Source organism: Microcoleus sp. AT9b-C3, assembly GCF_036705485.1.
Classification (GTDB): Bacteria; Cyanobacteriota; Cyanobacteriia; order Cyanobacteriales; family Microcoleaceae; genus Microcoleus.
Genome location: NZ_JAUBUR010000010.1, coordinates 136,894 through 192,487, shown reverse-complemented (window position 1 = coordinate 192,487; position 55,594 = coordinate 136,894). Strand labels below are relative to the sequence as shown.

Annotated in this window: 64 protein-coding genes and 1 tRNA gene (2 of these 65 running past the window's edge); 39 read left to right on the top strand and 26 right to left on the bottom strand. The window is 45.5% G+C overall.

Going from position 1 to position 55,594, the window contains the following annotated elements; genetic code table 11:
- From QUB77_RS12295 to QUB77_RS12285, 3 genes are all read left to right on the top strand, one after another.
- Positions 1-360 carry the 3' portion of a hypothetical protein gene (locus QUB77_RS12295; protein WP_333170350.1) on the top strand. Its footprint begins 609 nt before the window's first position, so 360 of the gene's 969 nt are visible here — the last part of the coding sequence; the start codon falls outside the window, past its left edge; its stop codon occupies positions 358-360.
- A 5-nt stretch (positions 361-365) separates the two neighbouring features.
- Positions 366-686: a hypothetical protein gene (locus QUB77_RS12290; RefSeq protein WP_333170351.1), complete on the top strand. Its 321-nt coding sequence runs from the start codon at positions 366-368 to the stop codon at positions 684-686.
- A gap of 184 nt (positions 687-870) precedes the next feature.
- On the top strand, positions 871-1,095 hold the full coding sequence (locus QUB77_RS12285) for a DUF433 domain-containing protein (protein WP_333170352.1): 225 nt from the start codon (positions 871-873) through the stop codon (positions 1,093-1,095).
- A gap of 19 nt (positions 1,096-1,114) precedes the next feature.
- Here QUB77_RS12285 and QUB77_RS12280 read toward each other — a convergent pair whose 3' ends face one another.
- From QUB77_RS12280 to moaA, 3 genes are read right to left on the bottom strand one after another with little or no spacing between them, the layout of a single operon-like run.
- On the bottom strand, positions 1,115-1,555 hold the full coding sequence (locus QUB77_RS12280; protein WP_333170353.1) for a DUF7689 domain-containing protein: 441 nt from the start codon (positions 1,553-1,555) through the stop codon (positions 1,115-1,117).
- On the bottom strand, positions 1,548-2,207 hold the full coding sequence (locus tag QUB77_RS12275) for a hypothetical protein (RefSeq protein ID WP_333170354.1): 660 nt from the start codon (positions 2,205-2,207) through the stop codon (positions 1,548-1,550). The genes QUB77_RS12280 and QUB77_RS12275 overlap by 8 nt, the downstream gene beginning before the upstream one ends.
- Positions 2,204-3,193, bottom strand: coding sequence for a GTP 3',8-cyclase MoaA (gene moaA / locus QUB77_RS12270; RefSeq protein WP_333170355.1), 990 nt, complete (start codon positions 3,191-3,193; stop codon positions 2,204-2,206). Before moaA ends, QUB77_RS12275 begins: the two co-directional genes overlap by 4 nt.
- Before the next feature lie 165 nt (positions 3,194-3,358).
- Between moaA and QUB77_RS12265 the strand changes: the two genes are divergently transcribed.
- The 9 genes from QUB77_RS12265 (at position 3,359) to QUB77_RS12225 (ending at position 10,350) form a co-directional block, all read left to right on the top strand.
- Positions 3,359-3,811, top strand: a complete 453-nt coding sequence (locus tag QUB77_RS12265) for a nitrate reductase associated protein (protein WP_333170356.1) — start codon at positions 3,359-3,361, stop codon at positions 3,809-3,811.
- A 328-nt stretch (positions 3,812-4,139) separates the two neighbouring features.
- Entirely contained in the window at positions 4,140-4,601 is a 462-nt protein-coding gene (locus tag QUB77_RS12260; RefSeq protein WP_006631103.1) for an ATP synthase subunit I, read from the top strand.
- 55 nt (positions 4,602-4,656) lie between these two features.
- Entirely contained in the window at positions 4,657-5,415 is a 759-nt protein-coding gene (gene atpB / locus QUB77_RS12255) for a F0F1 ATP synthase subunit A (RefSeq protein ID WP_333071398.1), read from the top strand.
- Positions 5,416-5,543: 128 nt separating this feature from the next.
- Positions 5,544-5,789 (top strand): ATP synthase F0 subunit C, encoded by a 246-nt coding sequence (atpE, locus tag QUB77_RS12250; RefSeq protein ID WP_006631105.1) that lies wholly within the window; start codon positions 5,544-5,546, stop codon positions 5,787-5,789.
- Positions 5,790-5,886: 97 nt separating this feature from the next.
- Positions 5,887-6,372 (top strand): F0F1 ATP synthase subunit B', encoded by a 486-nt coding sequence (locus QUB77_RS12245; protein WP_333054530.1) that lies wholly within the window; start codon positions 5,887-5,889, stop codon positions 6,370-6,372.
- Positions 6,373-6,459: 87 nt separating this feature from the next.
- A complete protein-coding gene (locus tag QUB77_RS12240) occupies positions 6,460-6,987 on the top strand; it encodes a F0F1 ATP synthase subunit B (protein WP_006631107.1) in 528 nt (175 codons plus the stop codon).
- A 3-nt stretch (positions 6,988-6,990) separates the two neighbouring features.
- Positions 6,991-7,536: an ATP synthase F1 subunit delta gene (gene atpH, locus QUB77_RS12235; RefSeq protein WP_333170357.1), complete on the top strand. Its 546-nt coding sequence runs from the start codon at positions 6,991-6,993 to the stop codon at positions 7,534-7,536.
- Between the two features lie 217 nt (positions 7,537-7,753).
- Complete coding sequence (gene atpA / locus QUB77_RS12230; RefSeq protein WP_333170358.1) at positions 7,754-9,271, top strand: F0F1 ATP synthase subunit alpha; 1,518 nt, start codon at positions 7,754-7,756, stop codon at positions 9,269-9,271.
- A gap of 128 nt (positions 9,272-9,399) precedes the next feature.
- Complete coding sequence (locus tag QUB77_RS12225; protein WP_006631110.1) at positions 9,400-10,350, top strand: F0F1 ATP synthase subunit gamma; 951 nt, start codon at positions 9,400-9,402, stop codon at positions 10,348-10,350.
- A 280-nt stretch (positions 10,351-10,630) separates the two neighbouring features.
- On the opposite strand, the gene QUB77_RS12220 is transcribed toward QUB77_RS12225, so the two are convergent.
- Genes QUB77_RS12220 through QUB77_RS12205 form a run of 4 tightly spaced genes read right to left on the bottom strand, consistent with a single transcriptional unit; the run spans position 10,631 to position 11,716 of the window.
- A complete protein-coding gene (locus tag QUB77_RS12220; RefSeq protein ID WP_333170359.1) occupies positions 10,631-10,939 on the bottom strand; it encodes a DUF2442 domain-containing protein in 309 nt (102 codons plus the stop codon).
- A 26-nt stretch (positions 10,940-10,965) separates the two neighbouring features.
- Positions 10,966-11,178 (bottom strand): helix-turn-helix transcriptional regulator, encoded by a 213-nt coding sequence (locus tag QUB77_RS12215; protein ID WP_333170360.1) that lies wholly within the window; start codon positions 11,176-11,178, stop codon positions 10,966-10,968.
- Between the two features lie 52 nt (positions 11,179-11,230).
- On the bottom strand, positions 11,231-11,443 hold the full coding sequence (locus QUB77_RS12210) for a helix-turn-helix transcriptional regulator (protein WP_333170361.1): 213 nt from the start codon (positions 11,441-11,443) through the stop codon (positions 11,231-11,233).
- 60 nt (positions 11,444-11,503) lie between these two features.
- The gene (locus QUB77_RS12205; protein ID WP_190735550.1) at positions 11,504-11,716 is read right to left on the bottom strand and encodes a helix-turn-helix domain-containing protein; all 213 of its coding nucleotides are present in this window, start codon (positions 11,714-11,716) and stop codon (positions 11,504-11,506) included.
- A 201-nt stretch (positions 11,717-11,917) separates the two neighbouring features.
- Between QUB77_RS12205 and QUB77_RS12200 the strand changes: the two genes are divergently transcribed.
- Positions 11,918-12,361: a hypothetical protein gene (locus tag QUB77_RS12200; protein WP_333170362.1), complete on the top strand. Its 444-nt coding sequence runs from the start codon at positions 11,918-11,920 to the stop codon at positions 12,359-12,361.
- 133 nt (positions 12,362-12,494) lie between these two features.
- Here QUB77_RS12200 and QUB77_RS12195 read toward each other — a convergent pair whose 3' ends face one another.
- Positions 12,495-15,962 (bottom strand): tetratricopeptide repeat protein, encoded by a 3,468-nt coding sequence (locus QUB77_RS12195; protein ID WP_333170363.1) that lies wholly within the window; start codon positions 15,960-15,962, stop codon positions 12,495-12,497.
- Between the two features lie 59 nt (positions 15,963-16,021).
- Positions 16,022-16,954 (bottom strand): hypothetical protein, encoded by a 933-nt coding sequence (locus tag QUB77_RS12190; RefSeq protein WP_333170364.1) that lies wholly within the window; start codon positions 16,952-16,954, stop codon positions 16,022-16,024.
- A gap of 243 nt (positions 16,955-17,197) precedes the next feature.
- Between QUB77_RS12190 and QUB77_RS12185 the strand changes: the two genes are divergently transcribed.
- The 3 genes from QUB77_RS12185 to QUB77_RS12175 all read left to right on the top strand — a co-directional run bounded on the left by QUB77_RS12185 (position 17,198) and on the right by QUB77_RS12175 (position 19,954).
- A complete protein-coding gene (locus QUB77_RS12185; protein ID WP_333170365.1) occupies positions 17,198-17,842 on the top strand; it encodes a PD-(D/E)XK nuclease family protein in 645 nt (214 codons plus the stop codon).
- A 194-nt stretch (positions 17,843-18,036) separates the two neighbouring features.
- Positions 18,037-18,576, top strand: a complete 540-nt coding sequence (locus QUB77_RS12180) for a Uma2 family endonuclease (RefSeq protein WP_333170366.1) — start codon at positions 18,037-18,039, stop codon at positions 18,574-18,576.
- 196 nt (positions 18,577-18,772) lie between these two features.
- Positions 18,773-19,954, top strand: a complete 1,182-nt coding sequence (locus QUB77_RS12175) for a GTPase (RefSeq protein WP_333170367.1) — start codon at positions 18,773-18,775, stop codon at positions 19,952-19,954.
- 45 nt (positions 19,955-19,999) lie between these two features.
- On the opposite strand, the gene QUB77_RS12170 is transcribed toward QUB77_RS12175, so the two are convergent.
- Complete coding sequence (locus QUB77_RS12170; RefSeq protein WP_333170368.1) at positions 20,000-21,415, bottom strand: 2-polyprenyl-6-methoxyphenol hydroxylase-like oxidoreductase; 1,416 nt, start codon at positions 21,413-21,415, stop codon at positions 20,000-20,002.
- A 363-nt stretch (positions 21,416-21,778) separates the two neighbouring features.
- On the opposite strand from QUB77_RS12170, the gene QUB77_RS12165 reads away from it, so the two are divergent.
- The 5 genes from QUB77_RS12165 (at position 21,779) to QUB77_RS12145 (ending at position 24,834) form a co-directional block, all read left to right on the top strand.
- Positions 21,779-22,318, top strand: coding sequence for a Uma2 family endonuclease (locus tag QUB77_RS12165; RefSeq protein ID WP_333170369.1), 540 nt, complete (start codon positions 21,779-21,781; stop codon positions 22,316-22,318).
- 245 nt (positions 22,319-22,563) lie between these two features.
- Positions 22,564-22,881, top strand: a complete 318-nt coding sequence (locus QUB77_RS12160) for a 2Fe-2S iron-sulfur cluster-binding protein (protein WP_333037336.1) — start codon at positions 22,564-22,566, stop codon at positions 22,879-22,881.
- Between the two features lie 57 nt (positions 22,882-22,938).
- Positions 22,939-23,130, top strand: coding sequence for a hypothetical protein (locus QUB77_RS12155; protein ID WP_333145037.1), 192 nt, complete (start codon positions 22,939-22,941; stop codon positions 23,128-23,130).
- Positions 23,127-24,194, top strand: a complete 1,068-nt coding sequence (locus QUB77_RS12150; RefSeq protein WP_333170370.1) for a DUF3326 domain-containing protein — start codon at positions 23,127-23,129, stop codon at positions 24,192-24,194. The genes QUB77_RS12155 and QUB77_RS12150 overlap by 4 nt, the downstream gene beginning before the upstream one ends.
- Positions 24,195-24,240: 46 nt before the next feature.
- Positions 24,241-24,834: a CPBP family intramembrane glutamic endopeptidase gene (locus QUB77_RS12145; RefSeq protein ID WP_333170371.1), complete on the top strand. Its 594-nt coding sequence runs from the start codon at positions 24,241-24,243 to the stop codon at positions 24,832-24,834.
- Between the two features lie 219 nt (positions 24,835-25,053).
- Here the strand turns inward: QUB77_RS12145 and QUB77_RS12140 are convergent, their stop codons facing one another.
- The 9 genes from QUB77_RS12140 to radA all read right to left on the bottom strand — a co-directional run bounded on the left by QUB77_RS12140 (position 25,054) and on the right by radA (position 29,754).
- Positions 25,054-25,458: a TIGR02588 family protein gene (locus QUB77_RS12140; protein ID WP_333170372.1), complete on the bottom strand. Its 405-nt coding sequence runs from the start codon at positions 25,456-25,458 to the stop codon at positions 25,054-25,056.
- Positions 25,455-26,309 (bottom strand): TIGR02587 family membrane protein, encoded by an 855-nt coding sequence (locus QUB77_RS12135; protein ID WP_333170373.1) that lies wholly within the window; start codon positions 26,307-26,309, stop codon positions 25,455-25,457. Before QUB77_RS12135 ends, QUB77_RS12140 begins: the two co-directional genes overlap by 4 nt.
- Positions 26,310-26,415: 106 nt before the next feature.
- Positions 26,416-26,628: a type II toxin-antitoxin system HicA family toxin gene (locus QUB77_RS12130; protein ID WP_333170374.1), complete on the bottom strand. Its 213-nt coding sequence runs from the start codon at positions 26,626-26,628 to the stop codon at positions 26,416-26,418.
- A gap of 47 nt (positions 26,629-26,675) precedes the next feature.
- Complete coding sequence (locus QUB77_RS12125; RefSeq protein ID WP_333170375.1) at positions 26,676-26,852, bottom strand: hypothetical protein; 177 nt, start codon at positions 26,850-26,852, stop codon at positions 26,676-26,678.
- Between the two features lie 31 nt (positions 26,853-26,883).
- Positions 26,884-27,270 (bottom strand): type II toxin-antitoxin system VapC family toxin, encoded by a 387-nt coding sequence (locus QUB77_RS12120; protein ID WP_333170376.1) that lies wholly within the window; start codon positions 27,268-27,270, stop codon positions 26,884-26,886.
- The gene (locus QUB77_RS12115; RefSeq protein WP_333170377.1) at positions 27,267-27,503 is read right to left on the bottom strand and encodes a type II toxin-antitoxin system prevent-host-death family antitoxin; all 237 of its coding nucleotides are present in this window, start codon (positions 27,501-27,503) and stop codon (positions 27,267-27,269) included. The genes QUB77_RS12120 and QUB77_RS12115 overlap by 4 nt, the downstream gene beginning before the upstream one ends.
- A gap of 75 nt (positions 27,504-27,578) precedes the next feature.
- Positions 27,579-27,908: a type II toxin-antitoxin system PemK/MazF family toxin gene (locus QUB77_RS12110; protein WP_333170378.1), complete on the bottom strand. Its 330-nt coding sequence runs from the start codon at positions 27,906-27,908 to the stop codon at positions 27,579-27,581.
- Positions 27,909-27,911: 3 nt separating this feature from the next.
- A complete protein-coding gene (locus tag QUB77_RS12105) occupies positions 27,912-28,145 on the bottom strand; it encodes a hypothetical protein (RefSeq protein ID WP_333170379.1) in 234 nt (77 codons plus the stop codon).
- Positions 28,146-28,197: 52 nt separating this feature from the next.
- On the bottom strand, positions 28,198-29,754 hold the full coding sequence (radA, locus tag QUB77_RS12100) for a DNA repair protein RadA (protein WP_333170380.1): 1,557 nt from the start codon (positions 29,752-29,754) through the stop codon (positions 28,198-28,200).
- Between the two features lie 164 nt (positions 29,755-29,918).
- Here radA and rpaB point away from each other — a divergent pair, with 164 nt between their 5' ends.
- Positions 29,919-30,650 (top strand): response regulator transcription factor RpaB, encoded by a 732-nt coding sequence (gene rpaB / locus QUB77_RS12095; protein ID WP_071587789.1) that lies wholly within the window; start codon positions 29,919-29,921, stop codon positions 30,648-30,650.
- 234 nt (positions 30,651-30,884) lie between these two features.
- The gene (locus tag QUB77_RS12090) at positions 30,885-31,526 is read left to right on the top strand and encodes a cofactor assembly of complex C subunit B (protein ID WP_333170381.1); all 642 of its coding nucleotides are present in this window, start codon (positions 30,885-30,887) and stop codon (positions 31,524-31,526) included.
- 923 nt (positions 31,527-32,449) lie between these two features.
- Here QUB77_RS12090 and hpsJ-A read toward each other — a convergent pair.
- The 4 genes from hpsJ-A to rfbB form a co-directional block, all read right to left on the bottom strand.
- Positions 32,450-33,127, bottom strand: coding sequence for an HpsJ-like protein, cyanoexosortase A-associated (gene hpsJ-A / locus QUB77_RS12085; RefSeq protein ID WP_333170382.1), 678 nt, complete (start codon positions 33,125-33,127; stop codon positions 32,450-32,452).
- 178 nt (positions 33,128-33,305) lie between these two features.
- Positions 33,306-33,974, bottom strand: a complete 669-nt coding sequence (locus tag QUB77_RS12080) for a cyanoexosortase A system-associated protein (protein ID WP_333170383.1) — start codon at positions 33,972-33,974, stop codon at positions 33,306-33,308.
- Positions 33,974-34,825: a cyanoexosortase A gene (crtA, locus tag QUB77_RS12075; RefSeq protein ID WP_333170384.1), complete on the bottom strand. Its 852-nt coding sequence runs from the start codon at positions 34,823-34,825 to the stop codon at positions 33,974-33,976. The genes QUB77_RS12080 and crtA overlap by 1 nt, the downstream gene beginning before the upstream one ends.
- Before the next feature lie 386 nt (positions 34,826-35,211).
- Positions 35,212-36,318, bottom strand: coding sequence for a dTDP-glucose 4,6-dehydratase (gene rfbB, locus QUB77_RS12070; protein ID WP_333170385.1), 1,107 nt, complete (start codon positions 36,316-36,318; stop codon positions 35,212-35,214).
- 357 nt (positions 36,319-36,675) lie between these two features.
- Here rfbB and QUB77_RS12065 point away from each other — a divergent pair, with 357 nt between their 5' ends.
- The 5 genes from QUB77_RS12065 to QUB77_RS12050 all read left to right on the top strand — a co-directional run bounded on the left by QUB77_RS12065 (position 36,676) and on the right by QUB77_RS12050 (position 40,505).
- Positions 36,676-37,221, top strand: a complete 546-nt coding sequence (locus tag QUB77_RS12065; protein ID WP_333170386.1) for a hypothetical protein — start codon at positions 36,676-36,678, stop codon at positions 37,219-37,221.
- Positions 37,222-37,687: 466 nt separating this feature from the next.
- Positions 37,688-38,293: a DUF1517 domain-containing protein gene (locus QUB77_RS12060; protein WP_333170387.1), complete on the top strand. Its 606-nt coding sequence runs from the start codon at positions 37,688-37,690 to the stop codon at positions 38,291-38,293.
- Between the two features lie 116 nt (positions 38,294-38,409).
- A complete protein-coding gene (locus tag QUB77_RS12055; RefSeq protein ID WP_333170388.1) occupies positions 38,410-39,291 on the top strand; it encodes a hypothetical protein in 882 nt (293 codons plus the stop codon).
- A 24-nt stretch (positions 39,292-39,315) separates the two neighbouring features.
- A complete protein-coding gene (locus tag QUB77_RS31725; RefSeq protein WP_445251731.1) occupies positions 39,316-39,396 on the top strand; it encodes a DUF3370 family protein in 81 nt (26 codons plus the stop codon).
- A gap of 77 nt (positions 39,397-39,473) precedes the next feature.
- Positions 39,474-40,505: an S-layer homology domain-containing protein gene (locus QUB77_RS12050; protein ID WP_333170389.1), complete on the top strand. Its 1,032-nt coding sequence runs from the start codon at positions 39,474-39,476 to the stop codon at positions 40,503-40,505.
- 292 nt (positions 40,506-40,797) lie between these two features.
- On the opposite strand, the gene QUB77_RS12045 is transcribed toward QUB77_RS12050, so the two are convergent.
- Positions 40,798-42,381 (bottom strand): peptidoglycan-binding protein, encoded by a 1,584-nt coding sequence (locus tag QUB77_RS12045; protein ID WP_333170390.1) that lies wholly within the window; start codon positions 42,379-42,381, stop codon positions 40,798-40,800.
- A gap of 259 nt (positions 42,382-42,640) precedes the next feature.
- Between QUB77_RS12045 and alr the strand changes: the two genes are divergently transcribed.
- From alr to QUB77_RS12025, 4 genes are all read left to right on the top strand, one after another.
- A complete protein-coding gene (gene alr / locus QUB77_RS12040; protein WP_333170391.1) occupies positions 42,641-43,843 on the top strand; it encodes an alanine racemase in 1,203 nt (400 codons plus the stop codon).
- 204 nt (positions 43,844-44,047) lie between these two features.
- On the top strand, positions 44,048-44,896 hold the full coding sequence (locus QUB77_RS12035; RefSeq protein ID WP_333037311.1) for a mechanosensitive ion channel family protein: 849 nt from the start codon (positions 44,048-44,050) through the stop codon (positions 44,894-44,896).
- A 47-nt stretch (positions 44,897-44,943) separates the two neighbouring features.
- The gene (locus QUB77_RS12030) at positions 44,944-46,083 is read left to right on the top strand and encodes a patatin-like phospholipase family protein (protein ID WP_333170392.1); all 1,140 of its coding nucleotides are present in this window, start codon (positions 44,944-44,946) and stop codon (positions 46,081-46,083) included.
- A gap of 97 nt (positions 46,084-46,180) precedes the next feature.
- Positions 46,181-46,269: transfer RNA gene (locus QUB77_RS12025), tRNA-Ser, on the top strand.
- 156 nt (positions 46,270-46,425) lie between these two features.
- On the opposite strand, the gene QUB77_RS12020 is transcribed toward QUB77_RS12025, so the two are convergent.
- A complete protein-coding gene (locus tag QUB77_RS12020; protein WP_333170393.1) occupies positions 46,426-47,364 on the bottom strand; it encodes a serine hydrolase in 939 nt (312 codons plus the stop codon).
- A gap of 108 nt (positions 47,365-47,472) precedes the next feature.
- Between QUB77_RS12020 and QUB77_RS12015 the strand changes: the two genes are divergently transcribed.
- Both QUB77_RS12015 and QUB77_RS12010 read left to right on the top strand, forming a co-directional pair.
- Complete coding sequence (locus QUB77_RS12015) at positions 47,473-48,204, top strand: C40 family peptidase (protein ID WP_333170394.1); 732 nt, start codon at positions 47,473-47,475, stop codon at positions 48,202-48,204.
- Positions 48,205-48,249: 45 nt separating this feature from the next.
- Positions 48,250-49,254 carry a glycosyltransferase family 2 protein gene (locus QUB77_RS12010; RefSeq protein WP_333170395.1) on the top strand — a complete coding sequence of 335 codons (1,005 nt, stop codon included), beginning with the start codon at positions 48,250-48,252 and terminating at the stop codon, positions 49,252-49,254.
- A 257-nt stretch (positions 49,255-49,511) separates the two neighbouring features.
- Here the strand turns inward: QUB77_RS12010 and QUB77_RS12005 are convergent, their stop codons facing one another.
- Complete coding sequence (locus tag QUB77_RS12005; RefSeq protein ID WP_333170396.1) at positions 49,512-50,681, bottom strand: IscS subfamily cysteine desulfurase; 1,170 nt, start codon at positions 50,679-50,681, stop codon at positions 49,512-49,514.
- A 96-nt stretch (positions 50,682-50,777) separates the two neighbouring features.
- On the opposite strand from QUB77_RS12005, the gene QUB77_RS12000 reads away from it, so the two are divergent.
- The 5 genes from QUB77_RS12000 to QUB77_RS11980 all read left to right on the top strand — a co-directional run.
- Complete coding sequence (locus QUB77_RS12000; protein ID WP_333170397.1) at positions 50,778-51,446, top strand: hypothetical protein; 669 nt, start codon at positions 50,778-50,780, stop codon at positions 51,444-51,446.
- Between the two features lie 192 nt (positions 51,447-51,638).
- Complete coding sequence (locus tag QUB77_RS11995) at positions 51,639-52,961, top strand: four-carbon acid sugar kinase family protein (RefSeq protein WP_333170398.1); 1,323 nt, start codon at positions 51,639-51,641, stop codon at positions 52,959-52,961.
- Between the two features lie 90 nt (positions 52,962-53,051).
- Positions 53,052-53,249 carry a hypothetical protein gene (locus QUB77_RS11990; protein ID WP_333170399.1) on the top strand — a complete coding sequence of 66 codons (198 nt, stop codon included), beginning with the start codon at positions 53,052-53,054 and terminating at the stop codon, positions 53,247-53,249.
- A 152-nt stretch (positions 53,250-53,401) separates the two neighbouring features.
- Positions 53,402-54,553, top strand: a complete 1,152-nt coding sequence (ldpA, locus tag QUB77_RS11985; protein ID WP_333170400.1) for a circadian clock protein LdpA — start codon at positions 53,402-53,404, stop codon at positions 54,551-54,553.
- A 129-nt stretch (positions 54,554-54,682) separates the two neighbouring features.
- Positions 54,683-55,594, top strand: partial view of a R3H domain-containing nucleic acid-binding protein gene (locus QUB77_RS11980; protein WP_333170401.1) — the 5' portion only. Its footprint extends 855 nt past the window's final position; only the first 912 of its 1,767 coding nucleotides appear in the window; it begins with the start codon at positions 54,683-54,685; its stop codon lies beyond the right edge, outside the window.

Below are 55,594 nucleotides of genomic sequence, written 5' to 3'. Positions count from 1 at the left end.
AGCTTTGTTGTATTTAAAAATGATGTAAAAGAATGCCAATGCTTTGTTTGTGATGAAAAATATAGTAAACATGATTACTTAAAAAAAATAAGAGAAGTGGAAGAAAATGAACCATACAACACAATTTGTTCGTCTTGTCAAGAAGAAACAAGGATAAAATATGTGCTTAAAGATGGAGTAACTTTATATTGCTGTTTGAACTGCCTTAAAAATGAACTGATAGACATTGAATTTGAAAATAGGTTTAGGCAATCTACATGGGAAGATATTTTAACAATGATGAAACACAAATATACAGTCGATGAATTTTATCTGATTCAACTAGACAAACAAAGACGGATGTACTTAGGGAAAGAATAAGAGAGTTGGTCTTTCACCGCTCCGACCGTGGCAACACTCCAACACTCCCACCGCTGCGACACTGCCACCGCTCCAACAGTCCGATCGCTCCGAGCGACCGCACTAGACCCGCAACACTCCCACCGCTCCAACCGTGGTTAGGTGCAATTGTGCCAGCCGTGGCAGTCCTCACCATCCAATCACCTCAAACTCACCCACACCGCCCTAAATGGTGCAATTTTGGAGCCGTGCCAGCCGTGCCAAGTGTCGGAGATGTCGAGTCGATCGCCCCGTGTCGATCGGACTGCCGCCAATTTTGGAGTCTTATTGGTGGAAAACCCTACTAAATTCGGCAGACATCAAAGCCTGCCTTGCTTTTGCCGCAGACAATGAGAAAACTGATCCGCCTTGGCTACTTTGAACGTCAGGGTTCTTTTTTTATCCCTACTTGCTCAAACCTGAAATCCTGACCTAAACCAACCAGGATTATTTACAGGTATAATTACGCTTATTAGTACAAAATATTGCTTTATGGACTACCACGACATCATCACAATTGAACCGGGAAAACGCAGTGGCAAACCATGTATTCGGGGAATGCGAATCACCGTCTACGACATCTTAGAATATCTCGCCGGTGGCATGACGGAAGCAGAAATTCTGGAAGATTTTTCAGAACTAACTTCGGCAGACATCAAAGCCGGCCTTGCTTTTGCCGCAGATCGTGAAAAAAAGTTATTTGTGGCATCCCTGTGAAACTACTGATCGCCTTTCCCTAATTTATCGCACGTTTAAGAATTTGACCGACAACTCCATACCTGTCGCCTGTCAATCCATCCAATTCGTGTTCAACATCTTCTAACCATCCAAGTTTACTGGTCCACTTACCATTAGGTAACTGTCTAGCTGCATGAGTTGGGATACCGCTAGAGTCAACATATATTGCTATTTTCTGATATCCAGCTTCTAATATATCACCCTTACAAAGTTCATATCCCAGTGTTTGATAAGCCTGAATATATGCGTCTAAAGTCTCCTCTTGCGGCACGCCTTCTGGCCAATAAAATTGCTCTCCAGGTATCGGTTGCCACCAGCGATCTTCTTCACCAGCAGCCCATGCAAAGCAATTATATTCCTGTGACTTTTGGCTAGTAACTCGATAATCAGTGCGAGACAAGTTAGGCCATTTAATTTCAAGTTCCGGTCTTCTATACATTCTCTTCAATCACGTAGCCTCGATCTCTCCCCCATTCTATCCAAGCTGATGCCATCTGTTTTACCCTTCCCCTTTGTTCCGGTTTAATGGGATTTTCACCCGTAATTGCATTCAATGCAGCTAACCAGTAAAGGGGATTTTTTTGCAGTTCCGATAGCAACAGTGGCACGACTTTAGATCCCATATTAATAATTTCCTGATAAGCAGGATGCTGAGACATTTGAGCTGTCGAAGACATTCCCGCAACTTCACTTTGCCATTCCGTAGCAAGAGTATAAAATTTGTCAATTACCTCGCTCGAAATTTCAGCATTTTTATTGAAGATATCTCGATCGGTATTTGCTGCGGGATTTTCTCGTTGCGCGATCGAGCTTTCAATGCTCATCAAGATTAATTCTTCGATCGATACATTCATCTCAGCAGCAACTTTTTGTAGCTTCAGAATCAGCACGTCTGAAATGGCGATCGAGATGGTGTTCATCTGACTTACAAAATTGGATGATGTCTTAAGTGTAGCAAATAAATTATCGATACAGAGTTGACAAAGATCGATCGCCCATTTGTGTCCAAGTACCTGAAGCGCAGCTATCCCGTAGGGAATCGCCCCTCTGGCCCACATAACAAAAAGAGCGATCGATTTCGGGCAATTCACCCGCCGATTTGAGACATGGTGCGGCTGTAATTTCCTTGAGTAGTTCCCGAATCCCGCTGCTTGAAATTAATCTCCGGTTTAATCTCTAATATGTGTCGCACTCGATCGCGCAATTCGCCTGTAGACACCCCATTCCGTAAAGCAGTTTTTAAGTCAATTTGCCCCGTTTCGTTCAGCAGACAAGGCCGCAGCCACCCGTCAGCAGACAAACGCATCCGGTTGCAGCGATCGCAAAAACACTCGGACATTTGACTGATAAAGCCTAAAGTGCCCTTCGCCCCCGGAATTTGAAACACATCCGCCGGCCCATTTCCGCGAATTCCCGACTCGGCTAACCCGTATTTGTCGTTAATTTGTTGCCGCAATTCGGCCGATGCTACCCAACCTTTATCGCCAAATAAATCCCCATTCCCGATCGGCATAAACTCAATAAATCGAACGTGCCAATTCCGGTTAATTGTTAACGCCGCTAAATCCAATATTTCGCCGTCATTCACACCGGGAATTACCACAACATTCAGTTTCAGCGGGTCAAATCCTGCTTGATAAGCCGCTTGAATTCCCTCCCACACCTGCGTCCATCGCGATCGTCCCCGACTGCCAATTATTTTATCAAAAGTCTCCGGTTCCAAGGAATCCAAACTAATATTAATCCGGCGCAAACCAGCATTGTAGAGATTTTCGGCCATTCCCGCCAGCAAAAAGCCGTTAGTTGTCATTGACAAATCTCGCGTTTCCGGCAAAGATGCGATCGACCTCACCAATTCCACCACCCCAGGCCGCAGCAGCGGTTCCCCTCCTGTCAAGCGAAACTTGGTAAATCCCACGGGTATAAAAACTTCCCGCAGCAGAGTTAGCAATTCCGAGTGAGTTAACAACTGCTGCTGCAATACATAGTCCAACTCGCTACCTTCCGGCATACAGTAGAGACAGCGGAAGTTGCAGCGGTCTATCAAGCTAATCCGAAGGTAGTCTACGGCATCCATGTCAATAGTTTGTAATATTATTTAATTATAAAGGGCGATCGCATTTTCTGCAATTATTGATAGAAAGCAAAAAACCTGCATCGAGTTCTCTCTCTTCTCTTACTCTGTGTTCTCTGCGTCCTCTGCGGTTAATAAAAAAAATCTAGTTTGCAAGTCTATACATCTATGACATTCTTTGAATTTGAAGCTGATTTTGTCGAAGCTTTGCGCTGCATCCCCATGCAAGTACGTCTCAAGTTAGATACTTGTGGCATTAAATTGAAGTTGCAGGATTGGAATCATTTTAACCAAGCAGAACGGCAAAGTCTTGTAGAGTTACCTTGCTTGACAGAAGCAGAAATTATTGATTACCGAGAAAAGCTAAATCAAATATTAATTCAACAGACAGGCAAACCGGGAACTGATTTGGCTGTTGATGAAAATCCCCCGTGGATGGATGCTGCAACTTTACCGGAGTCGGTTTCCGCCAAAGCGCAAGAGCTCGGCGTGACAATTTCTTTGGCCCAGTGGGCGAGTTTGCAGCCTCTACAGCGATTTGCTTTGATTAAGCTTAGTCGATCGAGCCACGAGAATAAAAATTTCATTCCGGCGCTTCAAGAGTTTAAGGTTATTGAATGAGATCGAATTTGAATTAACTCTTGTAGCGCGCAGAGGCAGACAAGGGAGAGTTACCTCATCGATTCGCGCGATCGTCCTTTCTCACTTCTCACTAAATAATTCTCACTTAGTGAGATTACGAGAACAATGTGTAAAAAAGTGCGGTCTGGCGGTGGGAGAGGTAGGGTGAGGTTGATCGGACATTTAACGGCTTGAGGTTTCCGAAGCGCCCGCCACCAAATTCTGAAAATATGATTAATTTTATTTTAAGTATTGTTACCGCAGCGTGGTATGATTTTTCTGAGTTTGCAAAGCACTCGCCTGCTACCTGCATTAGTTTCTGAGCTTCGTGAACACGCAAAACACACCCACCGAACCCGCAGCAGCAAATGAGGATATTCCTCAAGCTGGCACAGTCTCGACAGTTTCGACAGCTTCGTCCGAGACTAGCAATCCCATGCAAGACTTTTATCGCCTCCAACAAGAGTTGTTGGCGTACACCCTTGCTTTTACGGCGATTATTTTTATCTCCGTTTGGATTTTTTACTCCCTCAACATTGCCCTGAATTATTTGCTTGGGGCGAGCACAGGTGTGGTTTACTTAAAGATGTTGGCTAGAGACGTTGAACGAATCGGCAGCCAAAATCAACGCATCAGCAAGACACGGCTCGGTGTGTTTTTAGCGGTGATGATAGTAGGAACACAGTGGAATCAGCTACAGATTTTACCGATATTTTTGGGATTTCTGACTTACAAAGCTGCGCTGTTGGTTTACGTGATCCGAAGTGCATTAGCACTAGACTACAGGTAAGTCAGGCAATTCGAGCAAAACTCAACTCATCGATTTGTATGGGGAAGCCCGTTGAATGGCAATGCTTGACGTTCTAAACACCTTTAATCGTTTCCCCCTTGCCGAATTGGAAGTGGGCCAGCAGTTGTACTGGCAACTCGGCAATCTGAAAGTGCACGGGCAGGTTTTTCTAACCTCGTGGTTTGTAATTGCTGTTTTAGTCGTAGTTTCGATTTTAGGAACCCGCAAAATCCAGCGAATTCCCAGCGGAATGCAAAATTTTATGGAGTATGCGCTGGAATTTATTCGGGACTTGGCTAAAAACCAAATTGGGGAAAAAGAATATCGCCCTTGGGTACCGTTTATTGGTACATTATTTCTGTTCATCTTTGTGTCAAACTGGTCTGGCGCTCTAATTCCTTGGAAGCTAATTAAGCTGCCATCAGGCGAATTGGGAGCTCCTACCGCTGACATCAATACGACGGTAGCATTTGCACTGCTGACTTCTCTAGCATATTTTTATGCAGGTCTCAGCAAAAGCGGCTTGGGGTATTTCGCCCACTATGTTGAACCGGTGCCTTTCATGTTGCCGTTCAAAATCATAGAAGATTTCACTAAGCCTCTGTCCCTAAGTTTCCGTTTGTTTGGTAACATTCTTGCGGACGAATTGGTGGTCGGAGTGCTAGTGTTGCTAGTGCCTTTATTTGTTCCTCTGCCAGTAATGGTTCTGGGACTATTTACCAGTGCAATTCAAGCTTTGATTTTTGCAACCTTAGCCGCAGCCTACATAGGTGAAGCTCTAGAAGGCGGTCACGGCGAAGAACACCACGATTAACTAACGATAAACGGCGAAGGATGAAGGAGGAAAAAGAAAAATTCTGAACTCAAACTTTCTCCCGTTAAATCGGACAATTCTCTAGACTTTCTGTTCTCAATTTTGTACTTTAGATAAGGAAAATCATCATGAACCCAACAGTTGCTGCCGCTTCCGTAATTGCCGCCGCTTTGGCAGTAGGTTTAGCTGCAATCGGCCCTGGCATCGGTCAAGGTAATGCAGCAGGTCAGGCTGTAGAAGGGATTGCCCGTCAGCCGGAAGCAGAAGGTAAAATTCGCGGCACCTTGCTGTTGAGTTTGGCGTTCATGGAAGCGCTCACAATTTACGGTTTGGTCGTAGCCCTAGTGCTGCTGTTTGCCAACCCCTTCGCATAATAATTGAAAATTTTAGATTTGAGGTTTTGGCGATTCTAATCCAAAATCTCAAATCTAAAATCGATTAAGCGAATTAGATGGAAGCCGTCAAAAAATCATGATGCACTGGACAGTATTACTAGCAGTTGAAGAAGCGGCTAAGGAAGGGGGACTGTTTGATATAGATGCTACGCTGCCTCTGATGGCGGTGCAGTTTTTAATTCTAGTCGCAGTCTTGAATGTAATTTTTTACAAGCCGCTCAGCAAGTCAATTGACGATCGCGCCGATTACATTCGCAACACTCAAGTCTCCGCCAAAGAACGCTTGGCCAAAGCTCAGCAACTAGCGCAGCAGTACGAGCAAAAACTGGGAGAAACTCGCAAACAGTCTCAATCAGTAATTGCTGCTGCTCAAGCTGATGCCCAAAAAATTGGGGCAGCCAAAGTAGCTGAGGCTCAACAAGAAGCTCAAGTCGCGCGAGAAAAGGCTGGGCAAGAAATAGAGCAGCAAAAGCAAGAAGCAATGCGCTCACTAGAACAACAAGTAGACGCGCTCAGCGGCCAAATTCTCGAAAAGCTATTAGGGCAGTCGCTGGCCAAATAGCGAGACCGAAGAGTTTTAGATTTTTGATGGAATCTTAAATCTAAAATCGCTTCACCCAATCTGCACGCGCAATTATGGAAGAGTATCATGGGGACTGTTTTATTGCTAGCCACAGAAGCTAGCGGCGAAGGTGGTTTCGGTTTAAATTTCGATATTTTAGAAACCAACCTGATTAACCTGGTCATTATTATTGCAGTGCTGTTTTATTTCGGGCGCGGATTTGTAGGTAAAATCCTGACTGAGAGGCGTTCGGGCATCCAAGAGGCGATTCAAGAAGCAGAAAAACGCCAAAAAGATGCAGCAGCAGCTCTAGCAGAGCAACAGCAAAAATTGACTCAAGCGCAAGCAGAAGCGGAACGAATTCGGGCCGCTGCTGAAGAAACTGCCAAGAAAGCAAAAGAAGCAATTCTAGCTCAGGCAGCGCAAGACGTTGAAAGAATGAGAGCAACAGCAGGTCAAGAGTTGGAAGCAGAGCGGGAAAGAGCGATCGCCCAACTGCGATCGGCGGTTGTATCTCTGGCATTAGCAAAGGTGGAAAGCCAGCTAAAAACTAGCTTGGACGACAGCGCTCAACACCAATTAATCGATCGCAGCATTGCGTTACTGGGAGGCTAAAACGTGAGTACAGTCAGCACAGAAGTCTTACAGCCTTACGCATCTGCCTTGATGTCACTGGCTCAGTCCAACAATCTCTCAGAGAAGTTTGGCGAAGATATTCGTTCCTTGCTGAGCCTGCTAGAAGGTTCGGAAGAATTACGTCAATTTTTAGGCAATCCGCTGGTAAAACCGGATGCTAAAAAAGCCGTAATTCAGCAAATAGCGGGTGAAGAAATGAGCCCCTTGATGCACAGCTTTCTGAAGCTATTAGTAGACAAAGGAAGAATTGTTTTTTTAGAAGGAATTGGCAAACAATACTTGGCAAGGCTCCGAGAACTCAACCAAACAGTATTGGCTGAAGTTACATCGGCAGTCCCGCTTTCAGACGCTCAACAGCAGACTGTTCGCGAGAAAGTGCAGGCGATGACCAGCGCTAGTCAAGTAGAAATTGAAACCAAAATAGACGCAGATTTAATCGGCGGTGTGGTAATCAAAGTAGGCTCTCAAGTAATTGATGCCAGCCTGCGGGGACAATTGCGCCGTCTGGGACTTCGCTTGAATTCCTGATTTAAGGAAGCAGGAGGTTCGGCAACGGATTATGTAACGGATGTAACGGATAGAAGAAGGAAGAAAGAACAAGGGAAGAATCAAACAGGAATTAGGAATAAATTAATTTCTGTTTTCGAGCTGTTATTCCCCAATTCTTACTACCAAATCCCTATTCTTTCTTGCGGAAAACATCGACAGACAACTAACAACTGACAACTGACAAATAATAACTAACATGGCAGCAATCAGACCTGACGAAATTAGCAGCATTATTCGCCAGCAAATTGAGCAGTACGACCAAGACGTAAAAGTCTCTAACGTCGGTACTGTTCTGCAAGTAGGCGACGGCATTGCTCGGATTTATGGCTTGGATAAAGCCATGTCTGGGGAATTGCTAGAATTTGCCGACGGCACCGTGGGCATTGCACTGAACCTGGAACAAGATAACGTCGGTGCAGTGTTGATGGGCCAAGGTCTCGGCATTCAAGAAGGTTCGGCAGTTACTGCTACTGGCAGAATTGCTGAAGTCCCCGTTGGTGAAGCAATGTTGGGACGGGTAGTTGATGCTTTGGCCCGTCCGATTGACGGCAAAGGAGAAATTAAAACTACTGAATCTCGCTTGATTGAATCTCCGGCACCGGGGATTGTTTCTCGCCGTTCTGTTTACGAACCCATGCAAACAGGAATTACCGCTATTGATGCGATGATTCCGGTGGGAAGAGGACAGCGGGAACTGATTATCGGTGACAGACAAACCGGTAAAACTGCGATCGCGATCGACACGATTATTAACCAAAAATCGGAAAACGTGATCTGCGTTTACGTAGCGATCGGCCAAAAAGCTTCTACAGTAGCTAACATCGTCAACGTCCTGCAAGAAAAGGGCGCGATGGACTACACGATCGTAGTAGCAGCAAACGCTAGCGACCCCGCCACCCTGCAATACTTGGCTCCCTACACAGGTGCTAGCTTAGCCGAGTATTTCATGTACAAAGGCAAGCACACTTTGGTCATTTACGATGACCTTTCCAAACAAGCACAAGCTTACCGCCAAATGTCCTTGTTGCTGCGCCGTCCTCCCGGTCGCGAAGCTTATCCCGGAGACGTATTTTACCTGCACTCTCGCTTGCTAGAACGCGCTGCTAAATTGAGCGATGATTTGGGCGAAGGCAGCATGACTGCTTTGCCAATTATCGAAACCCAAGCTGGCGACGTTTCTGCTTACATTCCGACGAACGTAATTTCGATTACCGACGGTCAAATCTTCCTTTCTTCTGACTTGTTTAACGCTGGTTTGCGTCCTGCCGTAAACCCCGGTATTTCGGTATCGCGGGTAGGTTCGGCAGCTCAAACGAAGGCGATGAAAAAAGTAGCCGGTAAGGTGAAATTGGAATTGGCACAGTTTGAAGAACTGGCAGCATTTTCTCAGTTTGCTTCTGACTTGGATAAAGCTACTCAGAATCAATTGGCGCGTGGTCAGCGCTTGCGGGAACTGTTGAAACAGCCCCAAAGTTCTCCTCTGCCGATGAACGAACAAGTGGCTGTTATCTATGCTGGCATTAACGGCTACATGGATGACATCGATGTGGACAAAGTAACCAAGTTTACTGTTGGTTTGCGCGACTATTTGCGGACTAGCAAGCCGAAGTACGGCGAAATTGTTCAAGGCGGAAAAGCCTTGACTGATGAAGCTGAGAAGCTGCTGAAAGAAGGCATCACTGAATACAAGCAAAGTTTTCTAGTTTCTGCGTAGACAAGTAGGAATTTTGAACCGCAGATGAACGCGGATTAACGCAGATAATCTGAAGTTAATCTGCGTTACTCTGCGTTAATCTGCGGTTTTAATTAAGAAGATGCGGGCAAGGATGTAAGGAGAAAGTTATGGCAAATCTGAAAACTATTCGCGATCGCATTAAGTCGGTCAAGAACACTAAAAAGATTACAGAAGCGATGCGTTTGGTGGCCGCTGCAAAGGTGCGCCGGGCTCAAGAACAGGTGACTGCTACTCGGCCTTTTGCCGATCGACTGGCAGAGGTATTGTACGGTTTGGCGGAACGCTTGCAGTTTGAAAACCTGGATTTGCCGCTGCTGAAAAAACGCGAAGTGCGATCGGTGGGACTGTTGGTAGTTTCGGGCGATCGGGGTTTGTGCGGCGGCTACAACAGCAACATCATCAGATACGCCGAAAATCGCGCTAAGGAAATCAAAGCTGAAGGCTTAGACTACAAATACGTGTTGGTAGGACGCAAAGCTACTCAGTATTTCCAGCGCCGCGAACAGCCGATCGATGCTACTTACGCTAACTTAGAACAAATTCCCACAGCACCGGAAGCGGCACAAATTGCTGACGAATTGCTTTCCTTGTTCCTGTCGGGAACTGTGGACAGAGTTGAGCTAATTTACACCAAGTTTGTGTCGCTAATTAGTTCGCGTCCGGTAATTCAAACTTTGCTGCCCCTCGACCCCCAAGGTTTGGAAACTCCCGATGATGAAATCTTCCGCTTGACATCGCAAGGCGGACAGTTTCAAGTATCGCGCGAGAAGGTTGCTTCACCTACGAAGAGTTTGCCCAGGGACATGATTTTCGAGCAAGATCCGGCGCAAATTCTGGAGGCTCTTTTGCCCTTGTATTTGAACAACCAATTGCTGCGGGCTTTGCAAGAGTCTGCTGCTAGCGAGTTGGCTGCGCGGATGACGGCGATGAATAATGCTAGTGAGAATGCTAGCGATTTGATCGGTAGTTTGACGCTGACTTATAACAAGGCGCGGCAAGCGGCAATTACTCAGGAAATCCTGGAAGTTTGCGGCGGTGCTGAGGCTTTGAACGGTTAGGTTAGGGTTGACAGTTTGTTGATTTTATGGTATGCGTCTGGGGGAACTCAGGCGCTTTTTTTTAACAGTTAGATCCTTGATAATATCAGGTTCGATTAAATAGATATAATTTTTGTATGGGCGGGTTCACCAATAATAATTGGCTAAAACCGACAATCTCATAAACCCCCCCGGCCGGTTCTTATCAGATATAATTCGGCGGTTGAAACCGCTTCTAAACAAACGAAGTCCGCCTGCGCGGACTAAGAAATAAGGAGGATTATTAAAGCCGGATTTGGTATTAGAATATCTTCCCGCGTTCCTCTAACCACCGCTGAAATGACTTCTGACTTTCTCCAGATGGTTTACCGAGAATGATATTTTTGATGCTAATGTCTTCGTCAATATCGGGCCAGTGGATTCCATCATTTCCACCAATAAATCGCCAATTATTGCGTTCGTTTGGTGTGCTATGCAATAGCCGAGGATACCAAGCTAAAGGCACGGAAATAGTACGACCATCGGATAGATAGACTGTTAGCGCGTCGTCTGTAACAACTACGTTTTGTGCTTGGGGGATTTCTAGCAACTCAACCATTAAAGAAGTCATTCCAACCTGCTAATAATTGCGATCGCCTACTCTTTTACCACCTCAACCAAATCTTCCACCATCACGTCAAAAGTACGTGCCAACTTCAGCAGACAAGTAAAATCAACCATTGCCATTCCTGGAGAACGTGAATAGGTGCTGAGTGTGCTGTAGATGACTCCCGATCGCTCTGACACCTCTTTGATCGTCCAGCCTTTCTCAGCAGCCAACTCTCGAACCCGCAATCTAATTAAACCCATTGACAGACCACTAGATTTAGTTTTTAAGGATTTTATCGTAAAGGTTGATCGACTATTCCTGCACTATCTCGTACAAATCTTCAATCATCACATCGAATGTTCTGGCTAACTTGTGCAAAGCCGTCACGTCAATCGTTGCTAATCCGGGCGATCGCGCGTAGGTTCTCAGGGAACTGTACACCACTCCAGAGCGATCTGACACTTCTTTGAGCGTCCAACCCTTCTCGTCCGCAAATTCTCGAATCCGCAATTTAATTAAGCCCATAAGCTCTTGACAGATGATCTATATAGGTCAGATAATAATTTTATCGTAAAAAGCGATCGCTCACTCCTGCACAATTTCCACCAAGTCTTCAATCATTACATCAAAGGTGCGAGCCAATTTGTGTATAGAAATAAAGTCAATGGTTGACACTCCCGGACAGCGGGCGTAGTGTCTGACGGTGCTGTAAATTACTCCCGATCGTTCTGAAACTTCTTTCAGCGTCCAGCCTTTCTCGCTAGCTAGTTCTCTGACTTTTAACCTGACTAAACCCATACTTGACAAATGATGGTACACCATCATAGGATGGTTTTATCGTAAAAAGCGATCGCCCCAACGTCTGGAAAACTCAAGGACGATCGCCTATCAAAGTTCAAATCCCATATAAGGGACTGCTCTATCTATCAAATTCCCCAATCAGGAATCTATCTATCCCAATCAGGAATCGATCTATTCAAATCAGGAAACTTATCAACTATGTTAGCAAGCTTTCGACCAAAATCAACCCCCAGACACAGATTGAGCCGGTTTGTGACAAAAGAGGCGATCGCGCGACTGCTGAAAATCAAGGTAGAACAAATATATCGCTTCGAGTGCTGGGCGCATATCCTGTACGTGCACGCCAAAGGCATGAGTCGGTTTGTGAGTTATGCCGACTTTCCGCCTGTTTTGGGAGTGGAATCGCCCTCTGGTTTAGATTTTGGTTATTGGAAGCGCCGGATAGCGAGTCAGAAACAGAGACACGCGCCGGATTTTTGGGTGGATTTTTATGCGGATAGATTTCAGAAAGCTGTTTGTGTTTCTGAATTGTTGGAGTGGGGGGAAATGGTGGGGGTGATTAAATTGATGTTGGGGGCGATCGCCCTGGAGTCGCTGCGAAAGGTTTATGCACAAGAGAAATCTCTGCTGGAACATTTCTAAATTAGTCCTAGACGCAGGGGTGGTTAGAAACCGGGTTTTTTGCCCAGAAGACGCCATGCAGCCCGCAGATACGGTAAAAAACCCGGTTTCTGTAGTTGTAATGTGTCCAGGAATGTAAATGCTGTTGTTTCTCCTACGCCAAACCCTGCGACACCAACCCCGCCCAATTATAGGGACTGACAAACGGCAATTCTTGCCGACAAAGCCAGTCTAAACGCAATCGCACATTTTTGACAATTTCTGCTTGTTTTTCTCCTTTTTGTTGCTCAAAATAATCCTCTAACAGGGGTTTATATTTACTAGATAACTCATCACCTGTAAAGTTGCGTAGCTTAAATTGTGCTTTTTGCAGCGCTTGCGATCGGCTATTATCCTGCTTTTCCTGATAGTATAAAATGCAAAATAAAGCGGTTGCTAAATCATCCACAGCCCACAAGGTACTGACCACATTTCGCGCACCCGCACAGAGGAAACCGCTAGCAATCGAGAGCGGGTCGTCGGTAATTTGGGTAAAAGTTAAATTGGTTTCGCAGCAGGAGAGGAACACTTCGGCTAAGTCGGAAAATCTCCATGTAAAAACACGACCGAGGTTGATATCGCCATCAAATAAATGCAGTTTTGATTCTAGGGAATTATTCAGATCGGCACTGGCGTGATGGCTGGAATGGAGGACTTGCACTTCGTTGAGTAAATTTTGATAGTTGCCGATCGTCGCTTGCTCATATTCGAGGCGGGAATTTTTATCAATTTGGTGCATGGTTGCCAGGGTTTCGCACTCGTAGGCAGTGAAAACGAGGTCGCCTGTGGCATTTTCTACGATTCCCATTGTCGCAGGTTTGAGGTTGCCTCGCTGGTGGCAAAAGTTGAGAATTTGGCAACTGGGAACGATGCGGATGCGGAATTTATCGCTGAGGTACTCGGGTTGTTTTTGGGGCGGGGTTTTCGTAGGGGTGAGGGTGGGTTTGCTGAGAGGTTTTAAGCCGCGTGTTCTGTCGGAAGCTGTATCGCTGTGGGGAATGGGAATCTCGTTTAATGGTAAGGCAGCAAAGGGAATTTGATGCAGGTACAGGTGAGGGATGATAATCAGTTCTTTGATGCCGTTGAGATGTTGGGGAATTAGTTGATTAATTTGCAGGCGGTTAGCGAGTTCGTGGAGAACTTCACCCATTTGATTTCGCCATGCGGTTTGGTTTTCGACATAAGGCTTTAACCAGTTGTTCAATAGCCAATTTTGCAAGGTTTCAAGTCCTTGACCTTCGCAGGTGTGGAGTTTGGTTGCTTGATTTTGGCGCAAGATGAAAATGTGGGTATGCTCATCAGTGGTGTAACAATTGAGGATGGCGGTTTCAGCATCGGGAATTAAGGCTTGCATCTGGTCGAAACTGAGGGGGGCTGGTTGCAATTGAGCCGCCAAAACTTGGTCTTTGCTGCGAATTTTCAGCCAAGCTTTCTGTTTTTCATCTTCTAATTCTTTAATCCTTTCGATGATAGCGTCGCCGTTGGGGGTTGGTTGGCGAGTGGCTGGGAGTGCTTTCATTTCGTCATTGTCAGAAGAACGCAAGCGATCGCTTTGTTGTTGCAGGCGATAGTATGCTTCGACTTCGGGGGGAATTTCGCCTTGGGGGTAGAGGTCTTTGCTGGCGAATAAGTCGGCGAGGTGGCGCGATCGGGAACGATCGGCGGTTTCGACGGCTTTATCGTATTGTTTGAGGTTGATGTAGCATTGGACGGCGTTGGTGTAAACGGAGATGGCTTCTTTAATGATTTCTTGGCGGCGTTTGTCGGTGGTGGAGCCTTTGCGGAGTTGTTCGACTGCTTTTATGGCGGGTTCGTATCCTTCTAAGGCGAGTGACCAGTCGCCTTTTATCAAAGCAATGTTACCGAGGTTTTGACCTGCTGTGAAACACAGGGGAGGTATGGTTTTGGGAGTAGCAATTTTGAGGCTGTCTTGATAGTTTTTAATGGCTTTCTCTGTTTGCTGCAATTTCCGGTAAGCATTCGCAATGTTATTGAGAGAGGTTGCTTCTCCAAGGCGGTTTTTGATTTCCCGACCAATAGCTAAATACTGTTCGTGGAAAGCGATCGCTTGTTCATATTCTCCCAAAGAGTGGTAAGCACTGCCTAAATTTCCCAGAGAACTTGCTTCCCCAAAGCGGTCTTTAATTTCCCGACTAATGCCTAAACACTTTTTGTATAAATTAATTGCTCGTTCAAATTGTCCGAGAGAAAGGTAGGCACTGCCTAAGTTTCCCAAAGAAGCCGCTTCCCCTTGACGGTCTTTGATTTCCCGACTAATGGCTAAAGACTGTTCGTAGAACCTGATCACTCGTTCAAATTGTCCCAGAGAAAGGTAAGCACTGCCTAAATTTCCCAGAGAATTCGCTTCCCCTTGACGGTCTTTGATTTCCCGACTAATGGCTAAAGACTGTTCGTAGAACCCGATCGCTCGTTCATATTTTCCCAGACAATGGTAAGCATTACCTAAATTTCCCAGAGAAGCCGCTTCCCCTGAGCGGTCTTTAATTTCCCGTTTAATAACTAAAGATTGTTCGACGAAATCTATTGCTCCTTCATATTCTCCCAGAAAGTGGTAAGCAATACCTAAATTTCCCAGAGAATTTGCTTCCCCTCTGCGATCTTTGATTTCCCGTTTAATAGCTAAAGACTGTTTGTGGAAATCTATTGCTCGTTCATATTTTCCCAGAGCGTTGTAAACATTGCCTAAATTTCCCAGAGAATTTGCTTCCCCTCTGCGGTCTTTGATTGCCCGACTAATACCTAAATGCTTTTCGTGGAAAGAGATCGCTTTTTCGTATTGTCCCAGAGAGTCGTAAGCATTGCCTAAATTTCCCAGAGAATTCGCTTTACCAAGAGGGTCTTTGATTTCCTGTTTAATGACTAAAGACTGTTTGTGGAAATCGATCGCTTTTTCATATTGTCCCAGAGAGTGGTAAGCGTTGCCTAAATTTCCCAGAGAAGCCGCTTCCCCTGAGCGGTCGTAGATTTCCCGTTTAATGGCTAAAGACTGTTCTTGGAAATCTATTGCTCGTTCATATTGTCCCAAAGAGTGGTAAGCATTGCCTAAATTTCCCAGAGAAATCGCTTCTCCTGTGCGGTCTTTAATTTCCCGACTAATATCTAAATGCTTTTGGTGGAAATAGATCGCTTGTTCATATTCTCCCAAAGAATCGTAAGCCAAGCCTAAACGTCCCAGAGAATTAGCTTCCCCTTCCTGGTCTTGAATCCCTTGATAAATGATAAGGCACTGTTGCCAGCACTGAAAAGCGACAATAAACTGGCTAATATAATATTGAATTCTTCCCCAACTCAATAAAATATCGGCTGTCTGTTTTCTGATTGCCGTTGGCTGATGATCATTACCCAGAAACTTACCCAATTCTAAGCCAATGTTAGTTAAAAAGTTAGCCTCATTTTGGTTGCCATCATTATCAAATTGTTTGGCGACTGCGATTATCGTTTCCAAAAGTCCGGGATCGAGTAAGTCAAAGTGTACGTTTAATATTTGCGCTTCTTCCCCGTTGGAACATTCGAGCAGTTTTTGGATGAGTTGCCAATAGGTGGCGCTGCGATTTTCGTACATTGTTGTTTTCCTATCTTCTCTGTGATTATTTGTACGACTACTAACTACAATTAGGCTGTTTAGACGACATCAAAAGTTTGATAAAATACTTGCCACTTATCTTGTTTTTCCAACTGTTCAAATAACTCCTTAATCCGTTCAGCATTCCATTCTGGTAAAGCTTCCTCTTGACGGGGAATCAACCAATCTAAATTTAAATGCTTCTCCACTGCAATTGCTAAAAATTCTTCCTGTCCAGTTTGCTCAAAAATAAACTTTTGCTCAGTTTTCCCTGCAAAAGACTCGCTTTGTGGTAGGCAAAAATGCGATTTCTTGATGATAGAATTCACCGCATAACCGAAAGAGGGACAGAGCAAAAATTTTCCCTGTTCGCTGCGATTAAATAACAGCAACTGATAATTCGGACATTCTAAATCAATCGCCATCCACAGTTCCTCATTTGCAGGAATTGTTGGCTTTATTTCTGGTGGTGGAAGTCGCAAAGTTGGGGATCTAGTCCCTGCTTGCAATGCTGACATTTCCAAAAACTGTAGCCAATTGGGAGGCGATTTAGCTTTTTCCTGCAAAATTTGCCAGCCATTTTCATCAAGCCACCGCAGGTATTTATGATGCCACAGCCAATCATAAACGACTTCCCAAGTACCTCTTTCTCCCTTTTTTCCATTCAGTAAGCTATCAACATCAACCCCATCGGTTCTCATTTCCGCTTCATATAGACCTGAAATTGCTTTTTTGTGTTCGGTTTCTAATCTCCCTACCATTGCACTCACAATATTTTGCACCGTTGTGCCGATTGAACTTGCATAATTTACACCTCCAAGAAGAGGATCTTTTGGCATTAAGTTTTCAGCAATTTCTTTGTGTTGAACTGCAACAGGGCGATTTTTATCGAAGCGCAGTGGGAAAAATAATGACTCTCTATCATTAAACGCCGGCTGCGTTTTCATTTCTGCAGCAATGTCGTCAAGAAACTTTTTTTGTTCAGGAGTCATCGGGATACCTCTGATTATACAACGAGCGAGAAACCGGGTTTCAGAAACCTCTCTTTCAACCTAGCACATCCCTAGCCGAAATAAAAGGCACTAAAAGCCTCAAACTATTTCAACTATTTAGACTATTTTAACTAAATAAACTAAGTCGCTATAAAAACACCTAGGTCAAGGGTATTGCCAACTATGTCAACTTTTTTATAGTGAAACTATGAACCAGGAATCTTAACTAAAAGGAAGTTGATTATGAAGCTAGTACAAGCGCAAAAAAGATTCAATCCCTACGCCACTGTAACTGGGATTGCCGAAGTCTTAGCAACCGAAAAAGATTGCCTACACGCATTATGGCAACGAACTCACTATCAATTTGAAAAACAACCCAGTACCTATGACCCCTCAGAACATGAAGAAAAGGTGATTCAACGAGCAGTACAACTGCAAAAAAAAGGTTTCATCGTCTATGTTGAAAATCAAAATTCATTCAAATATAAAGGTCAAATGTTTGATATCTGCGTTGCCGGCAGACCTGATATCATTGCTATCAAAGATGATTGGGCTGTTGTCGAAGATATCAAAACAGGCAAGCGCAAAGATTCACATAAAATGCAAGTGCTTCTCTATATGTCAATGTTGCCCTTTGCCCCGGAAACCAAAAATATGTTTAAAGGTCACATTCCGCACGGGCGCTTAGTTTATCGAGATGGCATTTTAGATATTCCCAAGTGGTATGTTAATGAGCAATTTAGACAGCGTTTGCAGCAGTTAATTGCCATGCTTTGTAATTCTCAACCTCCCCACCCAAAACCTAGTGATTGGGAATGTCGCTATTGTAAAGTTCCCTCTGCGTGCTGTTCTGTAAAAATGAGCCGAGCAACTGATTTATTTGCATAAGTCGATCGCCGGAAATACCCGTAATGCCGACAACCGATAGGTTAAAAGCTGTCGCTATTAGAAGCAACTCAGCCTGCGTTGCTCGGCCTGACGGCGTTACAGTATAATTTCAGCAGTGTGGGTCAAAGTGCGATCGCCAAGGGCGATCGGTCATAATAGTAACAAGTGAATTTTGTAAAAACGAGGAAATAACTATGGTCACTGCTACCATAATATCAGACAATTTAGCTCTAGAAGAGTTCACGGTCGCTCCGCCCGATAACATGGAATTGGTAGACGGCCAACTTGTGGAGAAAAATGGCATGACACTAAAGACGGGTAAAATTCAGTTAAGCCTGGGGGATGCTTGGAAAAATTACAAAGATTCTAGCGGACAAGGTGGAGAAGCTTATGTCGAGGTTCCTTGCCGCACTAACCGACAAATTCGCCGTCCCGATGTCGCTTATCTCACACCCGAATTAGTTGCACAATTTGGCAATCTTGCCACTTTACCCCAAAGTTTTCCGTTAATTGCCGAAATAGTTTCACCCACCGATATCGGTGAAGATGTATTTCTCAAAGCACAGGAATATTTAGAATCTAGCTGTCAGGAAGTCTGGTTAGTTTTTCCCGAAAGTCGTTTAATATTCGTGATGACTCAAAATCAAATATTGACATTTAGATCCGGCGATACCGCCAGCACCCAACAAATCCTGATCGGTTTTAGCATCGATGTCGATCGATTGCTAGCTTAAACTAAATTCTACAACCTTTCATTTAGCAGCACGCGACACAAAACACTCCTCTACCCGTTGCACCAGTTCTTAAATCAAATTGCTACAATATTATTAAGACTCCCCCAGTCCGCATTCGCGGACTTCGTTTGTAGAGCATCGGAATTCTATTCGGTGGTATTTAATTAATATCCCACCATAATCGGAGCAAACCGCCATGTCAGACGACTTTTCCCTAGACGAGCTTTTAAATAGAAGTTACTACGCCTTCAAAGAGGCAGAAAACCAAGTGGGACAGTGCAATGTTTTAGTCATCGGCAAAACCGGCGTCGGCAAAAGTACCCTAATAAATTCCGTTTTTCGCCAACGCTTAGCAGAAACCGGAGTCGGCCGCCCCATCACTCAAGGCATTCGCCAATATACCAAACCGAATTGCCCAATTACCGTCTACGATACTCCCGGACTCGAACTCAACGCCGAACAAATTAAAATTATTCAATTAAACGTTGCTAAACTAATTGAAGATCAAAGACTCCTGCACCCCAAAGAACACATTCACGTCATCTGGTACTGTATCAATCACAGCGCCAATAGAATAGAATCTGTCGAGGAAAACTGGCTAAAAGAAATGGAAGTCAAAGAGGTACCAGTTCTTTTAGTGCTGACTCAGACGACATCTAAAAAGCCGGGCGAGTTTTTCAAGCAACTGGAACACATGAATTTACCAGTCAGTCAAATCATCCCTGTGATGGCTGAACCGGAAGAAATTGATGAGGATTATACAGTAAAATCTCACGGTTTAGATAAATTGGTAGATGCAACCTTTCAACTGCTGCCGGAAGTAGCTAAGAAAGCTTTTGTTAAAGAACAAATTGCCAATATTGCCCTCAAATCCGATATGGCATTTAAGTATCTAAGTGCTTATGTTGCAGGTTCTGCAATTGTCGGTGCGACTCCTGTACCGTTTGCTGATGCGCCGATTTTGATGACGATGCAAACGGCAATGATTGCTAATATTACTGTGATTTTTGGAATGCCCTTTGATAAGGGCTTTATTTCGGCGATGCTGTCTGCTATTAGCGGCACAGGGGGGGTTACTGCTGTTGGCCGAAGTATTGTTACTAATTTGATTAAAATGATTCCTGGTGCGGGTACTGTTGTCGGCGGTGCAATCTCCGCTGCAACCGCAGCAACTCTCACGCTTGCTCTCGGTTTGGCTTACATTGAAGTGCTTAAAGCTTATATGAAAGCTCAAGTTAATGGGGAACAACTTTCTTTGCAGCAGTTGACAAAGATGTTTGTGGATTTTTATAAGGATTATGCTAGTTCTGGGCGTAAAACTTTGAACGATGACAAACAGAATCCACCTAAGCCTCCCAATCAAATTAATATTGAATAAATGGGTAAGTGGGAATAAGTGAGTGGTAATTTGTAAGAGTTGGTCTTACAAAGGAGTCAATGACTTCTTAACTTGACTTGAGTTCGATCGACCTGCCAGTACCTGCTTTAAGACCTGCAACAAAATTCGAGGTTGAAACAGGGTGCCAGGAGATTTCAGCATATGGAACACTTCAAACAAACTGAGTGTAGTTTGAGTGTCGCGAACGGTTAAATGAATGACTTGGTTCATATACCATCCCATGAACTTGTTTAGGGCGCTGGAACCCTTAATAGGCCCTCGAAAGCTGGGGTATTTAGCATCTTGAGTCGTAGAGGCAATCCAAGGCCCTGCATTGATCTGTGCTAGTCGTTTCTGAAATGTTTTTGCTAATCCAGTTAGGCTGGGTGAGGGTTGTCCGACAAGGTTTTGCAAACAGGCATCTAAGGTCTTCACCCCCAATGCGGCTACGGTCATACCTTGACCGTAAATTGGCGTGAACGAACAAACAGCATCTCCTAAAACCAAAAACCTTTCGGGTTGTCGCTTCAGAGTTTCGTAGTGGTATAACCGATTGCCCGGAGGATAGTAAATTTCGATCGGCGTACAAGGTTGGGCTTGCTTGAGAGCGTTGTAAATCATAGGGCTGGGTAACTGCTGGAGCGCATCCAAAAGGGCAGCTTCATCTTTTGGGAGGCGGTGGGGTGCAGTGGCACAGAATCCCAGAAGCCAACGGTTATTTTCAATCGGGTACATGATAGCCATTGAAGTTCGTTCGGGTGGAGCCGCTTGCAGGTACACGCCTTTCCAATCGGATTCAAATCCCGCAGGAATCTCGTAGACGCGACCGGCGTATCCCATGCCAGTTGTAATCCTTGTTTCCTTTGGTGCTTCATAGCCCAATTCTTTCAGCCATTTGGGGGCTTGCGAATTAAACCCGCTGGCATCCACCACCAAATCAGCGACTAATGTATGCTCTTGAGTCTCTCCGGTTTGCTGGCGCTGCCGGACTTTCACTCCAGCAATGCTCGTTCCATCAGGAGTTGAAATGAGCCCAGTGACATAGCTTTCCTCCAGGAAATGAAGCTGATTCGTTCCCGCTAACCTGCAGTAAATCAACCAATCCAAAATGCACCGACTGAAAGAGAGCACTGTAAATCCAGAGGGGAAACGAGCAGTCCAGCCAAAAGGATTGAGCCATTCCACATCGGCTCCCATATCCACAGAGACCGCTCCTTGAGCAATGAGTTCTGCTTCCAAGCCCGGAAACAATTCTTCGATAATTTGACGGCCTCGGGTCAGCAAAAGGTGCAGTTGAGTGCCTTGAGGAATGCCCCTGCGGGGTTCTGCTTGAAGAGGAAAACAATCTCGTTCAATGACTGTCACCTGCTCAAAATAATCAGTCAAAATCCGAGCAGCCAGCAGTCCGGCAATACTCCCGCCAATTACCACCGCCTGACGACCCAAAGTTGAATTTGTCATGATTTCATTTTTCCTATAAATACAATTAAACTGTCTTCTAGTCACAGGTCTGAAAACTGACTGCAAATATCTGGCTTGGGATTAACTTACCCAGATTAAGTAGGTAAGCGCAAATAAACCTGACCGTGTAACAGAATATAAAGCTATCCTAACTCCTGGGATGGCCTCAAAAACCTCGTTTATTCATAAATTTATCGTTAGTTAACACAAAGTTAGTAGAAAACTGGTTTCGACGCACCGCGGCTGGCTAGAAGCCCACCCCACAATAAACAGTTCGCAAAATTAGTATAAAACTGGTTTCGACGCATCGGCGCGTAAGTTCTGTATAATATGAGTGAATTCTGCAAAAGAAAGTAAATAGCTATGGTAATGGCTGCCGTTTTATCAGAAAATGTTTCTCTAGAAGACTTTATAGCCTGTCCCGCCGACGATATGGAATGGGTGGACGGGCAAATTGTGGAGAAAAATGGCATGACAGCAAAACACAGTCTAATTCAATCCAAACTAGATTATTCTTGGAGAAGTTACAAGATATCTAGCGGACAAGGTGGCGAAGTTTATACAGAAGTTCCTTGTCGCACAGACAGGCGAGTGCGTCGTCCTGATGTAGCTTATCTGACTCCTGAATTAGTCTCACAATATGGTGATGTTCCTACTTTGCCTCAAAGCCCGCCGTTAATTGCTGAAATAGTTTCTCCTACTGATATTGCGGAAGAGATTTTTCTTAAAGCACAAGAGTATTTAGATTCAGGTTGTCTGGAAGCTTGGATTGTTTTTCCAGAAAGTCGCTGGATATTGATAATGACTCAAACTCAAAAGTTAACTTTTAACCGGGGTTGTACAGTCAGCACTCAGCTAGTGTTGCCGGGTTTTAGTGTGGCGGTTGATGAGCTGTTGGCTTGAAGGCAAAAAATTAATTAGGTATAAGTGCTTTGTGGCACGGTTACGCCGTGAGGCTTGTAATAATTTGTGAAAAAGTCATTGACAAAATGCCGCTCGCTCGCCCCAGCCAATTAATAAAAAAAATTATCAATAAAAACAGCAGTTGTAAATTTGCACAAAAGCACAAACAGCGGTAAAATACTGATTGCTTTGTTTCCAAATCTAGCGTAAATTCCAATTGGGGAATTAAAACCAATAATTGAAATATGTCTAAGACTTACACTGTTGAATTGATCCACCAAGGCTCTACCTATACCGTAGAAGTACCCGAAGATAAACAAATTCTCCGCGCCGCCAACGCGGCCGGCATTGAGTTGCCGAGTTCATGCAATGCGGGGGTTTGTACTACCTGTGCTGGTAAAATTATTGAAGGGAAGGTCGATCAAGCTGATGGTATGGGCGTTAGTCCGGATCTTCAGGCAGAAGGTTATGTGTTGCTGTGCGTTGCTTATCCCCGATCGAACTTGAAGATAGAAACAGAAAAAGAAGACATTGTGTACGATCGCCAATTCGGTAAATCCTAGCACTAAGCTAAAATTGACCTAAGTACCGTTAGCGGTAAAACCACTATGGATCGCCCTATGACCACCCATTTCATTTCCGCAGAAGTTGACCTCCACGATACCGCCGAGCAACTGCACTCGGCTATTGAAATTGAACTGCAAAAGTACGGCGAACCCCTGCGGTGGGCAGTCACAGATGTGGATGTCGATCGGCAAAAGGCTGTGGTAGAAGGCTACGTGCTCGTGGAAGCATCCCCCGCAACACCGTGAACCCCCGCCCTTTGACAGTGGTTTTGATAGTCCCCACAGGCGTAGGAGCCTCGATTGGTGGGTTTGCAGGAGATGCGCTGCCGGTGGCTAGGGCGATCGCCCAAATTTCAGACACCCTGATCACTCACCCCAACGTCCTCAACGGCGCTCAACTTTATTGGCCCATACCTAACGCCCTCTACGTAGAAGGTTACGCCCTTGACAAATTTGCTGCCGGATGCTGGGGACTGCAACCGGTACATCAAAATCGCATCGGCTTAATCCTCGATTCCGCGATCGAACCAGACTTGCAGTTGCGCCACTTGCAAGCGGCTGATGCAGCGAGAGCTACATTGGGCTTGAATATAACTGATTGCGTTTTAACCGATCGCCCCCTGCAAGTAGAATTGCGTATTTCCGAATCAGGGGCATCCTGGGGGACGATCGGCAATCCAGACAGTTTATTGCGCGCAGCAGAAAAATTAATCAAACAAGCAAGAGTAGAGGCGATCGCAGTTGTGGCCAGATTTCCCGACGATGAAGGCAGCCTCGCCCTCGAAAACTACCGCCGCGGCAAAGGAGTTGACCCCCTCGCGGGCGCGGAAGCTGTCATCAGCCACCTCATCGTCAGGACGTTTAAAATCCCCTGCGCCCACGCCCCCGCGCTTTCCCCACTTCCCCTCGATCCGCACCTGTCCCCGCGATCGGCTGCTGAGGAAATCGGCTATACTTTCCTACCTTGCGTCCTTGCGGGCCTGGGCAAAGCTCCCCAATTGGTAGCGCCAGAAAGCCAGCAGCACAATCAATTATCAATTACCGCCGATCGAGTCGATGCGGTGGTAATACCCGCCACAGCCTGCGGCGGCAGTGCTATTCTGAGTTTGAGTAGGCGATCGTCCGTACAAATCATCGCTGTGGGGGACAACAAAACCCAGATGCAGGCGACTCCAGAAAAACTCGGAATCAAAGCTTTGCAGGTAAACTCATATTTAGAGGCGATCGGAGTTTTGGTCGCTTTGCGGGCCGGCATCAGTCCAGCTTCCTTGGGTGCAGACATCTCCTCCCTGCGTTGTTTGTCTGACTAAACTCAACAAATCTAAAATCTCAAACCTCAAATATAAAAGTGATTAAGTGGCAGAAAAACTTCCCCAAAATCCTGAAATTGAACCCTTGACGCGCACCCAAGTTTTAATAGCAATGGGCGTGACAGCAATTATGTTGCTGGCGGTAGCTAAATTGTGGTTGCTATTTGGATCGGTATCGCTTTTGCCAGTCAAATTGATAGGAATGGACTTGCTCAAAGGATTGGCGATCGGACTGGCAATTACAGGCTGCAGTGCGATCGTTTATCAACTCTGGCCGGGTTATCGCCGGAGTGCGGATGTTTACTTGGAAGTAGTGCTCAAACCTTTGTTTTGGCCGGATTTAATTTGGCTGGGACTGCTGCCGGGACTTAGCGAAGAATTGCTATTTCGAGGCGTGATGCTGTCTGCTTTAGGATTGAATGTTACCAGTTTAGTTTTATCGAGTTTTTGTTTCGGCATTCTGCACTTAGGAGGCATGGATCAGTGGCCTTATGCTGTTTGGGCAACGGCTGTCGGATTGCTGTTGGGTTACAGCGTTTTAGCTACTGGGAATTTGTTAGTGCCAATTACCGCTCATATCTGCACGAATTTGATTTCTAGCTGTGTTTGGAAGTGGGAAAACAATCTGGTGAAGCGGTAGGGCGATCGCAATTCCAAAGCGATTGAAATCGCGCCTGCTTTGAATATAGCAATAAATGCCAACGCGCAAGGGGGTTTTTAGATTGAACGAACCGCGAAGACGCTAAGGGCGCGTTCGGCGAAGCCGTTCCCGTTCCCCGCAGGGGTTCCCGAAGGGTAGGGTAGGAAGAGAAAGAGTTCACAGAGGTGAAAAGGTTTTAACCGCCGAGTTTGATATTTGTTAAGGTAGTTTATAACTGCTCGATCGCACAATCAACTCACCTTGACTGGGGTTACGGCTGAAAATAAAAGCTCCTTCTTGAGTTTCACCACTTGACAAAAAATCAATTTGTTGGTCGCCGGATTCTACCACTTCACCATTAACGCGCAATTCGGCAATAATTTGCACAGACTCTGCCGTTTCGCCGCCCGTGTTTGTCACTGCAAACGGTACGTAAAATTGCCCTTGATTTTCGCGAATAGGCGTGTTGCGAGTGACAGAAATAATCGGAGGTTCCTGCTTTTTAGTCACCCAGTTGTAGAGTACGAGGCCGGTGATGGTAAAAAGGATCGAGCAGGCGATCGCAAATGTCACCCATTCAGCAGGAGTTCTTTTTTCTTGGTGTTCGTTATTACTTTCACTCATACCGCCAACCTCCCCGCCGCGCCGCCAACAGCCGCCGGCAATCCCAATACTAACGTATAGCTCAACCAAATCGACCACGGGTCGTCAAAACTGAGTTTGTGGAAGAAAAACATCATAAATGCAGAAGCCGCCAGCGACACTAAATAGGCCATGACAGTTTCGCTGAGGGGACGCTGAAAAATTCCTTGCTGCTGCTGCCGTTTTGCTTGATAAGTAAAGCCGGCTACAAATACAATACCGTAGGAAATGAGCAGTGAAGCGGCGATAATTGCTAATTGCCAAGGTGGCGAAATACCTGCTGCTAGCATGGGAATTTCGTCTGTTGGGGCGATGTTGAAAGCAATGATCATCGCGCCAATTAAAGTAGCGCCAATATCTGCTAAAGTTGGGTTAATATTAGGTTCGCTGTCGCTGTCTGAACTTTGATAGCGATCGCCACTCAAAAAACCGTTCGCCAGGGCAACTCCCAAGGCAAAGGGGAGGCCTTCAAAGATGATTTTCCCCAGAGTTTCTTGCAGTGGAGTCTCCGGCGTAATTTCCCTGAGCAAAAACAGGATCAAAGCCGCGCAGACAATGCCGATGGCGATCGCTTCTACGGTATCGATTGCAGCATCTAGCCAGCGGATGTCTTTAGTTTTGCGAAAACCTTCAGTGCGAGTCAGCAAGAAAACGACGATAAAAGTAGTTGCGATCGCGATCGACATTTGCGCTGGTTTAGTAGAGGAACCTATCCACCAAACCTCCATCGTATAAAGCAGCGGAATCCCGAACAAAAAGCCGCCCGATGCACCTCGAATGATGTCGTTTAGTTCATTTGACCACTGGTTTTTACGTCTTTTTGATTTTTTCATGTTTGATTGAAAACGCACCTCAAAAAAGGCAATCTCTAATTTGACATATTTCAAGTGTTATCGTAGATAGCATCTGCACTCAACTTTGTGCATAAGCTATTAAAAATTACTCTCTAGAAATTCCCACCTGAGTACAAATTGCTCTCAGTCTCCCTGATTTTATTTGCTCGTGGTTAGGCATTACTAACGAAGTCTCCGTGCCATCCTGATTCTCTCGCACAATGAGAATATGTTCGCGTTCTCTAATAATCCGAAAACCCAACAACTCAAATGTTCTGATGACTCGTCTTTTAGAAGCATCGACAGGAAACTTTGACATTAAATAGCCACCTCTGCTTCTACTAAAACAGTCTAGATCGCAGGTGATTAGTTTTCCATTGTTTCTTTGCCAAATACTTCGATGTAGCAGCGAATAGCTGACTTGAGATCAGCTAACGCTTCTTCATAGGTGTCACCTTCACCAACTACGGCACCTTTGATACCAAGGGGATAGGCTACATAACCATCGGAATGTTTTTCAATGATGATTCTAAATTGTTTCATCTTCGCCTCTTTATTTTTATACTAACTTAATTCACCACACCCGCGCGATCGCATAAGCATCAAAAATAGCATCAACGCTCAAAACGGGTATCTGTTCTGCCATAGATTGGGCAATTATCAGCCTGTCAAATGGATCGCGGTGATGCAAAGGCAGTGAAGCCGCAACCTCAATGTGGTTGAGATTAATCTCCAGTAGCCCGATATTGCTAACACTGAGTTGCTGTCTGACAAACTCCATAAAAGGCAGACTAAAGTTTAGCCTGCCTATGCTGTGCTTAATGGCCATTTCCCAGATGCTAGCTATACTGACTAGCTTTTCGTTATTTTCATCCTCAATTAGCAGTTTGACATTGGCACTAAGTCTAGGGTTGTCTGTGACATACCAAATGAAAGTATGAGGGTCTAACAACAACCTCATTCCATGTACTCCTTAAACTCTTCTAGCGGTTCGTCAAAATCATCGGACATCCAAACCATTCCTTTCGCACTCCCAGCTTTGGATGGCCAGCGCTTCTTATTAACTGGCGGTATCCCTACCAATTTTACAACAGGCTGGTTATCCTGAGTAATCGAAACTTCTTCACCTCTCATCGCCGCTTCGATTAATTCCAGAAGTTTTTCTTTAGCCTCAAGAACGTCTACTTGATACATAATTAGTGCCTCCTTATACCATTTTAGATTGATTAATTGGGAATGACTAATGAAGCTTGCGATATTGTATTCTCCTCAAAGAAAAGACCAGATGTGTTTTACTCTATTTCGCACTTGCGCCAAATCATCAGGGGTTAATATTCCCAGTCTCCTTTCAACTAAACTTTTTTGTAACGTGTTCAGTTTATGCAAGCGAACCACTGAAGGTCGCTTTAATCCTGCTTGTTGCCATTCCTGAATTTCGACATCAAAGGTTGTACGAGGAATTTGACTGGTTATCTTGGCAACAATCATGTCTTCATCTCCTGTGTCCAATAGTACCAAACCAGGACGGCGTTTAGTTTCGGCTGCACCCGCGAAGAAGAATGCGACTATAACTAATTCTCCCGACTGATAATTAGTCATAGCTCAAACCTCATCGTAAATTGCATCTTCTTCGCTGCAATCAGCAAAGAATTGTTCGGCGGCAAGACGATGCCAATCTGTTTTTTCCTCAACTTCATCTGCTTCTGAGTTTGTTTGTTCATTCACCAGAATGATCACTCTTACATCTTGGTTGACTGCCAAGTATTTTAAAATGTCATCGCTCAAGTTGATTTTTCCTTCCGATGTAACTTTTGCGGGAAATTCGTAGGCTTTCATAATGTGAGTTTTAGATTTGTGTTTACCCAGTTATTGCTACCTTAACATAATCTCAATTAGACAAATCCTCTTCCTCCAAATCCACAGGCTGAAACTCTAAATCACCAGGCTGCAACTGAGCGGGAGTAGCCGGAATCGCCGCAATTATTGCATCGATTACCTTCGCCACCGGAATAATCTCCATCCCCAAATCTGGCACCGGTTGATTCTTAGGAATAATCGCCCTTTTGAAACCCAATTTCGCCGCCTCCCTCAGCCGCAACTCTAATTGCGAAACCGGCCGCACCTGTCCCCCCAAACCCACTTCCCCAAGCAAGACAGTGCGTGCATCGATTACCCGATCGCGAAAACTGGCCACAACGGCGATCGCAACTGCCAAATCCGCCGCCGGTTCATCCACCTTCAACCCGCCCACCGTCGCCAAAATCACATCTAATTTAGATAAAGGAATCCCCACCCTTTTCTCCAAAACAGCTAAAATTTGCTGCAATCTAGCATTGTCCACACCAGTAGTAGTGCGGCGCGGCGAACCAAAACTTGCAGGGCTGACTAACGCCTGAATTTCCACTAAAATCGGTCGAGTTCCTTCGCAAGTAACCGTCGTCGAAGTACCGGGCGAAAATTCATCTCTATTCCCTAAAAACAACTCAGACGGATTATCTACTTCTCGCAAACCGTTGGCTACCATTTCAAAAACACCCATTTCGTGAGTCGCCCCAAAACGGTTTTTCATCGCTCGCAAAAGCCGATGAGAAGCAAAGCGATCGCCCTCAAAATAAAGTACAGTATCTACCAAATGTTCCAAAACCCTCGGCCCGGCCAAAGCTCCATCTTTCGTAACATGACCGACAATAAATAAAGTAATATTTTCCCTTTTCGCCACCTGCATCAAAGCAGACGTACATTCCCGCACCTGAGCCACCGAACCCGGAGCCGATGTTAAACTAGCAAAATAAATAGTTTGGATACTGTCAATCACCGCCACATTCGGTTTCAGCGCTTCCAACTCCCGCAAAACAACTTCTAAATCCGTCTCTGGAAGCAAATAGAAATTCTCCGCTGAATTGTCCTCAAAATCTGTTTTAACTTCCCCGTTACTGCCAGATTTATGCCCGCCGTTGCTTGACAATTCAACCGGATTAGCCACGCCTAAACGCTGCGATCGCAACTTCACCTGCTGGCCGGACTCCTCCGCACTGACATACAGTATCCGATCCTTGCGGGCCAACATATTCGCCACCTGCAACAGCAGCGTCGATTTCCCGATTCCCGGTTCCCCCCCAATCAACACCAGCGAGCCCGGAACAATCCCGCCTCCCAAAACTCTATCGAGCTCCCCGTAACCAGAAGGCCAGCGAGACTGAGTTTGGTCAGCAATCTGCGATAATCTAAAAGATACCCTCGGTTGACCCTTCGACTTATCAGGGGGCGAACCGCCCACTGCCTTAGTTGTCACCCCAGTTAAACCAGCCCGCGGCACACCAGCAGTAGGTTGCTCTAACTGCTCGTCAAAAGAATCCCACTTCTGACAGCTAGGACACCTGCCAAAATATTGTGGTGAATCATACCCGCATTCCCGACAAATATATTGTATTCGAGGCTTAGGCATTGTTTACTATGATAAATAGTCACCCTAACATTTAGAAAAGTCTGAGTTAAAGCAATTATCAAGCTTTCAGACTGATCGCCGCCCATGATTCAATTTGTGTCTTCTATGATAGGGCACAAAAAATTAACATTATCTGAAATGTAACTTAAGGAGTGCTCGGTAACTTGGAAAACCATAAAGAAAAAATTCTGGTAGTCGATGACGAAGCCAGTATCCGCCGCATTCTGGAGACTCGCCTTTCCATGATTGGCTACGATGTCGTCACCGCTGCTGACGGCGAAGAAGCTCTCGAAACATTTCGCAACACCGAACCCGACTTAGTGGTTTTGGACGTGATGATGCCAAAGCTAGACGGTTACGGCGTCTGTCAGGAGTTGCGTAAAGAATCAGACGTGCCCATCATCATGCTAACTGCTTTGGGAGATGTAGCCGATCGCATCACCGGTTTAGAATTGGGCGCCGACGATTACGTCGTTAAACCTTTCTCTCCCAAAGAACTCGAAGCCCGCATCCGTTCGGTACTGCGCCGGGTTGACAAAAACGGCGCTTCGGGGATTCCCAGTTCAGGAGTCATCCACGTCACCAATATTAGGATTGACACTAACAAGCGCCAAGTTTACAAAGGCGACGAAAGAATTCGGCTCACGGGCATGGAATTTAGCCTGTTAGAACTGCTTGTCAGCCGTTCTGGAGAGCCTTTTTCGCGATCGGAAATTTTGCAGGAAGTCTGGGGATACACGCCAGAACGCCACGTAGACACCCGCGTAGTGGACGTTCATATCTCGCGGCTTAGGGCAAAGTTGGAAGACGACCCCAGCAATCCCGAATTAATTCTCACCGCCCGCGGCACCGGCTATCTCTTCCAGCGAATTGTCGAAATTGGAGAAGTCGGTTGAGAGTTGACAGTTGACAGTTGACAGTTGACAATTGGCAGTTGTTAAATTACCAACTACTAATTATAAAACTTAAGCATGGGTATCCAGAAACCGGGTTTTTCAACCAAAATACTTGGTTAAAACCCTCAATCTCGGTAAAAAACCCGGTTTCTTGGTCAGCGAGTACGTCAAAGCCTAAATGAGAACTATCAACTGTCAACTATCAACTGTCAACTGTCAATTATCAACTGACTCATGAGTAAATCTGACCCAAATAAAGTTTTGCGGCAATTGCCTTTAGTTGCAGGAGGGTTAGCAGGTACGCTGCTAATGGTAAACCGCTTGCTGACAGAGCAAATTACAGATTCTCAAGCTCGATCGGACGCTTTGGGAGTAATTATCAGCGCTTTGCTGATTTTAACAGGTTTGCTGTGGCAGCAGGTGCAAGCGCGATCGCCCGATTCCGTAAAACTTATCGGCGAAGAAGGTTTTGAATTTGCACCGGATTTGCCGGAGGCTGTGAAAATAGAATTAGCTTGGGCGTCGCGTTTGCTGTTGACAAATACCGCCACAAGGTCGATCGTAATTGTGTATCAGGGAAAAGTTTTATTGCGGCGTGGCATTTTAGGCATCAATCCCGAAGTTAAACCGGGGCCGATATTGCAGCGAGTGCTCGACAAAAATAAACCAGTTTATTTAGTAAATCTCAATATTTATCCTGGTAGAATAGAATTTGACTATTTGCCAGAAAATACTCAAGGAGTTATCTGTCAACCCATCGGCACTCAAGGCGTTTTAATCTTAGGTGCTAACGCGCCGCGCAGCTACACCAAACAAGATGAAAACTGGATTGAAGGGATTGCCGACAAACTAGAAAATACCATCAATCGATTTTAGATTTTAGATTTTAGATTTTAGATTGTGGATTTTAGATTGTGGATTTTAGGTGTTAGATTTTAGATTGTGGATTGTAGATGGGGGATTGTAGATTTTAGATTTTAGATTTTAGATTTTAGATTGTGGATTTTAGGTGTTAGATTTTAGATTGTGGATTGTAGATGGGGGATTGTAGATTTTAGATTTTAGATTGTGGATTTTAGGTGTTAGATTTTAGATTGGGGATTGTAGATTGGGGATTGTAGATTGTGGATTTTAGATTGGGGATTGTGGATTTTAGATTGTGGATTTTAGATTGTGGATTTTAGGTGTTAGATTTTAGATTGTGGATTGTAGATTGTGGATTTTAGATTGGGGATTGTGGATTTTAGATTGTGGATTTTAGATTGTGGATTTTAGGTGTTAGATTTTAGATTGTGGATTGTAGATTGGGGATTGTAGATTGGGAATTGTAGATTTTAGATTTTAGATTTTAGATTGTGGATTTTAGATTATGGATTTTAGGTGTTAGATTGTAGATTGTGGATTGTAGATTGGGGATTGTAGATTATCGATTTTAAATTTTAGATTTTAGATTTTAGATTGTGGATTGTGGATTTTAGATTGGGGATTGTAGATTGGGGATTGTAGATTGTGGATTTTAGATTGGGGATTACACAATGGCAGCCCTCTCAAGGTGCGATCGACCGATTTGCCTCATTCTAGGTGTTGGCTATCGGCAATAAACAAGATTTATTACCGATATCTTTTCAAAAGAAGAAGAGCGAGCGCTCCCCCAACGAAATTTCCAGAGTTTGAGAGTCTTCTTCACCACTCCTGAGCCGGCTGCGTGCACAAGGCGCATCTTAATCCTCAACAAGACTCTCCGGGTGCGCTAGGCGCACCTTACTAGCTCAAAACTCGCAACTCAAAACTCAAAACTACTACCGAGCCCAGTCAGTACCGCGCCACAGCGTAAAAAACAAAACACTAGAAATCAGCGCACCCAGCAGCCACTTAACAGCATTTTTAAATAACCCCACGCGCTGACTAGACTGAACCGCAGCACTTTGCGTCTGTAACCGTTCCTTAGCCGGAGTAATTCTCGAAAGAATTTGCTCTTTCAATTGCTGTGGGTTTTGCGTATCCGCTTGTACCCCCAAACGGGTAAGTTCCCCCGCTAAATTCCTTAAATCTTCAGGACTACCCTTCTTTAGCCGATCTTCCACCTGCTGCAACTGAGCTAATTGTTGGTTTGCTTGAGTAGTAATTTGCTGGTTGTTTTGGTTGTTCACATAGATAGTGCCAAAAATTCCCAAAGGCAGCATCAACAGAAAAACCAGACCTAGCAGCAGACAAACCCAAGACAAAACCTTCAAAAAAACGTCTTCCAAGCCTCTGCGATCGTACCCTTCTCCAAAAAATATCAGCGCCATTGCCAGTAAAGGAACTGGCACCCGTTCCACTACAGCCCCAATCGTCTGCAATTCCCAGAGGCGATTGCCAAAATTCGCTGGTATAAGAACTGCAATCGTATCTAATACAGACAGAATTAATAGACCGTAGCCAATCCAACGCAGTCTGTAGATAGAAAAACCTTGTTCGCCTTGTAAGTCATTCATAAAATAATCAGAGTTGTTGTTAAGAAAAATCTCTCTTGACCCCGCCCAAGAACGGATACAAGCCCCCGCCAACAGTCGTGGAGAGTCAAAAATTTTAGACTCTTGTTCAAGCTTCCAGATTCACCTGTGGAGTAAATCTAAAAGCTACAAGCTAAAAGCTAAAATCGACTGAATCGAGTTAAGGATCGGGGAATCGCGGCTGCCACCACTCATACCAAGAAACCCAAGCATTCTCTAGAATTTTTTTGGCATCTTCTGGAGTTGTTTTATCCAAAGGCACAGACATCTGAGCCCACAAACAGCGCCGGTCTTGAATATTTCCCCTACCCAACAACCAAAACAGAATACGGTTTGGCTGCCAATCGCGAGTATTTCGATTATATCTAAACTGTTGGGAAGTTACTGTAGCACTGCCATGAGGATTGATACATGAACTCAAATACAGTCGATTTTTCTGTTGCAAAATTCCGTGAAACCCCGCGCCTTGAGTGTTTACCAATGTTAGTTTACCAGGATTCGACTTGAGAATAGTATGTCCTTTCATCATACCTTCCACATCCCCAATGGTGTTTACTGCATAGCGCATCTCTATTTCTAGAGCCATGCTATTTTTTTGATATTCATATTTCCTGGCAGCTTGGAATCCTGAATTTTCCTTAATTTCCAGAAGCGCGCTCTTGTTTTGTTTCCAATCGGCTAGAGGCACCGACTCGGGAAACTCAAACGGGGTTGCCACCTTCTTGCCGTCCGATGGATAGAAAACCAATTTTCCGGCAACCAACAAAACCCCCCCCAAAGTAACAGCCAACAGAGAAAGCCTAAGTGGTTTCCAAGAGGTAATAGCCATTAGCAATTCTGTCCTTCCTTATTTTGGGGTTGGTCTTTCAAAATTGCAAACCAGCAGAATAACCCGAAAATAAATACAGCAATCATCGAAAATATTACCGAACCATTTCCTTCGTGCCAGTATTTAAATGCTTCGGGTTGAGATAGCGATACCAGCACGGCCAGCAGACCAACTCGCGCGGCATTAACTATAAATGCAGTAATTATGGCCACGAATGGCAATACAATTTTCTGACCCGTAGTGGTAGGAAACATCAGTAAGAAAACCAGAGCTAGTCCTAACAATTGTAGTATCGCATTCACCCCCGAACACCCGTGATACACTTCCACGCTGCCCTTTTCCAGTATTAGAAAAACCCCTTTTCGCACCACTTCAAATCCTAGATAGTGGAGGAGGAAAGCTGAAAATTTTGCTGTTAATAGGGCGACATCAACAAATACTCCGATCAATCCGGGAGGAATAGCTGTATAGCCCAGAATTAGAAGTTCCTGCCCATATTGTTTCAGTCCTTTTGTTCCCGAAGCCAGCAATGCGAGACTGATTCCCGACAAAAAAGGCGTTGCTCTAATAAAAAAATCGTATCCAGATATGGACGAACTTTTGAGCAATATTAAAGCAATTAACGATGAACCAAAGAAGCTGGCGAAAATTCCGCTTTCAAAAGTTAAGGATTCGTGCCTTTCCCAAATGAGAAATGCTACAACTCCCCAAAACAGTAACATTGTGCCGAACAGGTCTGTGTCGTTGGTTCGGGAAGTTAGAGTTAGGTGTAGGGCAATCAAACCGGAGGCGATGCCTAACAGCCAGTATTTAGGTTCTTGGACGTGCTTGAGCCAGTTTATTTCGGTCATTGCTGCTTTTTGTTTTTCCTAAAAGCTTCTAAAATGCTTAATCTTGTAACTCTATTAAAATTATCAGCTACAAACACTTGAATTTATGCGTTTGGGATGATTTTTCACTAAATCTTCACAAAGATTGACAAGAGCAAATATGTGTGATATCACCTTTGCCTAATTAAATCTGAAGTTAGGTGCAAAGACCAAAGACAACAGGTTTTTCAATTCGGATCGATCGCACTCAACTAAAAATTTTCCTCCCTCAAACCCCGTTTCTGCGCCTAGAGTTCAAATGTAAAGCTTGAAGGCAAGACAGAAACCTTTGTTGGACGCACTCTTGAGCTTGAAAACCAGTTTTTTATCGGTGCTGGTTTGTGGTAGCCCGTGCGTCCAAGAGAAGATTAGTTAGAGTAGACTTTCCGGTAGTAAGTTTGATATTCCTCCGAAAGCAGGGGTTCCCACCAATCCCGATGGGCTAAGTACCATTCTACAGTCTGTCGCAAACCTTCTTCAACGGTTACTGAGGGAGTCCAACCTAACTCAGTTTTAATTTTGCTGGCATCAATAGCGTAACGCCGATCGTGCCCGGCTCTGTCTTTGACAAATGCGATTAATTGTTCGCAAGGACGGGCGGGTAAATCCTCAGCTAATTCGTCCATTAGCTGACACAGCATTTTTACTAAATCGAGATTTTTTACCTCGTTGTTGCCGCCAACATTGTAGGTTTCCCCAGGCTGACCACGGTGAATAACGGCATCTAAAGCGCGGCAGTGGTCGAGAACGTAAAGCCAATCTCGCACGTTTTGACCGTCGCCGTAAACTGGCAGCGGTTTGCCCAATAGCATATTGATGCACATTAAGGGAATGAGCTTTTCTGGGAAGTGATAGGGGCCGTAATTGTTGGAACAGTTGGTGATAATTGTCGGGACGCCGTAGGTGTGGAAATAGGCGCGGGCGAGGTGGTCGCTGCCAGCTTTGGAGGCTGAGTAGGGACTGTTGGGCGAGTAGGCAGTTGTTTCTGTGAAGGCTGGGTCATCGGGGCCGAGACTGCCGTAAACTTCGTCGGTAGAAACGTGGAGGAAGCGCATTTGTGCTTTGAGAGATGCCTCATCAATTGCTTCAAAATGCTTGCGGAATGCTTCTAAAAGCGTGAAGGTTCCGACAACGTTTGTTTGAACAAAGGCTGCAGGCCCGATAATTGACCTGTCAACGTGGGATTCTGCGGCAAAGTGCGCGACTGTGGTGATGTTTTCTTCTTTGAGCAATGTATCGACTAAGGTACGATCGCAAATATCCCCCTGCACAAACCGAAAATTTTCTCCTCCTTCCAAAGTTGCCAGGGTTTGTCGGTTTCCGGCGTAGGTTAAAGCATCGAGTACGACTACTCGATCGCCCCGATAGCTGCTGCACCAGTGATGCACAAAATTCGAGCCGATAAATCCAGCCCCGCCCGTCACCAACAATCGGCGAGGAGCTCGCTCAATTCCTTGAGTCGCGTTGTCTGTCATAAAAATAAGAGTTATTCCAATAACTAAGCCTTTACAAAAGTAGCCTTAAAAGTAGTTTGTCACCAAGTGTTTGCGGCCATGTAATTAAATTTTCTACTGTCTGACCTCAGATTTTCTTATTTGGGCGCGATCGAAGTATTGCTTCACAAAACTTGAATTTTTATCGAGTTATGAGCCGAAACGCTTACAGAGGAAGCATTGCAAATTTTTAAGCGGGCAAATTTAAATTAGAATTGCGTGAGGCTATAGCTGACTTTTGCGATCGATCCGCGATTTGGAAGGCGCGCAGAGTTGATACATTTGTAAAGAGCTGTTACCATTAATTTTTTAATTATCCTTTACAATCTCCACAGCACCATGAAGAAGTTTCAAGTGTTAGCTGGCATTGCTTCCGTCGTCGCGATCGCAAGCAGCATCGCCATAGGTGACGCTGCATCTGCTTTCCCCTGTTCCTACAGCAAATCTGGGGCGGCTAAATCTGGTTCTGCGACAACAATCCTAGGTTCCGGCGGCTCTGAGCGAATCAATCCGTGGAAATCTTACAAAACAGCAGCTCTCGGTTTCCTCGGTTTGGCGGGAGTTTTGGGTGGCGGAGCGGCCTACATGAGCTACCGCGCCGGCAAGCGCGCTTCTGCTGCTTGCGCTGCGATGACAGATAATTTTGAAGTTTCTGAAGAGTCGATCGATCCGATCGCAGATGCAGGTGTTTCTGGACACATGGAAGTTCCTGCCTTGCTCGATTTGGTGGCGGCGGGCGCTGTAGCTGAGTCATCAGATGCGGTTGCAGCCGTTCGCGAACACCCAGAAGCTCCGGGCGGCGAGCTGGATTTGCCAGTTTCGCCAATTGCTGAGTTGAGTTCTGAAATTGCGATCGAACAAGTCCAAAGCGCGATCGTCAAATAGTTATCTCAAACCAAAGTATTCGCTTAGCGCACCTCCAATCTTCCACGATTGGAGGTTTTTTGAGTGGAAATTATCTAGCCTATAATTTCTTGTCCGGGCGATCGCGAAGCACTGCCAACAATAGACAGATGAATCGATAGCAGACAATATCATATTCCGGCTAAGCAAACAAGCGCTGAATTAATATTAATTAAAAATCCTCTTGCTACAATCATAAATTTCATACCAATTATTAAAAGTCGCCGCTCTCCGTCAGGACAAGGCTGTGCCGTTTCCCTACTGTATTTGAACTGTATTTGCTCCGATTGAAAACTGCTATAAAATGAGATGAGTCAAAGCGAGACAGTAGGCTGCCGAGGCGATCGCTAAAAATACTCTTCATATCAATCTGAGGGTAGACGGCAAGAGTTCAAATCCCCTGCTATGGTTGAAAATATAGCCCTACAGATTACAACTATAGGTTATTATGAATGCTTGGCGCGATCGATTCAATCAATTTACAGGTAAAACTAGATTGGCAGTTTGCCGGGTGTTCGTTCACCTAACAGGCGAAGAAGTTGCACCGCTGTTAGGAGTTCTCAACCGCACCGCCAGAGAAGCAATTGATGCCGATGGCGACATAGTAGTTTTAGGAGAAGGTCTTGTAGAAATTTGCAATCACCTGTTGCAATACGACAACTACTGGCAATCAGCCGCCAATGAAGGCGATGTTTTTTGGAATGAAGGGGAAGCCGGCGATTATGTGGATGAACTTTTCATTGATTCAGCCGATCGCTATCTCAGCGAGCCTCAATACAGTACATCTGTTTACGATAAAAATTCCCCATTGTCTTTGCCTGTAACTAGAAATGTGGTGGTGATGCTGACAGTTGCGTATGAAGGCGAAGTTCCTGCCCTAGAAACTGACCTCGCTGACATCAGCGCGCTGAAAGTCGGTTTAAAAGCCCTGATTAATTTACATTACCAAGAAAGGCTCCGAGCTGTGCAAGTTCACTTTTCTCCCGCACAGTTGGGAGACGAACTTACTAACGACCAAGTGTTGCTCAATTTCCCCGAACTTATTCCCATTTAAGGAAGGAAGAAGTTCGGCAACGGATTCAGTAACTGATGTAACTGATGTCGGGAAGAAGGAAGCAGGAGCAATTATAAAACAACCCATGCCAAATTAAAAATTAAAAATTACTATTTATGATGCTGCGAAGACTGACAATTTATTTCATGGCTTTAACTTTTGTATGGACGGCAACCGCCTGCGGTTCTCCTAGTAGACAAACTTCGACAAATCCTGCGGGCAATCCAAATATTAACACAGTGCGTCCTGCACCAAATAATAACTTGAGTCAAGGTCAATATCCCGTACAGCAAGCTACCTACGACGATGCTGATGGTGAATACAGTTTGATGTTGCTGAATACTCCCCCCGGCAGTCCCCCAGTTTACCGCACTAGGGATTTGCAAATGGCTCGCTTAACAGATGAAGAAATATCGGCAGGCAAGAAAAGTTATCTCAATGTGGATAACAATCAAGCGGTTTTGCATTTGACAGAAGATTTTAAAATTGAGTACGTTCACAACGTTACCGAAACTGTTCCTAATCCTCAAACAGGTCAGCCACAAACCGTAGTGGTGCGTCAGCAATCAGGCTTCTGGGCACCGTTTGCTGGGGCTGTAGCTGGTCAGGCGATCGGCAGTTTGTTATTTAGACCGCGATATTATATGCCGCCAGTCTATCAGCCGGGAATTATGACAGGATATGGCGGGTATGGTAATACTTACAGCCAAGCTGTTCAGCAGTATCAAACTCGCTATCGAACTCCGCCTCCGGCTGTGAGAAACCGTCAAGTTTTAAGGACGACCGGCCGCTTGCGATCGCCCACATACAACCAGCCAGTAAGACCCTCAGTACGTCCCAATGGCAATCGATCGACCGGTTCGGGTTACGGTGGCAGCACTTTGAGGCGATCGCGGCAGCCTCGTCAAAATCAAAACAGGCGGCAGCCGAGTTTTGGTAGTGGCAGGAATTCTCGTCAACCGAGTCGCAGTCGTTCTTTCGGGAGTAGAAGGCGCTAAGTTGAACATTGCAAAAATCAGCAACTGAGATCGGTAAAATTTGATTTTATCTATCCTCCCGATGTCACGCCACCGCAGGTATTGAGAGTGAGAACTTGGGAATAGTTGATTTAGCCTTCTCTCTTTCCCCCAGACCCAAAAAATATGTGATTTAATTTCTACATTGATATGTAGGTGACGATATGTCTTCTTCACAACCCCCGTCAGGGGAAAGAAACCCTCTAGGATTGGATGAATTGATTGCTATCTTGGTTGCCTTCGGCACGATGGGAGCAATTTTATTTTGGGTAACAGGTAAAAATCCCGATCGATTGAATGCCAGAAATTGGCAATTTCCAGCCGTTTTTTCTCAACCTGCTGTTACGCCCGCGAGTCCGGGAATATTAACCCCCGAATCGCCAAATTCGGATTTGCGATCGCCCGCTACAACACTCGTTCCCTCACAACGGGAAGTCGCACCTGTGGGACCTTTAGGGCCGGTTTTACCGCAAAATCCTCCGGTGGGTGTAATCGTTGTTCCTCCTAAGCCAATGGCGCCGACTCCCGCCCCAGCAATTACCAAACCGAAAGCCGATAAACCCACAGCCGATAAACCCAAAGTTGGGCCCGTTAGATTCTCCGATGTTCCAGACAAATATTGGGCGCGTCCGTTCATTGTCGCTTTAGTCGATCGGAAAATCTTTACTGATTTCACGGACAACAAATTCCGTCCCGACGAACCGATGACGCGAGCCGAACTAGCGCGCTTAATTCAACGAATGTCCGACGACAAAGAGCCGATCCGAAAACCGATTGATTTTAAAGACGTAAAAGACAAGAGTCCTGTAGCTCCTGCGATCGACCACACCGTCAAAACTGGATATCTTAAAGGATACCCAAACAATGAGTTCCGTCCCGAAAAACAAATTCCGCGTGTCGAAGTCATCGCCGCTTTAGCGAGCGGTTTGAGCCTGAAACCATCAACAAGAGCAACCAAAACTTTACAAGTTTATACAGACAGGGCAAAAGTGCCGAAATGGGCAGTTAACAAAGTAGCATCAGCCACAGAAGCTGGCATTGTTGTTAACCACCCGAAGCGCACACTTTTGCAGCCTAATAGAACAGCAAATCGTGCTGAAGTAGCAGCCATGCTTTACCAAGCTATGGCTAAAAAAGGCAAAGTACCTGCTAAGTCTTCCGAGTATGTTGTGAAGCCTTTAAAGTTGCCCAAATAATATTTTCACCCCTGATGTAGGGTGCGCAGTGCGCACCTTATTATCTATGACGATGCACATAAATTATGTAGGGTGCGCAGTGCCAGCCCTGTCTGGCGCGTTAAATTTGAGCCGGACAAAAAGCATTCAACCAGTATTTCACGTTCCGATTTTTGAGACTTCAATCCAGGAAAATTGCTTGGGGGAGATTGGGTTCCGAATCAAAATGCTGAAAGTCACTAACCTCGTTACTCACGCTTGTCAACTGGTGCGCATTGCGCACCCTACACACTGAACTACGAAGCAGCTAAAATTAATCTTGAAACACCATAATACTGCCCGAATAGCAAGCTACCCAAACCTGATTAGTTTCCGGATCGTAAGTAATCCCGATCGGGCTTGAATTAACCTTCACTGTTTGCAGCACTTTCATATCGCTTGTCCTAACTTTGCTAACAGTATTCGAGAAATAGTTGACCACATAAAGCAGTTTTCCCTGATCGGAAATTGTCATGCTGCGAGGTGCTTTCCCAGTCGCAACTTTGTCCACTACTTTACCAGTTTTTAGGTCAATTTTTGCCACATTTCCTTCACCATTTAGAGTGGCATACAGATACTTTCCATTGGGATCTATTGTCAAATGACGCGGCGCGTTGCCAATATTTCTCAGCCATTCTACCGAAAAGTCGATGAGATTCACTTTCGCAATATTGGAAGAACCCATGATGGCAACATAGGCATTTTTTGAGTCGGGAGTGACAACAATACCCCGAGGATATGCACCCAGTTTCACTCGCTCAATTTCGAGATTTTTATTGATGTCAACTACGCTCAAATCCCAACTGCACCAATTGCTCGCGAGCGCGAAGCGATTGTCAGGCGAAACAGCATTGAATTTCGGAACTGCACCTACAGGAATTACCTTTTCTATTTTCAAAGTTTGGGTATTGATGCGGTACAGAAAACTTTGGTCGTGTTTGGCCGCTGGAGAGCACCTGTCGGTTCCCGGATTGCTAAACCCGGAACCGTACATTTTGTAGTTGGAGACGTAGGCATATTTGCCATCGGTTGAAAAAGCGGCTTCTACGGGAGAGCCTTTATGATTGCCTTTGAATTTAGAAAAGCCAAACTTCGACAAGTTTACTGTATCGGGAATAGTCTTGACTAATTTAAAGTTCCTGTCGTAAACTGTGATTGTGTGGCGGTACATCATGTTTTGAGCAAAAAACAAACCCGCTCCCGAATAAACTATTGACTTGGGCGATATGTTACCGTAAATGGTTTTTTTCAAGGTCATTTTTCCTTGAGTATTATCAGGAGGATTTACGAGCTTTGTGGGTGGCAACTCACTTTCTTTATCCTCGGAATTTTCAGTTTTAAAGGGCGGTAAAGAGGGTTCTTGAAATAGAGGTTCTTGGGTCTGAGTGTTAGTTTGATCTTCGTCGAGTTCTTTTGTGTTATCTGTGGCGGTAGGAGATGGCGAAGATCGATCGACATTTGGCGAGATTTTTTCCGCAGCTTCAACACTCGCCTCTTCCGGCTTACCTTTGAGTGCTGACAAGGTTTTAGGGCCAACAATTCCGTCAACTTTCAGGTTGTTCTCTGCTTGAAACTTTTTCACAGCAGCCTGGGTGAGAGAACCGTAAAATCCTGTAGCCTTACCGCGAAAATAGCCTGCGTTTTGTAGAGTTTTCTGGAGTTCGGCTACTTCCGGGCCTGAATCACCTTTTTTGATGGCGAGTGCGGGATTGACTAAATTGAAAATTGTGAGAGCGATCGTAAAGAAAAGTAAAGGAGTATATGCTAAATTCCGGTGCATTTTTGAGTGGGTCGATCGAGTTTGACCCGCAGCCGTTTCCCAAGTTTCAGCTAAATGTAGGTAGGCTAGTCCGTCCATAGTTTTTACCGGGTATTTTTGGTGCTATGATACACCAGTTAATACCATTTTAGATTTTAGATTTTAGATTTTAGATTTTAGATTTTATATGGGGAATGACTGATGCAATATGGGTTTGCAGCTTGCCTGCAGTTCCATTATTTTTTTTATTTGTATAACATTGATTAAAGAAAAAACATTATAATCAAACTTAGGGTAAAATATTCTAGCAGTTTTTAGAGCAGTTTTTAAGGGTGTAAGCAAGTAGGAGCGATCGACAATGTGGAGTGGGGAACAAACAACCGCAGAATCAACGACAAAAGAATCCCGCCAGACGTTGCTGTGGGACGATAACGGGGGGCTTTGCCAGCGGGCTTGGGTAGAAATCGATTTAGCAGCTTTAACTCACAATGTAAAACAGCTTAAAAAGCTCTTATCTCCCCACACAGAACTGATGGCAGTTGTGAAAGCGGATGCTTACGGTCACGGTGCTGTTGCAGTCAGTCAAACAGCATTGCAAGCAGGTGCTAGTTGGCTGGGAGTGGCGACAATTCCCGAAGGAATAGAATTGCGAGAAGCTGGAATAGAAGCGCCGATTTTGCTGTTGGGGGCAACCCATACAGCCCAACAGGTAAAGGCGATCGCCCATTGGCACTTGCAGCCCACTATTTGTACTGCCAAACAAGCCCTAATTTTTTCGGAAGTTCTCGCCGACCTGAACCAATCTTTGCCGGTTCACGCTAAGTTAGATACGGGAATGTCTCGCTTGGGTACGCCCTGGCAAGAAGCTACAGAATTTGTGCAATTAGTCAAGCGGTTGCCAAATTTAAAATTAGCCAGCATTTACTCTCATTTGGCGACAGCAGACAGTCCTGACCCCGCAGTTATGAGAGATCAGCACCAGCGGTTTCAACAGGCGATCGAGCAAATTAAAATAGCAGGAATTAACCCCCCTCGCCTCCACTTGGCAAACTCTGCTGCCGCCCTCGCTGACCCGGATTTGCACTACGATTTAGTGCGAGTCGGTTTAGCTACCTACGGTCTTTATCCAGCACCTCACTTGCAGTCGAGATCCAATTTGAAGCCCGCAATGCAGGTAAAAGCTAGGGTAACGCAGGTGAAAACAATTGAAGCAGGAACCGGCGTCAGTTACGGCTATCAATTTATAGCTCAGCGCCAGACACAGATTGCCGTAATTGGTATCGGCTATGCAGATGGTATTCCGCGCAATCTTTCTAATAAAATGCAGGTTTTAGTCCGGGGTCACTTCGTGCCACAAGTGGGCGCGGTAACGATGGATCAGTTAATGCTCGATGTAACTGATATTCCCAATTTAGAAGTCGGCGAAGTGGTGACTCTGTTGGGCAAAGATGGGGAATATCAAATTACTGCTGACGATTGGGCGGCAATTTTAGGAACTATTTCGTGGGAAATTATCTGCAGTTTTAAACACCGATTGCCCCGCGTAGCAGTACACTATTAGCAGTAGTCCGGCAGGGGTTTAAACCCCTGCCTCATAGCAAAAGTCGGTTTAAACCGACTCAAGATTTTGAGCGAGGAAATTATTGATTTTAGTTTTCTTTGAGAGAACTTTAGCTATGAAACAGGGGTTTTTAACCCCTATGGGACTCTCAGAATAAGCGATAAGACTGAAACTGCAATTCCAAATTCCAAATTCCAAATTGATATGACAGTTATTCAGACGTTTTTACCCATAGCTCAAACCTTCTATTCTCAGCTAAATGCAGAAAGAACCCAAGCCTTGGAAGTAGCCCAAGAATTCTCGAAAAAATTCGTAGAATTGGGGTTTAAAATTGTACCTCAACTGCTGTGGGCGATCGGCATTTTGTTAATTACGCGATTTGCGATCGGCTTTGCGGGCCGCGTGACTCGCCGAGCACTGAGTCGCACCGAAGCCACGCTGCGGAAATTCTTAGTTCAAGCTGCTGAAATTACGATTTTGGTAGTGGGAGTAGTCGCCGCTTTGAGTCAGTTGGGAATTCAAACTACCAGCGTGGTTGCGGTGGTGGGTGCCGCGGGTTTGGCGATAGGTTTGGCGTGGCAAAATACTTTGTCGCACTTTGCTGCTGGGGTAATGTTGATTAGTTTGCGCCCCTTTGAAGTCGGAGATGGGATTGAAGCTGGGGATGTTAAGGGAGTGGTGGACAGCATCGGGATTTTTTCAACAACCGTGGTCACAGACGATCGCATAAAAATTATTGTCCCGAACAATCAGTTGTTTAACGGTACATTGAAAAATACAACGGCAATGGGAACGAGGCGAGTAGACTTGAAGATTGATATTGGCGATCGGCCAATTCGTCCAACTGTAGCTGAGTTATTAGAAATTGCCCACTCTCACCCGCTGGTGTTGGAGAATCCGCCCCCGACTTGTTTGGTAGCCGAGATTACTCCAGATACAACTATTTTATCTCTCCGACCTTGGTGCGCGTCGGTGGCCTACGAACAAGTGCGATCGCAAGTTCAACAATACGTCAAAGAGGCAATGGATGCCGACAACAATCAAGAACAATAGATATAAATCTCCAATCTAAAACCCCAAATTTATCCGAGGTATTTCCCATGAGCAAGTGGTATCCGCAGCAAATTTTGCAAGAACCCGGTGTCAGGATCACCCCAACGGAGAAACAAACAATTCTCAGCAAATTTCCGCCTCCCGACGAAAACGGTCAAATCTTTGCCGACGGGGTTTTTGAAGGCGGTGGCGTGCGCGGAGTTGCATTTTTAGGAGCACTCAGGTGCTGTAGCGATTTGGGCATCCGCTGGCGAAAATTGGCCGGCACTTCAGCCGGTGCAATTACCGCAGCAGTATTAGCAACCGACTTGTCAATTGATGATTTAGAGGAAATTTTAGGACAGCTCGATTACAGCATATTTTTAACTCAAAAAAACAGTCCTCTAATTTTAAACGGCGACCCCGCCGACGACTTGCAATCCCCAGCTTGGACGCTACTTTTTCTAACAGTTAGCCGTCAGATGGGAGAATATTCGGCGCAGCCGTTCCGACAGTGGCTGGAATCAATGCTCGGTAGAGGTAACTTGCACACTTTTGCCGATGTCAAACAAATCGTAAAAGACCGCGAATTAAAAGTAGTAATATCCAACCTCACTCGCGGTGAAATGTTGGTGCTGCCCGACGACTTACACCGACGCGAATCGACCGATTCCGATACTTTGTACGAGCAGTTGCGACTCCAAAGCGCTGAACATTTTAGCGTGGCTGAAGCCGTTCGGTTGTCGATGAGTATTCCCCTATTTTTTGAACCAGGAAAACTCGGCGATGACTTAATTGTAGATGGCGGAATTTTGAGCAATTTCCCCCTGTGGATTTATGACAAACAATCTGTCGGTTCCACTCCCGCTATGCCCCGCTGGTTTACCTTTGGGTTTCGATTAGTCGATACCGGAATTGAGGCTAAAGTTAAGATTGATACTCCGCTGTCGATGCTGGCGGCGATGTTCAGAACGATGATGAAAGCAAGAGACCGCTATCACCAGCGAGAAATGGATAAGGGCAGGGTGATTAATATTGATGTAACTGATGCTGGGGTGACGACGACGGACTTTAATCTTGATGCCGATCGCAAGGCTCACCTGTACCGCTTGGGCTATTTGTATACTAAGAGGTTCTTTTTGAGTTCCAATTTTAGTTGGGAAAAGCACTTGAAGGCTAGGGGCTTTGGGGAAGAGGCGGGAGGTTGAGGTCGCGAAAAGTATACAGAGTAAGGGATTGAGGAATTTTTCAATAAGGGGTTGGCAAAAAGAAGATGTGTGTGCTATAGTTAGTTACTGTCATCTTGGAGAGGTGGCTGAGTGGTCGAAAGCGGCAGATTGCTAATCTGTTAAGGGTGTTAACATCCTTCGAGGGTTCAAATCCCTCCCTCTCCGTTCTAAAGCTTCTAGGAAAAAATTCCTTTTAATCAAATTTTTGGACGTTGCTCAAAGCCCATCCCACAAGAAAGTTTTGTGGGATGGGCTTTGAGCAACGTCCAAATTATTTTTGCAGTTTAAGTCTAGTCTAGCCGCAATAATCAACTACTAAATCTAATTAAGTGCTTTCATCGCTTCGACAAATTGCCGGGATATAAATGGCAAAATCTCTTCATTCTTGCTATTCTCTTTCCCCTCGGTAAATACAACCAACAAATACGGCCGCAAACCCGCTATTTCAATATAAGCAGCATCGTGACGAACTTGGCTTGTCAGTCCTGCTTTTGACCACAATTTTGCTGATTCTGGCAATCCGCCGCCTAAAAAACCTGTAACTTGATTTTCGGGATCTGCCTCTAATTCTGCTGGGTCTAAACTGCGTTTCATTAAACCCATCATTTCTTGCGATGCTTGGGCAGAAACAGCTACGCCGCCGATTATACTGTGCACCAAACGCGCGGCTGCATTTGTGGTCAGCATATTTCTATTTTCCATTAATTCTCCCAGAACTGCTCGCTCGCGACCGTAGGGGCCGTCACACCAGGTTTTTTGATTGACGTTAATATTTTGTAATTCCGGCCAATCTAATGATTGAAAGTAACGGTTGACGATGTTTCGCTGCTGCTTCCAAGTTTCAAAGGGGGCGGGTGATAATTCTGGGCCGCTGGTGGTGCCGGTGAGGGCGTCTACTACTAAACTGGTGGCATCGTTGCTGGAATCAACTATCATATCTCGGACGGCGCGTTCTAATTCTGGCGATGTTTGAATCATGCCTTTTTGCGCCCATTCCCAGATGGCAACGAGGTAGAATAATTTGACGATGCTGGCGGGATAAATTCGTTCGGAAGCTCTAGCGCTAAAACCTCGCGGTTGATATTTCCAAAATTCTTCTGGACTCAGGGCGCCGCCTGTATTGACTCGCACCGGCGGATCGTAGACTATCCAGGTAATGGCTATACGATCGCCACTTAATCCTGTAAATTTTGACAATGCGGAGTCTATAATGCTACTGCCGAGGGTTTCTAATTGTTCGTCTTTGTGGAAAAATGTCATGGTTAATGGCTGACGCTTAACGGTTAACGGCTAGCAGCTAATGGCAATCTATCGTTAAATGCGAACAATAAATGCGAACAATTAACAGCAAACAATGAGCAATTAGCAATGGCCAATTATCAATTATCTGATGTTGTGGAGTACCGAACCCGATCGCACATAAATATTTACGATTCCCCAAAGTGCGATCGATTGGCAACTCAAGCAGCGCTGGGGCGACATTTGCGAGTAGTTGACCCCACCCCGCTTAGGTCGGGGGGGAGAAATGGCATAGACTCGGTGGTTGATGGGGATACAACGGCTGTGATGGTGCGGTTGTGCGAAGATGATTATCCGGGATGGCTGGATATTCGAGATGTTGAGTTGCTCGATCCGACAGAAACAGTGTATCATCCTCTGGTGCTTTCTGAGGCCCAAATCAAGGAAAAATTACCAATTGTAATTACTTTCGCTCGCGAGGCTATGAACCAATCCAATTATTATCTTTGGGGCGGTACAGTCGGGCCAAATTATGATTGTTCGGGCTTGATGCAAGCTGCTTTTGTGGCTGCGGGCATCTGGTTGCCGAGGGATGCTTATCAGCAAGAAGCTTTTACTAAACCTATTAGTATCAGTGCTTTACAACCGGGGGATTTAGTATTTTTTGGGACGCCTGAAAAAGCAACTCACGTAGGATTATATCTCGGAGATAATCGCTACATTCACAGTTCTGGAAAAGCACAAGGTCGCAACGGTATCGGTATCGATGTTTTGTCGGAGGATGGCGATCGAGTCAGTCAAGCTTATTACCAGCAATTGCGGGGATATGGTAAAGTTGTGGCAAGTTATCAACCTAGTTAGTTGTTGACGGTTGACTGTTGACTGTTGATGTTATCGAATAAATAAATGGACGCTGCATTATTTTTGGAAAAATTGGCTGCACAGCAGGCTGGCGCTGAGGTTGTTCTAGACGTTTCGGTGGTAGTGCCGGTGTATAATGAGGTGGAAAGTTTGCCTCATTTAATTGAGGCGATCGCCTCTTCTATCCAACCATCTGGACTCAGCTATCAAATTATTTGTGTAGATGACGGTTCTAAGGACGGTTCTGCTGCACTTCTCCAGGAATTAGCCCGCACTCGCAATGACCTTTGTGCTGTAATTTTGCGCCGCAATTACGGGCAAACTGCTGCCATGTCGGCAGGTTTCGATCGCGCTCGCGGTCGTGCTATTGTTACCCTAGACGGCGATTTGCAAAATGACCCGGCTGATATTCCGCTATTGTTGGCAAAATTAGAGGAAGGCTACGATTTAGTTAGCGGCTGGCGGAAAAATAGGCAGGATAATACTATTAGTCGGTTGATTCCTTCTAAAATTGCTAACTGGTTAATTGGTCGCGTTACAGGCGTAACTTTGCACGACTACGGCTGTTCTTTGAAAGCTTATAAATCCGAGTTGGTAGCAGACTTGAATCTGTATGGGGAATTGCACCGCTTTTTGCCTGCTTTGGCGTTTATTGAAGGGGCGAGAATTGCAGAACTGCCTGTGCGACACCACGCCCGCCGTTTCGGTCAAAGTAAGTACGGAATTTGGCGGACTTTTCGCGTGTTGATGGATTTGTTAACTATTTCTTTTATGAAAAAGTTCCTGACTCGACCGATGCACGTTTTTGGACTTTTGGGACTGAGTTCTATGACGTTGGGAACGGTTTTAGGAATTTATTTGACTTTCCTGAAATTTGCTTTTGGTCAAAGTATTGGCAATCGTCCTTTGCTGATTTTGGCTGTGGTTTTGCTGTTAACTGGCGTGCAGTTATTTTGTTTTGGTTTGCTGGCGGAAGTGATGATGCGGACTTATCACGAGTCGCAGGGGAAACCGATTTATCGAGTGCGCGAGGTTTTTGGTTCTAAGTAAGAGTCAAAGGAAGTCGGCGGTTGAAACCGCCCCTACACACACAAAAGACCTCTTGCATTCATTCGCTATTCTTGAAATTATCTGCGTTTATCTGTGTTTATCTGCCTGACATCTGCGGTTGATAGATCAATCAAAAATTCATGCAAGAGGTTAAAGGAAGTCGGCGGTTGAAACCGCGCCTACACAAACGAAGTCCGCCTGCGCGGACTAAGAAATAAAGGGAGTATTTAAGCCGGATTCTATCTAACTCTTAAATCCTAACTCATCACTTTTTGAGCTTGTCGGAGAGATTGAATAGTTGCGATCGCGTGTTCGGCGACTGCATCTATTTCTGCTTCGGTATTGAACCGGCCAATACCAAACCGAATGGAAGCATAAGCTAATTTGTCCGATCGCCCGATCGCTGCTAAAACATGAGAGGGAGATATTTTTGCGGAAGTGCAAGCAGAGCCCGAAGAAACTGCCGCCGCCGGTTGCAAACCCAACATCAACGCTTGACCGTCAACCCCGCCTACACTAATATTGAGATTCCCTGGCAATCTCTTCGTAGCGTGACCGTTGAGAAAAACATCGCCCAATTCACTCAATTTTTCCCACAAACGCTGCCGCAAATTAACCACTCGTTCTGTTTCCGACGGCATTTCTGCAATTGCCAATTCTACTGCTTTGGCAAACCCGACGATTTGGGGTGGGTAGAGAGTACCCGATCGCATTCCCCGTTCGTGGCCTCCTCCGTGCATTTGCGGCGCTAGCTGCACTCTCGGTTTGTTGCGCCGCACGTACAGAGCACCGATCCCTTTTGGCCCGTAGATTTTGTGTGCTGTCAAGGACATTAGATCGATATTCATTTCCTCTACGTCGAGGGGAATTTTGCCGATCGCCTGTGCCGCATCTGTGTGAAAAATAATGTCATTTCCGCGACAAATTGCAGCAATTTCTGCGATCGGCTGGATGACGCCAATTTCGTTGTTAGCCGTCATCACTGAAACTAAAATTGTCTCGGCGCGAATCGCTTTGATCAAATCGCCTATATCAATCAGCCCGTCGCTTTTCACCGGCAAAACAGTAATGTCAAACCCCAATTTTTGCAAATAGGTACAGGGGTCGAGAATTGCATTGTGTTCGGTTTTTACTGTGATAATGTGCTTTCCTTTACTGAAATAAGCTTCAGCGATGCCTTTGATCGCTAAGTTATTTGCTTCGCTTGCGCCGCTGGTAAAAACAATTTCTTCTGGAGAAGCATTGATCGCTTCTGCTATGATTTGTCGTGACTGTTTTACCGCTGCTTCTGCTTCCCAGCCGTAGACGTGGTTGATACTGGCTGCGTTGCCGAATTGTTCGGTGAAATACGGCAGCATCGCCTCAAGTACCCGTGGATCTACCGGGGTTGTGGCGTGGTGGTCGAGGTATATAGGACGTGCAGACATAGTGCAGTTTTGGTTTGAAAAAGTGTTAGGTTTATTGTAGACGAGCCCCTTGTTCTACTACAAAACTTTATAATTAACATATATTTGTAAAGATTTATGCGAGCTGACATTCAGGGATTAGAAATTACTCTCGGTGAGCTCAAGCACCTCACCGGCGCCGGGCCCGATCGCGTATACCGGCCGCCGACAGCGACTAAGTTTGCCCGCGAAGCTTTGAAAACCGTCGGTTTAATTGTTTTGGTTCTAATCAGTTGTTGGCTGCTAGTTGCGATATTTCCTAGGGCGTATGTGTGGTGGTTCGTCCTTCACTTCGCTGCGATAGTTGGTTTAATCTTGGAGGATGCCTGGAAAATTTGGTGCAGTCGGCAAAACCAACATTTAATCAATCTTTTTGATGATGTCGATCGCTATAATGGTATAATCAAAGCGATCGAAATTAACGATAGGATAGAAGATGCCGGCAATGTGGCAGTCAAAATAGGCGATCGAGCCAAAGTTATTCAAGCTTTGCAACTAATCAGAGACGATTTAGTTCGAGCTTTGAAAACTGAAAGAATTCTTAGGGAAAACAACAAATTTGTCGCTACTAACTCAGAATTATTTGTCAATAACTTAAAAAATTTGAATGCCCTCCAAATTAGCGATCGAGCCAGCGAACAAGGGCGATTGCTCAACGAAGCTTTGCAGGTAGCCGTGGGAGTTCAAGCAGAAATGAAAAAGTTGCAAGATCGAAACGCTGCTAATTTTAAAAATGGCAAAAGTTAGTAGTGGGCACGGCTGCGTGCGCCTCTTACCCAGTAGCAATATGCAGCTTACTGAACCGAGCGAACTCAAACATATTCTCCAAATTATAAGTTATCAGAATTGTGAAAAAAATATCATAACTATTGTAAATTTTTTCCTGTTACGTAACAGGTAAGGATATCTTGGAAAGGTGACGTTAACAACCAGGTCAGTATGTCTTCTGCCAAACCCAAGATTATAGTTCTCGACGACGATCCGACAGGTTCTCAAACCGTGCACAGTTGCTTGCTGCTGACACGTTGGGACGAAGACACCCTGCGTTTGGGGCTGCGGGACAAGTGTCCGATTTTCTTCATACTGACAAATACTCGATCGCTCACTCCCGAAAAAGCAGCCTCCGTCACCCGCGAAGTGTGCCAAAATCTCAAAAGGGCGATCGCCAGCGAAAAAATCGGAGACTTCCTAATAGTTAGCCGTTCCGATTCTACCCTGCGCGGCCACTATCCCATCGAAACCGACGCGATCGCCGAAGAACTTGGCCCCTTCGACGCCCATTTTCTAATTCCCGCCTTTTTTGAAGGAGGCAGAATTACCCGCCACAGCGTGCATTACCTAATGGTTAACAGCGTCGCAACGCCTGTTCACCAAACCGAATTTGCCAAAGATTCAGTCTTCGGCTACAGTCACAGTTACTTGCCCGACTACGTAGAAGAAAAAACCAAAGGTCGCATCAAAGCTGATGCAGTCGATCGCATTTTACTTGCAGACATCCGCTACGGAAGTTTAGATCGACTGATGGAGATGAAAGACAACCAATGTGCAGTTGTTGACGGCGAAAGCCAAGGCGATTTAGACACATTTGCCAAACACATTCTCGCTGCTGCCAGTCAAGGCAAAAAGTTTTTATTCCGCAGCGGGGCGAGTATTTTAACATCCTTAGCTGACCTCGGCCCGCAGCCAGTAGCAGCCGACGAAATGGCAAAATACGTGAGAGATGGCAAACCGGGTGCAGTAATAGTTGGTTCCCACGTTAAGAAAACTACTGAACAATTGGAACGCTTGTTAAAAGAACCCAATATAGTTAGCATTGAAATAGATGTATCTCACTTGCTAGAAGATTCACCAGAGTATCGCACCCAAATGCTCGATGAAACTCTCGAAAAAGTCCGCACTTCTCATGCCGATGGTAAAACGCCTGTAATTTATACCAGCCGCAAGGAACTCGAATTTGACAATGCAGAAATTAGGTTAAAATTTGGAGAGGCGGTTTCTGCTTTACTGATGGATATCGTGCGGGGACTGCCACCAGATATCGGGTTTTTGATTAGCAAGGGCGGCATTACTTCTAATGATGTTTTGAGTACAGGTTTGTCGCTAAAAAGTGTCAGGCAAATCGGTCAAATTATCGCAGGTTGTTCGGTGGTGAAAACCGATGCAGATCATCCTCTGTTTCCCAATTTACCCGTGGTTTTGTTTCCGGGAAATGTGGGGGATAGCCATGCTTTGGCTACGGTTTATAAGCGGCTGAGCAAGTAGTAGAGCTCGTTGAATCGCAGATTAACGCAGATGAATGTAGCTTCAAGTTAGGGAGTAGAATGTTCATCTGCGGTTCGTCGCTGGGTTTCAATGCTCGATCGAACTTTATGGCAACTGCCACTGCACGACCACTTCAAAAAAAATCTCTCGCCTACTTTTTCCTTGCCCAATCCACCCAACTATGATATGATAGAGAGTCTGTCTGTAAATAAAGCCGATCGCCCCATCTCCAAATCCCCCCTCAGCAGTCGCTCTCAAAAAAGTCGCTCTCAAAAAAATAAAATTTAGGAAAAAAAATTAAGGCAGAACTCTACATATAGAGCCAACAGCGCAACAGCTACTGCTATCAGTAGCGTTTCCAGCTTGTACCCGCCTAAATTTTCAAATTAAGTAGAAATTTCCACATAGTAATTTTTAGCTGAAAGGATTAGCATATAAGGGTGACAGAACATTATCATCCCCTAAACTCATTAAAAGATGGCCATTGGTTCAAGCTGATCTGTGGGGCGAGCTTTCAACACCTGCCTGCTGTACGGAATCTCACCTTGGCTTACACCTTAGCAGGCGCTGACTGTATCGATGTCGCGGCCGATCCCGCCGCCGTCGCCACAGCGAAAGAAGCCCTACAAGTGGCCAGCGAATTACAGGCAAGAACTCAAAACCGCAGGTTTGGCGGCAAAGGGTTGCCGTTGCTGATGGTGAGTTTAAACGATGGGGAAGACCCGCATTTTCGCAAAGCCGAATTCAACCCAGCCGATTGTCCGGCGGACTGCTGGCGGCCGTGCGAAAAAATATGTCCAGCCGAAGCAATAGTTTTTCAGAGTGCTGGCAGTGGTTTTTCCGGGGTGATAGACCAGCAATGCTACGGCTGCGGTCGCTGTCTGCCGATTTGTCCTAGCCAACTAATTTATACTCGTTCTTACGTGTCTGCTCCCGCCGCGATCGCACCTTTAATCTTGCAATCCGGTGCGGACGCCCTAGAAATCCACACGCAAGTAGGCAGAGAGGCAGATTTTGCGCGACTTTGGTCGAGTATAGCTCCCTGGGTCGGTCAACTCAAGGTAATAGCAATTAGTTGCCCCGATGGAGACGGTTTGATTGATTATTTGCGGACACTCTATCAAATAATTTCCCCCCTTCCTTGTCCCCTAATTTGGCAAACGGACGGTAGGCCAATGAGCGGAGATATCGGAACAGGAACTACTAGAGCCGCGGTCAAACTCGGTCAAAAAGTTTTGGCTGCCCAGTTGCCGGGATACGTGCAACTTGCAGGCGGCACTAATGCTCACACTGTCAGCAAGCTCAGAGCCGAGGGACTGCTGTTGGATGGCGGGAAAAATTTGTCAGTTCCCCCTGTTCCACACATTGCAGGTGTAGCTTACGGCAGCTATGCCAGGGTTTTGCTATCGCCAATTTTAGAACAGTTAGAAACAATGCAGACCGATCGAGCCTATGCCGTTCGGGTGGCAGTCGCGCAGCCAGCAGCCGGAGTTCAAACATCTCGGCTACCTCAGCTCGAAGCCGTCCCAGAACTGCTCTCGGAGGCCGTGAGTTTAGCTTGTTCTCTAGTTTCCCAGCTCAAAGAATTTTAGTCAGAAGTCATTAATCATTAGTCAGATGTCATTAGTTACAAGTAAAAAACAACTGGCAACTGGCAACTGACAACTGACAACTGACAACTGACTAAAAAGTTGAAAACGTCACCGAACACATCGAGGCGAATGCAGATTACAGACGACCTCAACAGATTATTAGACATCGTGCCAGATGAGATCCGGCAGCCCTTAGAGCAGCACCCGCAGCGCAACAATCTCATTGAGATTGTCATGGATTTGGGCCGCCGACCAGAAGCTCGTTTTCCATCCTTGGCCGAACCTCTTTCCCAAACGCCAGTTTCCAAGGCAGACCTCAACTATTGCATCGAGCGAGTCGGCCACTTCGGCGGCGACAATCGAGCCGGTATCGAGCAAACCCTGCACCGAATTAGCGCCCTACGCAACCGCAGCGGCGAGATTATCGGCTTGACTTTGAGGGTGGGCCGCGCTGTGTTCGGGACGATCGGCATTATCCGCGATTTAGTGGAAACCGGTCAGTCAATTTTGATGCTCGGCCGCCCCGGAGTCGGCAAAACCACGGCCCTGCGAGAAATTGCCCGCGTGCTCGCCGATGACTTGGAAAAACGGGTGGTAATCATCGACACCTCCAACGAAATTGCCGGAGATGGAGATATTCCCCACCCAGCGATCGGCAGAGCTCGCAGAATGCAAGTTTCCCGTCCCGAACTCCAGCACCAAGTCATGATCGAAGCAGTGGAAAACCATATGCCCGAAGTGATCGTGATTGACGAAATCGGCACGGAACTCGAAGCTTTGGCGGCTCGGACGATCGCCGAAAGGGGCGTGCAGTTGGTCGGTACAGCCCACGGCAACCGGCTCGAAAACTTGATGAAAAACCCGACTCTGGCCGATTTAATTGGGGGCATCCAAGCGGTGACGCTGGGAGATGACGAAGCAAGGCGGCGCGGTTCTCAAAAGACGGTTTTGGAGCGCAAATCACCGCCAACTTTTGAAATAGCCGTCGAAATGCTGGAACGCCAGCGCTGGGTAATACACGAGCGAGTTGCAGATTCGATC

Excerpts from the sequence above, each read along its gene's own strand:
- QUB77_RS12285 (WP_333170352.1), top strand. The coding sequence starts at position 871 with ATGGACTACCACGACATCATCACAATTGAACCGGGAAAACGCAGTGGC.
- QUB77_RS12280 (WP_333170353.1), bottom strand. The coding sequence starts at position 1,555 with ATGTATAGAAGACCGGAACTTGAAATTAAATGGCCTAACTTGTCTCGC.
- moaA (WP_333170355.1), bottom strand. The coding sequence starts at position 3,193 with ATGGATGCCGTAGACTACCTTCGGATTAGCTTGATAGACCGCTGCAAC.
- QUB77_RS12265 (WP_333170356.1), top strand. The coding sequence starts at position 3,359 with ATGACATTCTTTGAATTTGAAGCTGATTTTGTCGAAGCTTTGCGCTGC.
- atpB (WP_333071398.1), top strand. The coding sequence starts at position 4,657 with ATGGCAATGCTTGACGTTCTAAACACCTTTAATCGTTTCCCCCTTGCC.
- atpE (WP_006631105.1), top strand. The coding sequence starts at position 5,544 with ATGAACCCAACAGTTGCTGCCGCTTCCGTAATTGCCGCCGCTTTGGCA.
- QUB77_RS12245 (WP_333054530.1), top strand. The coding sequence starts at position 5,887 with ATGATGCACTGGACAGTATTACTAGCAGTTGAAGAAGCGGCTAAGGAA.
- QUB77_RS12240 (WP_006631107.1), top strand. The coding sequence starts at position 6,460 with ATGGGGACTGTTTTATTGCTAGCCACAGAAGCTAGCGGCGAAGGTGGT.
- atpA (WP_333170358.1), top strand. The coding sequence starts at position 7,754 with ATGGCAGCAATCAGACCTGACGAAATTAGCAGCATTATTCGCCAGCAA.
- QUB77_RS12225 (WP_006631110.1), top strand. The coding sequence starts at position 9,400 with ATGGCAAATCTGAAAACTATTCGCGATCGCATTAAGTCGGTCAAGAAC.
- QUB77_RS12220 (WP_333170359.1), bottom strand. The coding sequence starts at position 10,939 with ATGACTTCTTTAATGGTTGAGTTGCTAGAAATCCCCCAAGCACAAAAC.
- QUB77_RS12215 (WP_333170360.1), bottom strand. The coding sequence starts at position 11,178 with ATGGGTTTAATTAGATTGCGGGTTCGAGAGTTGGCTGCTGAGAAAGGC.
- QUB77_RS12210 (WP_333170361.1), bottom strand. The coding sequence starts at position 11,443 with ATGGGCTTAATTAAATTGCGGATTCGAGAATTTGCGGACGAGAAGGGT.
- QUB77_RS12205 (WP_190735550.1), bottom strand. The coding sequence starts at position 11,716 with ATGGGTTTAGTCAGGTTAAAAGTCAGAGAACTAGCTAGCGAGAAAGGC.
- QUB77_RS12200 (WP_333170362.1), top strand. The coding sequence starts at position 11,918 with ATGTTAGCAAGCTTTCGACCAAAATCAACCCCCAGACACAGATTGAGC.
- QUB77_RS12195 (WP_333170363.1), bottom strand. The coding sequence starts at position 15,962 with ATGTACGAAAATCGCAGCGCCACCTATTGGCAACTCATCCAAAAACTG.
- QUB77_RS12190 (WP_333170364.1), bottom strand. The coding sequence starts at position 16,954 with ATGACTCCTGAACAAAAAAAGTTTCTTGACGACATTGCTGCAGAAATG.
- QUB77_RS12185 (WP_333170365.1), top strand. The coding sequence starts at position 17,198 with ATGAAGCTAGTACAAGCGCAAAAAAGATTCAATCCCTACGCCACTGTA.
- QUB77_RS12180 (WP_333170366.1), top strand. The coding sequence starts at position 18,037 with ATGGTCACTGCTACCATAATATCAGACAATTTAGCTCTAGAAGAGTTC.
- QUB77_RS12175 (WP_333170367.1), top strand. The coding sequence starts at position 18,773 with ATGTCAGACGACTTTTCCCTAGACGAGCTTTTAAATAGAAGTTACTAC.
- QUB77_RS12170 (WP_333170368.1), bottom strand. The coding sequence starts at position 21,415 with ATGACAAATTCAACTTTGGGTCGTCAGGCGGTGGTAATTGGCGGGAGT.
- QUB77_RS12165 (WP_333170369.1), top strand. The coding sequence starts at position 21,779 with ATGGTAATGGCTGCCGTTTTATCAGAAAATGTTTCTCTAGAAGACTTT.
- QUB77_RS12160 (WP_333037336.1), top strand. The coding sequence starts at position 22,564 with ATGTCTAAGACTTACACTGTTGAATTGATCCACCAAGGCTCTACCTAT.
- QUB77_RS12155 (WP_333145037.1), top strand. The coding sequence starts at position 22,939 with ATGACCACCCATTTCATTTCCGCAGAAGTTGACCTCCACGATACCGCC.
- QUB77_RS12140 (WP_333170372.1), bottom strand. The coding sequence starts at position 25,458 with ATGAGTGAAAGTAATAACGAACACCAAGAAAAAAGAACTCCTGCTGAA.
- QUB77_RS12135 (WP_333170373.1), bottom strand. The coding sequence starts at position 26,309 with ATGAAAAAATCAAAAAGACGTAAAAACCAGTGGTCAAATGAACTAAAC.
- QUB77_RS12130 (WP_333170374.1), bottom strand. The coding sequence starts at position 26,628 with ATGTCAAAGTTTCCTGTCGATGCTTCTAAAAGACGAGTCATCAGAACA.
- QUB77_RS12125 (WP_333170375.1), bottom strand. The coding sequence starts at position 26,852 with ATGAAACAATTTAGAATCATCATTGAAAAACATTCCGATGGTTATGTA.
- QUB77_RS12120 (WP_333170376.1), bottom strand. The coding sequence starts at position 27,270 with ATGAGGTTGTTGTTAGACCCTCATACTTTCATTTGGTATGTCACAGAC.
- QUB77_RS12115 (WP_333170377.1), bottom strand. The coding sequence starts at position 27,503 with ATGTATCAAGTAGACGTTCTTGAGGCTAAAGAAAAACTTCTGGAATTA.
- QUB77_RS12110 (WP_333170378.1), bottom strand. The coding sequence starts at position 27,908 with ATGACTAATTATCAGTCGGGAGAATTAGTTATAGTCGCATTCTTCTTC.
- QUB77_RS12105 (WP_333170379.1), bottom strand. The coding sequence starts at position 28,145 with ATGAAAGCCTACGAATTTCCCGCAAAAGTTACATCGGAAGGAAAAATC.
- radA (WP_333170380.1), bottom strand. The coding sequence starts at position 29,754 with ATGCCTAAGCCTCGAATACAATATATTTGTCGGGAATGCGGGTATGAT.
- QUB77_RS12090 (WP_333170381.1), top strand. The coding sequence starts at position 30,885 with ATGAGTAAATCTGACCCAAATAAAGTTTTGCGGCAATTGCCTTTAGTT.
- hpsJ-A (WP_333170382.1), bottom strand. The coding sequence starts at position 33,127 with ATGAATGACTTACAAGGCGAACAAGGTTTTTCTATCTACAGACTGCGT.
- QUB77_RS12080 (WP_333170383.1), bottom strand. The coding sequence starts at position 33,974 with ATGGCTATTACCTCTTGGAAACCACTTAGGCTTTCTCTGTTGGCTGTT.
- crtA (WP_333170384.1), bottom strand. The coding sequence starts at position 34,825 with ATGACCGAAATAAACTGGCTCAAGCACGTCCAAGAACCTAAATACTGG.
- rfbB (WP_333170385.1), bottom strand. The coding sequence starts at position 36,318 with ATGACAGACAACGCGACTCAAGGAATTGAGCGAGCTCCTCGCCGATTG.
- QUB77_RS12065 (WP_333170386.1), top strand. The coding sequence starts at position 36,676 with ATGAAGAAGTTTCAAGTGTTAGCTGGCATTGCTTCCGTCGTCGCGATC.
- QUB77_RS12060 (WP_333170387.1), top strand. The coding sequence starts at position 37,688 with ATGAATGCTTGGCGCGATCGATTCAATCAATTTACAGGTAAAACTAGA.
- QUB77_RS12055 (WP_333170388.1), top strand. The coding sequence starts at position 38,410 with ATGATGCTGCGAAGACTGACAATTTATTTCATGGCTTTAACTTTTGTA.
- QUB77_RS12050 (WP_333170389.1), top strand. The coding sequence starts at position 39,474 with ATGTCTTCTTCACAACCCCCGTCAGGGGAAAGAAACCCTCTAGGATTG.
- QUB77_RS12045 (WP_333170390.1), bottom strand. The coding sequence starts at position 42,381 with ATGGACGGACTAGCCTACCTACATTTAGCTGAAACTTGGGAAACGGCT.
- alr (WP_333170391.1), top strand. The coding sequence starts at position 42,641 with ATGTGGAGTGGGGAACAAACAACCGCAGAATCAACGACAAAAGAATCC.
- QUB77_RS12035 (WP_333037311.1), top strand. The coding sequence starts at position 44,048 with ATGACAGTTATTCAGACGTTTTTACCCATAGCTCAAACCTTCTATTCT.
- QUB77_RS12030 (WP_333170392.1), top strand. The coding sequence starts at position 44,944 with ATGAGCAAGTGGTATCCGCAGCAAATTTTGCAAGAACCCGGTGTCAGG.
- QUB77_RS12020 (WP_333170393.1), bottom strand. The coding sequence starts at position 47,364 with ATGACATTTTTCCACAAAGACGAACAATTAGAAACCCTCGGCAGTAGC.
- QUB77_RS12015 (WP_333170394.1), top strand. The coding sequence starts at position 47,473 with ATGGCCAATTATCAATTATCTGATGTTGTGGAGTACCGAACCCGATCG.
- QUB77_RS12010 (WP_333170395.1), top strand. The coding sequence starts at position 48,250 with ATGGACGCTGCATTATTTTTGGAAAAATTGGCTGCACAGCAGGCTGGC.
- QUB77_RS12005 (WP_333170396.1), bottom strand. The coding sequence starts at position 50,681 with ATGTCTGCACGTCCTATATACCTCGACCACCACGCCACAACCCCGGTA.
- QUB77_RS12000 (WP_333170397.1), top strand. The coding sequence starts at position 50,778 with ATGCGAGCTGACATTCAGGGATTAGAAATTACTCTCGGTGAGCTCAAG.
- QUB77_RS11995 (WP_333170398.1), top strand. The coding sequence starts at position 51,639 with ATGTCTTCTGCCAAACCCAAGATTATAGTTCTCGACGACGATCCGACA.
- QUB77_RS11990 (WP_333170399.1), top strand. The coding sequence starts at position 53,052 with ATGCTCGATCGAACTTTATGGCAACTGCCACTGCACGACCACTTCAAA.